Below are 57,671 nucleotides of genomic sequence, written 5' to 3' on the forward strand. Positions count from 1 at the left end.
CAGCTATTCACCAATGAAAGGAAAAGCAACAAGCTTTCTTTAACTCTAGCCTGTGCCGGTAGTCATTTCTCCTTGGTTGATACATGGAGTACATGTATGCTTGCTTTCAAACAGAAGGGAGTTAACTTCTTTGTTTAGCCTCAATGAGGCTGGGGTAGAATCCGCTGAAACATCAGATTTTCTTGAGAAGAACTCTTTAAGAGTTGCTATAGCCTGCTTGACTATTAAGGCCTGTCAATGTAGATCTTAAACCCTAAAATGAAGGCCATAGCATTAACATAGGTATTACATACCACGCTCAATTAAAATACCGCTTAACCATAAAGTCTATAAATTCCAATTACATATCCTGAACAACTACCCCCCTTAGCTATTTTTTTCACCAAAATAGCTGCTATCCCCCCCCGTTATCTGCTATTCATTGACACCCATCTACTCCCACAAGTCAAAAGTATTTTGGCGCCACATCAACTAATTTCACTACCATTATCACAATCTCGATATAAGTAGAAAGCGGAAAAACCTAAAAAATTTTGGGTAAACTATTCTCCTACTACTTTTAGCTGATAGGCTGAAACGGTTGATTACTTCACTATTGAATTTTTACAAAATAAAAAATAGTTCAGTATAGACTAGGTACCACTAAGAGAGAGACTCTTCATGCAATGCGTAGTGCTCATTGCACTAGGCAAATCGATATTGTTGTCAATAGCCCTATTGTTATACTGTTCGGCACACCCACCTACCCCAGGGGTCGCCTAAAGTGAGAAGGGTTTCTTTTTATACAACATTATTAGCGTTCACTTGCACAATCATCTCTGGTGTAAGCTCTGCTGATACTTTTCTTTCCCGGGGCGCGATCCCCGTGATAGACAAAATTAAGATTAGTAAGGTGACAGGCCCTATTCCATATCCATGGGGTATAGCCTTGCTCCCTGATGGCACTCTAATCATCACTCAGCGAGATGGTAAGTTACGCACCATAAGCAACAATACCCTTTCCGAAGCTATTGATTTTCCAGCGCAGGTTTTCTTTGAGGGGCAAGGAGGGCTTCTGGATGTAATTGCCAGCCCAAACTTTGACAAAGACCAGCTACTTTATTTTAGTTACGCTAGTGGCAATACTGAAAGTAACCGCCTAACTATTGGCAAAGGAAGGTGGCAAAGTGGCCAGCTGGTGGACTTTCAAGAGATATTCAAGGCAGCTCAGGGTAAAAAGAATAGCTCACATTTTGGTTCGAGATTTGCCTTTCTCCCTGACGGTACCCTTCTGGCCAGTATTGGGGACGGCGGCAATCCCCCACAGGATTTTCTCGACATCTTTGCCCGTGAGCAGGGACAAAATCTACAAACACATTTTGGCTCAATAATCCGTATTAGCCCCGATGGTTCAGTACCTGATGACAACCCCTTTGTAAATACCAAAGGCGCCCTCCCAGAGATTTGGAGTTTTGGCCACCGCAACCCTCAGGGGCTTGCTATCGACCCTGAAAGCCAGGTTGTCTGGTCCTCAGAGCACGGTCCTGCAGCTGGAGACGAATTAAACCAAGTCCAAAAGGGCGCTAACTACGGTTGGCCCAGGGTGACCTTTGGTAGGGATTATCGGGATGGATCCAATATCTCTTTCAAAATTGCCAGCCCGGAATTTACCTCTCCGTTCCTTGCCTGGATTGATACCCATGCCCCCGGCGGCCTCACCATTTATACCGGCACAGCATTTCCACAGTGGCGTGGTCACCTCCTTTCTGCTGGTTTGGTCACCCAAGACCTGAGGGTAATCAATCCACAAGGGGATCCGCTGAATATTGAGAAAAGAATTGTCATCGGTGAGCGGGTTCGAGACGCTGAAATCGGAGCAGACGGCAATCTCTACATCATCACCGATGGACCCCAGGGCCATTTACTTCGTATAGAACCCGATCAGTAAGAAGCCCCCTACTCCCACACTCATTAACCCAGTAGCCATTTAATCTACTTTTCAGGGGGCATGAAGCCACCATAGAATGGCCAATAACGAAAACAACAAGGCATTCCAATATGCGTCTAGCCCAAACTTTAGCGGCGACACTACTTGCCGCCACTTCTATCAGCTCCCAGGCAGTGACACTCATCCATAACTTTTCAGGATACCAAACCACAGATAAAGCGTTAATTCAGTTCAATGCCATGGCCTTCGACCAGGGCAAGGTGCTGGAGACTGGTAATTTTACTGAGCTGGATGAAAAGTATTTAGATGCTGAACGGATAGATGCCAAGGGCAAGACCTTATTGCCCGGCCTGATTGATGCTCACGGACATATGCTGGGCCTTGGGCAACTTAATGAGTTACTGGATCTGCGCGACCACTCTCTGGAAGATTCCCTTGCGGCGATAAAACACCAAGCCGAGAGACTGGAACCAGGCCAGTGGCTGCTTGGCCGCGGTTGGAACCAAGTCACCTGGCCCGGTAAACAATTCCCCAGTCGAGAGCAACTGGACGCTCTGGAGATTGATCATCCCATCTGGTTGCGTCGGGTAGATGGCCACGCAGGCTGGGCAAACTCCAAAGCCCTGCATCTTGCCGGTATCGATAAGAGCACGCAGGCCCCTGAGGGCGGAGAGATTCTGCGGGATAGCGAAGGGGAACCCACTGGGATCTTAATTGACAACGCCATGAGCCTGCTACAACAGGCAGTACCTTCCCCCACCCTAGCCCAGGAAAAAAAGTCCCTGCAAAACGCCTTTACTACGGCGCTTTCTCTGGGATTGACCAGTGTGCACGATGCGGGTATCAACGAACAAACCCTCACTGCCTACCGAGAATTGGCCAAGGAAAACGCCATTCCTATGCGGGTTTATCCAATGTTATCGGTGGACAGCCACAACTATGTTAAGTTGCTGAAGGCTGGCCATATCGGCAGCCCAGAAACGCGACTCTATATGCGCAGCATTAAATTATCTGCCGATGGTGCCCTGGGCAGCCGTGGCGCAGCGCTTTTGGAACCCTATCACGACCGCCCACAGGAGAAGGGGTTGCTGCTCTACCCAGAGAGCAAAATGTTATCGCTACTGAAACTGGCCACGGATAACAACTTCCAGGTGAACGTACATGCGATTGGCGATAGAGCCAATCATATCGTACTCAACCATCTTGAGGCCCTGGATAAAAAGAAAAGCCAGCAAGAGTATCGCCACCGCGTAGAGCACGCACAGGTTATAGAGGTGAAGGATATTCCCCGCTTCGCACAGCTCAACCTGATTGCCTCCATGCAGCCCACCCACGCCACTAGCGACAAAAATATGGCAGGTGACCGCCTTGGTGATAAACGCCTGATCGGCGCCTACGCCTGGCAAACACTTCTCAACCAGGGCACACCAATAGCCGCTGGCTCCGACTTCCCGGTTGAACCCGCTAACCCTTTGTTTGGCCTTCATGCCGCAACCACCCGCCGCGACCGCCAGGGTAACCCTAGCAAAGGCTGGCGCACCAAAGAAGCAATGACGCTGGAGCAAGCCCTACGCGCATTTACCCTGGATGCAGCCTATGCCGGCCACCAAGAGAAAATGATTGGCAGCCTTGAAGCAGGGAAATTTGCAGACTTTATTTTATTGGATAGAAATATCTTTAAGATTGACCCTCAGGAAATCTGGAAAGTAAAAGTAATGGAGACCTGGGTTGAGGGGAAAAGGGTATACCAGAATACGTTTTTATAGGCTTGTCTACACTTCTCCTGCCCTGAGTGGTCAACGAATATCCACTGCAGGATTCGGATCCGTAAATTTAAAGGCGCGACTCTACAGATATCGTATTAAAGGGCAGATCTTAGTTCATAGTAAATAGTTACAAGGACTTGCTAGCTCCCTATTTACTTTTTCACAAACAGATCGCTCAGACTAGTCTGAGCGATCTGTTTGTGCATCGATAAGCTGCAGATTTATCAGTTTTTATCTAAAGCAAGGAAAATATGTTTCAACTTTATAGAAGAAATACTTGCACTAAGATTTATTCGATTAAATTGAAGCAATAAGGACCCTCAATCTTATCATTGCAATTAAGAGCGACTCCTTGCCGATCATTTGGAACAGTTAGATGACCCATCAACTAATATTTTTTTAACTACGCCGCTAGAATCCTCAAATACAAGCTTACAGTTTTCGTCTATACGAAGCGCGGTAACACCTTTACCATGTGTCCCCGACCCCCAAACGGGATGATGGAATCCACCCTCTAATGAACCATAAATTACAAGGTGTCCGTCCCCCTGGAAAACCACCCTTGGAGAGTCATTAGTAGGCCTCCAATTGGGAGAAGTCCATACTCTTTTTTCACACACATAGTAGTTCAATTCCCCACCACTAAATTCAAGGCGAGCCTTATTAGTGGCTAGCAGAGTTTCACCATTGTAAAAATTTGTATGTTCTGCTGGCAGGCTATCTGATACTGGCAATTCAGATTGGCCGCAAAAAGCCTGTGTGGTAGTAGTGGTAGCTTGATTGTCCCCCACAGTCAATGCTAACCACACTTTTACCGGTGGACGGTAGGGATCGCTAGGCCCCCTCTCAGAAATGGCAAAACTCTTGATTGCATTATCAAAACCATTCGAAATGGTATTATATGTTCCTCCGTAGAAAAATTGTGGAATCCCACCTTGATCTTCTTCAGTCCATGCTGTTATGTAACAGCAACTCGGAACCACCAGAGAGCTTATTCGGTCATGCCAGTCTTCACTCAAATTTATGGTTCCTCCAAAACTACCCTCAACATTGATGACCTTTGACTCGCCAGTCTTATGCTGGTTGTCATAAACAATCAGAGAAGTACTATCGGGAAACAATTCCGTAATTGCATTTATTAATTGCTGATTTTCATAGGCGTTTCTCGGATACGCAAAGTGATATCCCTCATTAAATTCATTCTGACAGGTCGTCTCGCCTGTATTAAATGTGTTCTCCCCAGCTGTAATCCTCCAGGTATTCCCATCTGTACAAGCAAATCGCGCCTTTTCAGATGTATTACCACTGACATTCCAGCCAGAATTGAGGTAAACACCATCAGAAGCTATAGCCCTCAAGTAACTATCACCAGTTGCATTTCCTCTCATTAGCGGATCCCAACTCCAAACCATTGCGGCAAGGTCATTGTACTCTCCACCAATATGGTCAAGATTAACTAGATTAGCTTGGTTACTTCTGTGAATATTTTGGATTTTATCGAAGTCAAAATCCTTAAAACTCTCCCATGGGTTCTGGGGAGGAATAAAATCATTAGCAATTGATTCTGCACTCCTACCAATATGCCCCAAGCCAGTAAACAGCATGTTATTTAATGTACCGTTAACACTAACATCACGATCTTTATAAATAACCACGCGTTTGCCTTGAGCCAAAACATTTTGCGGAGTTAAATTCTTCGGAATACTACCAATGCCATTGCTTTTATAGACATAATCTCCAATCGTATTGTTAATTGTATCCAGCAACTCAGCACTTGCGTTATCACTATAACCTACATTATTATTTCTATCTTCCAAGTAGATAATAACAACTTGATTCTTGAAAGACAGGTTTTCAAGAAAGTTTTTTACTTCTAATAGGCCATCGCTCAAGCTCTGATCAACAATCCCGCAAACTGCATGGCATAGTCGAATTCCACTCCTTTCATAACTCAAATCAAGTTCAATGAATTGAGCCCCCATTCGCAACTGATCATATATACTGATACCCTGGTTAGGCCATGGGTAATTATGAGAGTAAGTATTGTGCGACCCCCAAAAACTTTGCTGAGAAAATGGAGTCTTTAAATTGAAATTTCTTTGTAATCTCAATTTTTTATAGGTATCTGATACTATAAAAGTATCCACATCAATAGGATTATAGAATTCAGCATTTACAGCCAGAGAAAGAGCCAACAAGGGAAAGTAAATTATTTTTTTCATTTTATTCGGCTTTATATTAATCTAAAAAAATTTTTTATTTCAATTACAAAACATTGTCGCCATTTACAAATACTTTTCAACCATGCCAAATAAGAAAATGTAAGATCCTCAAAAAATTCACAACATTAGGGAGCTTATTTACATATTCTCGCCCAGCGTGCTAAAATTCGATGCGAACAAATACCTTAGTTAGCCGCCTTGAAAACATTAATGATGTGTCACGCCACAACATAACAATAAGCGTCAACATTTAACCGGAAGTGACATACAAGCAATAAGTGCGACGTAATTATGATGAGTTCGGACTTAAAATAATGACACGAAAGACCTGAGCTTATTTCCTTTCATCTAACCATGTTGACCTTCAGTGGATCTGAGCGCTCATACTAGCTTTGTGCTGCACTCAAATGGCAAAACAAACTACTAGCCAAGCCAAAAAATTGCCCCTTAGTAACCTTTCCTCTATTTAAGATGAATTCTAGTAATCCATTTTCTAAAAAAATTATTTGAGAGCAAAATTCTTAGTATCAACTTTGATGTGCGGCACTACATACGCAGTATTAAATTATCTACCGATGGCGCCCTGGGCAGGCGTGGCGAGGCGCTTCTGGAATACTATCACGACTACTGATAGGAGAAAGGGTTGCAGCTCTACCCAGAGAGAAAACTGTTATCGCTACTAAAACTGGCCATTGATAACAATTTTCAGGCAAACGAACATGAAATTGGCTGTAGAGCCAACCACATCGTACTCAGGGTTCTTGAGACCCTGGATAAAAAGAAAAGTCAGTAAGGATATCGCCAGCGCAGGTGGTTGAGGTGGAGATATTATCCGCTTCCTGCAGCTCCCCCTGATTGCCTCCATACAATAGTAACCCGTCTTGACCACCTGAGTACCCCCACTAGAGGCTGGCGTACCATAGAAGTAATGGCTCTGAGGCTTTTTATATGCATTTCCCCTGAATGCAGCCTATGCCAGCCATCAGGAAGAGATCATAGGCGACCTACCACCCAGAAAATTTGCCAATTTTATCTTTCGAGTTATGAATTGTTGAAATTAACTCACAAGAAATCTGGCAGATATAGGTTTTGCAGACTTGGATTGAAGGAGAGAAAGAATCTCAGCAATAATTATAATTAGCTAAGAGTTATATTCTCTGCATAAATCCCCAGATACTTGTCTAAACTCATACTAAAAGTATGTGATCTGGAGCTCCAGCAGCCCCAATTATATCTATAATGTTCCATTAAAAGTGGATCTATAGCTTTTCAGTAACAAACTCTCCGAACAAAGTGTTTTACACCTAAACAATCTTTAAATGGATGAAAAATGAATATAAGGTCAAGAGATCAACTTATCGACTTCGTAGATAACGGAAATACAGTTAATTATGTCTTTTTTTGGGGCCATCAAGAAATAGATAATCAGATCTCAAAGAGCTGTCTTAGCCAGTGGTATGACACCAAATTCGAGGAAGATGGGTATCATTTTATTACCGCTGAGCACTACATGATGTATCACAAGGCCAAACTTTTTAAGGACCATAAAGCCTGTGAAAAGATTCTAACCTCTGATCACCCAGGTAAAGCCAAGGAATTAGGCCGGCAGGTTGTTGGTTTTAACCATGATATCTGGATAAAAAAACGATTTGAGATTGTCGTTAATGGTAACCTTGCTAAGTTTTCCCAAAATAATGACCTGAAGAGATTTCTGCTCAATACAAAGGATAGGATTCTGGTGGAGGCTAGCCCCGTTGATAAAATTTGGGGGGTAGGTCAAGCGCAGGATAGCTCGACAATACAAGACCCAAGAAGCTGGGCAGGCCTTAACCTTATGGGCTTTGCACTTATGGAAGTGAGAGATCAACTGAGCTTTAACCCCTCCTAGGATGAAGCCCTAAGTAGTTTCAACCAATATCGCCAATAAAATATGATCCAACCTTCCCTAAATAGCTTTCACTGAATCAAGTACACACAAAATATTGCACTTGATCAATTTTTTAAAATCAAAGCAGGCAATGGGTTGATTTAAATTTAAATCAACCCATCACCCAAAATCAATAAATTACCTAGCCGTTAATAATCAACACTTAACCAGAGATTTTCAAAATCAGTGTAGCCATAAACGGTGACATACCAGACACCTGCTTGGGGCGCATTTACATTTATAGACTCATGACTGGTCCAGTTTTCTGAAGTGAAATCCGCGTTGCTCACAGAAGCCTCCTCACCGTACTTTATATACAAATCTGCATCACCAAGAGAAGCGATAAATGAAGTCCCGGTGGCAATAGAGAGTTTGGCTACGCCCTCTGGCACTTGAACTTTAAAAGTGAGCGCATCACCCGCTTTGCCATCCAAGTCGGCGATGGTCTCGCCAGCTACGAGAAACTCTTCTGGGGTAGACGTTTTGAAGGAGCCCATTAAAGTGACTTGCTCAAAATCCGCATAGCCCAATAGCATAATATGCCACACACCCGCTTTCGGATTAGCAATTGAAGCAGTTTCGTCATTACCACTTATATAGGGACGATAGTCGTAGACAGATTCCGTTGGCTTCTCACCAAAACGCACATAGAGATCTGCATCACCACTGCCGCCATTCATGGCAAACTGTAGATCTTTAGCATTTTGGGGAACGTTCATGGTGAAATACAAAGCCTCCCCCTTGCTGGCAGCCAACCCACCTATTTCCTGAAGGTTGACTAGCTGGTTGCCAGGCTCACCTCCCAAATCCAGAGTCGCGGTTAGATCCACGCCTTCAAATGAACGCTCTACCGGTGTGAGCAATACATGCCAACGGCCTGACTGAGGCGAGATGATCTGTATGTTTTCGATATTACCGGCATTTTCAGACTTGTAGTCAAAATCTGTGGTATCGGGTAGGCGGTTATGAGCCACATATACATTCATCTCACCGCCTATTTCCGACTCTTCTGTTTGAATAGTCAGTTTTTGAGCATTTTCAGGGACACCAATGTGAAATAGCTTGCCATCTTTCCCCCGTAAGTCGACCCTTGGTTTGCCAGAAATAAGTGTTCGCTCCGCCTCTTCATCACAAATAAATGTTTCACCACCCTTAACCGGACTGTATTGGATATTACCGCCCTCGATCACACCATTGATAAAAGTGAGCATTTCACAGGAATAAACATCCAATAAATTATTGGTGAAATCTACCTCTTTTAGGAAAGGCTTATCCATTACCCACTCAAATTGAACGGAATCCAAATGGTTGCCAGAGAAATTCATAGACTCCAAGCGCTTGGGTAGCTCAGGAACCTCGGTTAGATTTTCACTGGCAACAGTAAGATGTTTTAGATATCGAAAAAGATGTATACCTTGCAAAGATTGAATTTCACCGTTTCCAGGGGTATGAATTTCCTCAACCTTCGCCGCCTCTAAACTACTGATTTCACCATTATTATCGGCATCAAAATAAGCAAGCAAATAAGATTTAAATGCCGAATCAGGAATGTTGATATTCACAGTACCATAGTGAGAAGCCGCCCCTACCTGATCACCTGCTCCGAGGTCGACGCGCTGCCCTACAATGCCATCATATTTCTCATAGCCTTTTTTGGGGACAATTGTCGCACTCCCATTAGCACTATATGCGCGGGAGGGATAGTGCATGACTGACAGGAAGTCGTATTCGCTGTAGTTGTGTGATTGGCGAACATCAAAATTGTAGATATACGCTGGCTTTATATTGTCTTCCAGGATCATCACATATTGATCCCGATCAGAACGCTGCTGCTCATGTCTCATGCCGATGGCATGACCCAGCTCATGAACAATAATATATTTCATACTCCAGTCTTTCATACTGAAAAACTGCCCGCCACCAGACATTCCAACCATAGATCGATTTTCACTGCCATTTCGCACGTAGATATAATTGGTTTGGTCTTTGCGCAATTTAAAATGTAAATCTGCGACCTCTTCCCAAACCTTGGTAGCATCAACGAATCGCTGGCGGTTTTCTTCTGTTACGTCTTCATGAAAATCATAATAGACAACACCTTCAGGCCACTTATTTACTGACAACTCAAAGGCTGACATTATACTGACCTGCCCGGATTCCTGTGGAACCAGCTCCAGCATATCCCCAGTTAACTGATAGAGTTTGCCATCAACCATCACCTTCCTTGAGGAGAATTGCTCTTCCAGTTGTGCAAATTCATTCTCGGTAAAGTTTGGAATGCTATTAGCCACTGCCTGGCCTGATGCCAGTGTCAATTGACTTAATATGGCCAAGCTTGTGGTAACCCCCAGCACTGCACCGGTTAACTTTTTCATTTTCATGTTCCTTCTCTGAAAATTCACGGATTTGTAACCTAATCTGGTGTTTAAGATTTTGAAAGGCGACAAAACCAATTGATATAAGTCAAAATAATAAAATATCAATGGGCATGTCGACGCGGGCAAGAATACAGCCGTTGAAATTTAAGGTCGATAGGATATTTATTGCTAATTTATAAGCACAAGGGCAGAAAAAGAGAAGAACACTTCAACAAGCAACCTAATATTTTTAGTTAAATTTTTTTAACAAAAAACAAAACAAAAAAACAACGACCAATCAGAAATGGAACATAAGAACCAGCTATCTGATTCCGCTAAAAATAGAGGGCAGCAGATATAGCTAGGGACTTACTTTTATAAATGAAGACCTTGCCCAGTATTGAAAATTCGTCCTAGAAATAACTTCTGGGTATCTACTTACCAGCCAATGAGGGGATCACGAGACCAATATTGAATAGGAAATTTTTACAATGCAGATTGCATATGCCGCAAACATATGGTTAATAAATTTTTATTCTCGAGCACTTCTTAACTCAAAGACCACTTAAACAAAAAAAGCCGCATCCAAAGATGCGGCTTTTTCATGAACAATTTATTAAATCAATAAACTAGTTCTTGGAGGCAACCGTACTCTCTTTCTTCTCCGGGATCGGGAAGCCACGATCGCGCATCAACGCTTCGATATTGGCATCACGACCACGGAAAGCACGATAAGCATCAGCGGGGTCTACAGCATTGCGCGGTGCAAACAGGTGTTTCACCAACTTGGCTGCTACCTCTTTGTCGTAGAAGCCACCTTTAGACTCGGAGAAGGCCTCAGAGGCGTCGGAAGTCAGCACGTCGGCCCACATGTAACCGTAGTAGCTAGCTGCATAACCTTCACCAGAGAAGATATGGCCAAAGTGCGGGGTGCGGTGACGCATGACCAGCTCTTTCGGCATGCCCAGCTTATCCAGAGTTTCACGCTCAAACTTATCTGGGTCGATACCCTCGGGATCAGCAGTGTGGAACTTCATATCAATCAGCGCAGAGGCCAGGTACTCAGTGGTGGCAAAACCAGAGTTGAACTTGGCGGCTTTCTTAATCTTCTTCACCAGATCCGCAGGAATAGGCTCACCAGTCTTGTAGTGCACCAGATAGTTATCGATAACCGCATCGGTAGACAACCAACGCTCCAGCAGCTGGGATTGGAACTCGGTGTAGTCGCGAACACCGCTGTTCAGGGTCGGGTAAGTCACGTTAGAAGCAAGGAAGTGCAGTGCGTGGCCAAACTCGTGGAAGAAGGTCTCGGCATCGTCCCAGCTCACCAGCACAGGCTTACCCGGCGCGCCCTTGATAAAGTTGGAGTTGTTAGAAGACAAGACGTTCTTCTTGCCATCAAAGGTGGAGTGGTCACGATACATGGTTGCCCAGGCACCGGAACGCTTGCCAGCACGGGCAAATGGGTCCAGGTACCAGAGTCCAATATGGTCGCCACTAGTCTTGTCAGTGACTTCCCAGACTTTAACATCTTCGTGGAATACCGGTACGGAACCTTCTTTTACCGGGGTGAACTTGAAGTTGAACAGCTCACCAGCCACGTAGAACATGGCTTCACGCAGGTTATCTAGCTGCAGGTACTGCTTCACTTCATCGGAGTTCAGGTCGTACTTGGCTTTGCGAACCTTCTCGGCGTAGTAGCGATAGTCCCAGGGTTCAATAGTGATATTGGCTTTCTCGGCATCTGCCACCGCCTGCATATCAGCTACTTCTTCTTTTACGCGAGCAACCGCTGCTGGCCATACCGCTTCCATCAGGTCCATGGCCCGCTCAGGATTTTTAGCCATACGGTCTTGCAGGCGCCATTCAGCGTAGTTGTCAAAGCCCTGCAGGCCCACACGCTCATCGCGCAGCTTCAGGATCTCAGCAATGATGGCGTTATTATCACGATCATCGCCATTGTCACCACGGCTGTAGTAGTTGGTCCACACTTGCTTGCGCAACTCACGATTATCGGAGTAAGTGAGGAATGGGTCCATGGAGGAGCGGGTATTGGTAATTGCGTACTTGCCCTTCTCACCCTTCTCTTCCGCCAGAGCTGCCGCCGCTGCAACAAAGGATTCCGGCAGGCCGCTCAACTGATCTTTACTCAGGAAGATATCGTAGCCTTCCTCATCTGCCAGTACATTGTTGGAGAACTTGGTATAAAGTTCAGCCAGGCGCTTGTTGATTTCCGCATAGCGCTCCTTGGCCTTACCTTCCAGGGTGGCACCATTGGTAGAGAACTGGGTATAGATCAGCTCAACCACACGCTTCTGTTCAGCATCCAGGTCCATCGCGTTGCGCTGGTCGTAGATCGCCTTGATGCGCTTAAACAAGTCTTTGTTCTGATAAATTTTGGACTCGTAATCAGCCCAGATCGGTGCCAGCTCTTGCTGAACTTTGCGGAACTCAGGTGAAGACATATTCGCAGCCCAGATTCCATAGTAAGCCGTTGCGCGGCTTAGCTCGGCGCCACTGCGCTCCATCGGCACAATGGTGTTAGCAAAGGTTGGCTTAGCGGAATCTGAAGCGATCGCACCTAGCTCGGTAAGGCTTATCTCAATACCTTTTTCAATTGCGGGCTTGAGATCTTCCAGCTTCATCTTGTCAAACGCAGGTACACCACCAAAGGGACCAGTCCACTCTGCCAGCAGCATGTTACTGGCGTGCTCTGGAGTTACAGCCATGGACTCTTCGGCTTTCACAGTGTCTTTAGCTACCTCAGCCTGTTTTGCCTTTTCACCACAACCGCCCACAACCGCCAGGGATGCGGCTACGGCTAGTGCGATCATTGTCTGACGCATTTGCTATCTCCTCGTAAAAAAGGGTCTTTTAATAGTTTTAAGAGCGGGATTCTACCCTCTCTTGGCCTATGCCGGCCAATTCTACCGTCTCAGCAGTCTGAAACTGCGGCTAAGTGAGTGATTTGTGCGACAACCTCCCCCTTTGGACTACCGGCGCCACCATGGGCATAAAGAGTATACTTTATCTTGATAACGATTTATTAAGTGATTTCATTTGAACTTATAAATTATTCGAATAATTAGCCAATGTGGCTCATTTAGCCTCTCAATAAAGCAAATTGGGCGATCTCAATACAGATGCTGCTGCCCAAGAAATCTACAGAACACCAAGTAGACAACAGTGGCACGCCCTCTAAAATATTGAGGTATCACTGCTGGAAGAAATATTGTCCGTATAAATACGAAAATTAAGGAATTTAAGACTCAAATTTAATGGCAGGCCTCTTTTCTTAGCCTATTTCTACTGGCTCTATAGCTTAGGACCTTGGTGAACGTCAAAATCTATAAGTCCTTTTTCCAACAAGCCAGCATTGCCATTGGCGGAACACATTCAGAGCTTTCCAAATCTCCACACCAATTACCCACATTCTTCCCGAGTTCAACAAACTTCTTTAGAGATAGATTACTTTCAATTGCCGCCATCAAAATATCTGACAAGGTGTGATGAAAATTATAATTTTCTTTAGCCTGATATTTTCTACCATCCAAATAGCCCAAACCTTGATCATCCTTTTGCGGCTCGCGATTGAAATAAGACATGGCAATGTGTGAGGGATTACCTTCCTCATACATATTTAGAACCGGATGTATTTCTTCCATTAAAAGATAACCACCCGGCTTCAGCAAGGAAGTACAAATTCTCATAAACTGCTTTAGATCCGGCATCCAATTAAGTACGCCAATAGTGATAACCGCAAAGTCAAAACGGCCGATATACTCATCAGGCAGCTCATAGATGTTAGAGCATACGATTTCTACATCCGAACACCTTGAGGCATTTACCAAAAGCCGAGCTTGATCGACAAAAGCTTGGGATCCATCAATCCCCACACAGAGCCCGGCGCCTTTCTTTTTGATGGAGATTAAATCTTTCGCATTATTGCAGCAAATTTGAACCACTGACTTTCCGGAAAGATCAAACCCATCCAACATGCCATCAAAGTCTTGCTCTAAGGCATTAAAATTAGACTCGGAGACTTTCTCAAGTAGCCGCTTGCTGAATTCCCAGTGAACAGGCCCAGCCTCATCCCAGGAGGCCAAGGATTTACTGACAAAAAAATCTGTATTTTCTTTCATGGAATACCTCTTTAGCACCCAGCCTATATTTTAATAAACTTGACTGATCCATTCTGAGACATTACAACGCCCTTACCCTGAAAATGAAATGAAAGATCTCTTTGGAGCGCTCCTAAATGCACCTTATATACCTCCCCAGTTTTTAGCAATGGTCCACTGAGCCCTCCCCAACTAACCATTATTTTATCACCCTCAATATAGAGTTTTTGCTCCGGCCAGCCATTACTATTCACATAGATACCAAGAAAATTTCTTGGGAAATTTTCGGCACTGACAACCAATGCAGGATCTGGCGCTTCCAATAGCTCGCCTCGGACAGACTTCTTCAGCCGCTTAATCTCCTGCTCAAACAGCGTATCTCTATTTGCTTTATTTAAAATTGAGTTATAAGTATAATTAGCTATTACATGGGGTAACATATAAGCCGCATCCTGATTGGTAAATGCAATTACACCTATCTCTCTTTCTGGTATAAATGATACATGGATACTATATCCACCATAATTTCCAAACCGAGTTAAAAGAGTCTCTTCATTATACTCTGCCAGATCCCACCCCAAGGTGTAGCCTGTTCTCTTATAGGTGAAATAGGTTTTTGATTGATCTACCTGCTTTTCATGAAGCTCATCAAAAACATTAATCTTAGATACATTTGACCTTTCTTTGTTTATATTTACCTGAAGCCATGTCGCCAAATCACTTACAGTAGAAACCAAGCCTCCTGAGGGGTGCATCGTTAGATCAGACTTGAAATGTCCTGAAGTAAAGATATTACCATCACTGGAGGTGATAATAGATGGAAGAAAATTATCCATTTTGGACACCTTATTCGTAGTCGAATTCATATCCAGAGGCTCAGTTATATACTTCTCTATAAGCTCTCCCCAAGCTTTTCCAGTGACATTCTCTGCAATCATCGAGGCGACTATCGGGCCCGTATTTGAATACCTAAAGTTGTAATCTGGCGCTATAAGTAGATTCTCACTTAATGAATGTACCAGCTCCTCTGGACCGGAATAACCTAAAAAAGCTGACTTAAAGGTATGTTGAACACTTGTAAATCCAGACGTATGGGTAAGTAAATCCCTAACACTGATTTTATTGATATCAACTTTTCCCTCAAGCCCCAGCTGGAGCTTATAAGATGATATGGGTTTATCTAAATCTAACTTGCCTGAGTTATGCAGGATAGCCATCAAAGTACTGGTAAAAGACTTTGTGTGACTTGCGATTAAGAAAGGCGTGTTCTCTGTAACTTGAGGGCCACCTTCAGAATAGGCATAAAAGAAATCAAGCCCGTTCTTATCAACTACCGCAACAAAATGTGAGCCAATTAAGCGGTTGCTATTAGACAGCTCTTCCAGAGCTGATTTTATTTCTTTTCCAACATTATCATCTATGGCATAACAGTTACTAACGACAATCAAAGCCATTGTGATACTAATGAGAAGCCTTATTATCATATCTAAAATTCTTTTTTAAATGAGCTCAAACCTGGAAAAGTTCACTGGCAACGGATTCAAACACTAATTTCATCTTTGAAACAAGCAGCAACTATGCAAAATACGATAAATAGAATGTATATGTAGGTATTCCGCAAAAAATACAATTAAACCATATCTGCTTTAAAGAACACTCTTGCCCGGGACTCACAGTTGCCCCCCAAGTACAACCACAATTTACGTTACTGCTCATTATTTTCCAAACACCCTTCACAGGCCTAAATTTCTCTTTAAGGCTAAGTATCTAACTTCAGATCCAGGAGTAAAATTTGTATACTTGCTACTATAGATGCAGGATTTAAGACCATGGCTCCGCTGAGTGATCTCCCAAGAAAGAAAAGCGCAGAACCCGATCGCAAGTTTATTGAAGCCCTCGCCAGAGGACTGGATGTTCTGCGGGCATTTCAGCCCGGTGATGGCTTTCTGGGTAACCTTGAAATCGCCCAACGCACAGGCTTGCCTCGCTCCAGTATTTCACGGTTAACCTATACTCTGACAAAATTAGGCTATTTGACCTACTCAGACCGACTGGAAAAGTACCAATTAGGTAGCGGCGTACTAGCGCTGGGTTACTCTTTCGTCTCTAATCTGGCTATTCGGCAGGTTGCCAAACCCCTAATGCAAGACCTTGCAAACTCCACAGGAACTGCTGTAGGGCTGTCTGACCGTGATCGACTCGACATGATATTTGTCGAGTTTTGTGCAGCCGCTAATGTTACGACTTTTCGCTACGAAATAGGTAACCGTGTTTCTTTAGCTACCAGTGGTTCAGGAAGGGCTTTCCTGGCAGCGCTACCTCAAGAGGAGCGCGAGTACTTTTATGGGCACCTGGAGAAAAGAAATAGCGAGCGCTGGCCTAAAGTCAAGGTTGGAATTGAAGAAGCGGTAGCAAGCTATAAGCAGCGCGGCTTTTGTAGCTCCTTTGGCGAATGGAACCGCGATGTTAATGGTATTGCTGTCCCCCTACAATTAAGCCAGGGGCGCATTTATACATTTAATGCGGGCGGACCTGCTTACCGCCTGAGTCCAGAATTCCTGGAAGAAGAAGTCGCCCCCTTATTGAAAAATATGGTCGGCAATATAGAGGCCATGCTGATCCGCTACTAGATAGCTTAACCCCAGGTTAGTAGCGTAATGCGACCAACCTGGGGGATAACTCATCACCTCACGGCTGCCTGCCTCGCTAGTGCCCGGCAAATCGGCGAGTATGATAATCTGTACTACCGAAGAAATACTGGATTGTGGTTAAGCGTTTAAAATAATGGCTCACATCCAACTCCTCTGTAACCCCTATACCGCCATGTAACTGAATTGCTTCCTGGCCTACTAACCGGGCAGCTTTTCCAATGCGGCTTTTTGCTGCAGAAATTGCCTTAGGGGCAACGCCATTATTCACATCCAACTGTAACGCTGCCATTAATAGAATAGAGCGGGCCTGTTCATATTCGGTAAACATATCCACCATCCGGTGTTGCAAGGCCTGGAACTTACCAATGGGAACGCCAAACTGCTCCCGGGTCTTGGTATAATCCACGGTCTTTTTATAAATTTTCTCCATGGCCCCTACTGCCTCGGCACACAGCGCCAGTGTGGCCCGGTCAATTGTCTGTTCGATTACAGGTAAAGCTGCTCCCTCTTCCCCAACTCGGTTTGCCACAGGGACCATCACGTTATTAAACTTTACTTCAGCCGCACGGTGCCCATCCACAGTGGCATATCCCTGGCGATGAATACCCTCAGAGTTGGCATCTATCAATAATAAAGTGATACCTTCATAATCATGTTGGCCGCCGCTAGTACGTACTGCCACCAATAGTTTATCTGCGGCTGAGCCGTTCAAAACAACGGCTTTGTGGCCATTCACTACGTAGCTGTCTCCGCTCCTTATAGCTTTAGTGGCAATATCAGACAGATTGAAACGGCTCTGGGGCTCAGCAAATGCAAATGCCAGCTGCAACTGGCCTTCCATCAACAAGCTAATTAGCTCTCGCTTCTGCGCCTCATTGGCACCGCTTGCTATTAGTCCACCACTTAAAACTGCACTGGCCAGGAAGGGTTCCACTACCAGGCCACGACCAAACTCTTCCATCACTACCATCAGATCAACAGCAGAGCCACCCAAACCACCGTCTTCTGCATTAAATGGAACCATTAGCCAGCCCAGCTCAGCAAATAACTTCCAGTTATCTTCACTAAACCCAGTATCACTGTCTATTAACTTACTGCGACGATCAAAGTCATAATCCTGTTGAATAAATTTGCTCACACTGCTTTGTAGCATCTGCTGCTCTTCACTATAGGAAAAATCCATCGTTCCAATCCTCATTAAACGTCGCGTTTACAGACCAAGTACCCACTTGCTGATAATATTTTTTTGAATTTCGTTACTGCCACCATAAATCGAGGATTTACGGTTATTTAAGTAACGGGGCACGCTGCTGGTAATAACTCCAGGGCCTACATGCTCGCCATCAAATCCGCTTTTAAATTGCTCTCGGACAAATGGCATTCCGTAGTAACCCGCAGTTTCCATGTAAAGTTCATCAATAAGTTGGGCGATTTCAGTTCCTTTAATTTTTAAAATGGAGGATTCCGGTCCCGGTGCATTACCGGTACTCACTGCCGCGAGTGCTCTTAGCTCAGTAAACTCCAAAGCTAAAAGATCTATTTCAACTTCTGCGAGCTTTTGCGCAAAGGCTGGATTTTCCAGGAGGCTGACGTCACCATCACAAGTATCACCTGCCAGTTTTTTTAAAGTCTGTAAACGTTTTTTGGAAGTGGCAACCCGTGCAATGCCCGTGCGTTCATGGGTCAACAATACCTTGGCATAGGTCCAGCCGTGACCTTCCTCTCCAATACGGTTGGCCACTGGTACCCGTACATTATCAAAATGCACTTCATTCACTTCATGATGACCGCCCAAAGTCATAATGGGCGATACAGTAATGCCCGGGTGGTTCATTTCAATTAATAGGAAAGTGATTGCGGCCTGGTTTTTGACTTCGGGGCCTCCGGTACGAACCAGGCAGAAAATCCAATCGGCCCAGTGTCCCAGAGTAGTCCAGGTTTTGGTGCCATTAACGATATACTCATCACCGTCTCGCACTGCTGTGGTTTTTAACGACGCCAAATCAGAGCCCGCATTTGGCTCCGAATACCCTTGGCACCACCAAACATTACTTGCCAAAATATCTGGTAAAAACCGCTGTTTTTGCTCTTCACTACCATAAGTGAAGATAACCGGTGCAACCATTTTAAAGCCGAAAGGAATTACATCTGGCGCGCCGAAGTTGGCACACTCATTGGCCCATATGTATTTTTGTGTTGGCGTCCAACCGGTACCCCCATATTCAACTGGCCAGTTAGTCGCAGCCCAACCCTGTTCGTACAGGATCTTTTGCCAGCGTTCATAGTCCTCTTTTCCCAGGGGAATTTCATCCAGAGTCCTCTCACTGATATCCGCCGGAAGCTTCTCTTGCAGGAATTGCTTAACTTCCTGCTGAAAAGCTAATTCTTCGGGGGAAAAATCTATATTCATTCGCTTGCTCCTGTTTATATGGGTGCAATTGGCAGAGATTTTTCAGCTAACTTCCTTCACCAACTTGCACAATCAACATGTACTAAATTCGGAAGTTCCCTTATACAAGCGGAATAAATTCACTTTCGATCTGGCTCGGCGAGCTCCACTCTTTGTCTTAATTAAACCTATCTACAAACAATTTCAGGATGATATTGATATCTGAGCATCGCAATTTTGACTTTTTCCGACTCACGCAAGTAGGTCCTCAATTATCGAGCCAACTCTATTGACGTAACTTTCTACTTAGTGGCCTTTATATATAGCTGATGTAAATATTTATCCGCCAATTCCCGCCAATTAGCTTTTAAATAACCACTCGACGCACAAAACATTACCATTGAATTCCGCAGAGTGGAATGCTCTTTTCACTTTTGATATTGTCACCAACATAATAACCATAGTGAGAGAAGCCCCCATGTCTATCACGCCCACTTCCACTGGCAGTCCCATGCTGCAATCTCTTGCAGAAATCCAGGAATATGAAAAAGTACCCTTGTTACAACGTTATCCCTGGGAAAACACCTACGATTTAATTCGGCAGGCCGCCCGTCTTTACCAACAAGATGCAGCCATCGAATTTCTTCCCACCGCTGTACCAGATGAAGAAAGTGTGACTGTGAGCTACTCGCAGCTATCCGAAAAAGTTCACCAAACCGCCAATCTACTCCATTCTCTCGGCGTTAATTCGACAGATACCGTTTCATTACTATTACCCAACCTTCCTGAAACGCATTTTGCACTCTGGGGTGGACAAGCCGCGGGAATCGCCAGCCCTATCAATCCGTTGCTGGAACCGGAGCATATCGCCGAGATCATGAATGCCACCAAAGCCAAGGTATTAGTCAGCCTTGGGCAGGATCTCAGTGAGGAGATTTGGGAAAAGGTTGCGCAGGTCATTAAGCAGGTTCCAACCTTGAAGGCACTGCTGCTAATCAGTAAAAAACCGGTTAGCACCCTATCCATACCTTCCGGCATTAAGGTAGAGAATTTTGTATTGGCTATTGCCCAACAGCCAAATGACCATTTAATTAGTGGGAGAACTATTCAAGGCGATGAAATTGCCAGTTACTTCCACACCGGAGGGACAACCGGGCGGCCTAAAATTGCACGCCTGACCCACAGCAATATTGCGTTTGTCGCACAGCTGAGTGTGGACACGACATCCAGTAAGGGGCGATTTGCTACCCTCAGTGGCCTTCCTCTGTTTCACATTTTCGGCACTGTGGTCGCCGGCATTGGCACTCTGCTCGCCGGCCGCACGATTGTTATAATGACCCCCTCAGGTTTTCGCTCCCCCAATGTGCTCCCCAACTGGTGGCATCACGTCGCCCGCTTCCGTGTACAGGGCTTTGGCGCCGTGCCCACTATTCTCGGCATCTTGATGCAAATCCCTGTGGGCGACAATGACATCAGCTGCCTGACAGATGTTGGCTGCGGGGCCTCGCCTTTACCCGCAGCGCTTAAGAGTGCGTTTGAGGAAAAATTCAATGTGACGGTAAGTAACGGCTATGGCATGACAGAGTCCAGCTGCCTGCTGGCCCGCCCCCCAACAGATATGCAAGCACCCGAGGGCAGCGTCGGCCGCCGCCTCCCCTATATGGAAATGAAAATTGCCGAAGTGGATGGAAACCGGCTAGTGAGAACCTGTAACACCGGTGAAGTCGGTATTGTACTTGCACGGGGGCCACATATTTTTTCAGGCTATCTCTCTGAAGAGGATAACGCCAAGGCTTGGGTTGACCACAGCTGGTTTAATACTGGCGATATGGGATATGTCGATGGCGATGGCAATCTTTATCTGACCGGGCGAGCCAAGGATTTAATCATTCGTGGCGGCCACAATATAGATCCAGCCTTGATTGAAGAGCCACTAAGCCGTCACCCCGCCGTGGCTATGGCCGTTGCCGTGGGACAGCCCGATGCCTATGCCGGTGAGGTTCCGGTGGCCTATGTCACTCTATATCCGTCCGAAAATCCTCCCACGGAAGAGCAGCTTATCGACTACTGCCGCACCCAGATTTCTGAACGTGCAGCGATACCCAAGCGGATCGAGATCATTGATGAAATCCCCCTAACCGCTGTAGCCAAGGTATTCAAACCCGCTTTGCGTAATCGCGCTACCGAATATGTTATTGGTCAAGCACTTCAGGAAAAAAATATATCTGCAGAGTTTTCTGCCCGTTTTGATAGTGCCCTGGGCCAGGTTGCAAAAGTTCGTCTGGAAAAACCTTCAGCTAAAACGGTAGCAGAGGAGGCATTGGAAAACATTCCGGTAGCGCTGGAGTTTGATTAAGCGCGGACATTTACTACTGCTCACAAAACAATAATCAATCATTGGGAAAACTGACAATGCCACAAGCTTATATCTATGATGGCGGCCGAAGTGCTTTTGGTCGCCATGGAGGTAGCCTTTCCAGTATCAGGCCAGACAATATGCTCGCGCATGTCATTAAAGCCCTGGTTGAACGTAATAATTTCGATCACAAGCAATTTGAGGATGTGATTGCCGGAAATACCAATCAGGCCGGTGAGGACAGTCGTAATATCGCCCGCTTTGCCGGGCTAATTGCAGGACTGCCAATCTCCACCGGTGGTATTACGGTAAACCGCCTATGTGGTTCAGGCTTATCTGCCGTTGCCGATGCAGCACGTTGCATCAGGGCCTCGGAAGGTGATTTATTCATTGCCGGTGGTGTTGAATCCATGAGCCGTGCCCCTTTGGTCCTCTCCAAAGCAAGCAGCCCTTTCGATCGCACCCAGCAACTGGCGGATACCACTTTGGGTCCGCGCTTCACCAATCCCGATATTGTTGCAGAATTTGGCAGCCATACCATGCCACAAACTGCAGACAATATTGCCGCAGACCTGAATATTCAGCGGGAAGAGTGCGATATCTTTGCACTAGCTTCACAAGCAAAATATGAAAGCGCGCGTTTTGATGGCTTTTTTATTGATGAAATTATTCCTATCGAGGTGCCACAGGACCGAAAGCAACCACCCCGCCTTATCGATACTGATGAGCATCCCCGCCCCGATACCAGCCTGGAGCGCCTGCAAACGCTACGCCCGCTATTTGAAGGCGGCGTAGTAACTGCTGGAAATGCTTCTGGAATCAACGATGGTGCCGCAGCACTCATTATTGGCAGCCAGGAGGCCGGGCAGGCCGTAGATCTCAAGCCCCGCGCACGTATTCTCGCCAGTGCTATTGCGGGAGTGGAGCCAAGAGTAATGGGGTTAGGCCCGGTCCCGGCTACCCGTAAGGCATTGGCTCGTGCAGGCTTGAGCCTGGCAGATATGGATGTCATGGAGTTTAACGAGGCTTTTGCTGTACAGGCCATGGGCTGCCTGAAAATGCTCGAGATTGATTACGAGGACTCCAGGGTAAACCCCAATGGTGGTGCAATTGCAGTTGGGCATCCGCTCGGCGCCAGCGGAGCCCGCATTCTACTCACAGCACTACGCCAGCTGGAGCGTAGCGGTGGGCGCTACGGGTTAGCCACCATGTGTATTGGTATTGGCCAGGGAATCGCAGTGATTATAGAGCGTATATAAAAACCGGCGAGACCCTCTAGGAGAAACAATCTAATAGTCATTTAAGATCTGGAGATAACAATGTCTACCGTAAATTATGAACTTATTGGCGATATTGGTGTTATTCGACTTAACAACCCCCCTGTCAACGCGCTTTCCCACGGGCTGCGCGAAGGCATTTGGGGAGCGATCAAGAGTGCCCAGGAAGATGCCTCTCAGGCACTGGTTTTAATATGTGAAGGCCGCACTTTTATTGCTGGTGCAGACATCACAGAATTTAGTAAGCCTCCACAGGCACCTGCCTTATCTGAGGTGATTACAGAAATCGAAAACTCTCGTAAACCGGTGATTGCCGCTATTCACGGTACCGCATTGGGCGGGGGCTTTGAGGTGGCACTGGCTTGTCACTATCGTTGCGCCCAGGCTTCTGCCAAAGTCGGCCTGCCTGAAGTTAAATTGGGGTTATTGCCTGGGGCCGGTGGTACTCAGCGCACGCCACGTCTGGCCGGCGTTGCGACTGCATTAGAAATGATCACCAAAGGTACCCCAATCCCGGCTGCGAAGGCCAAAAGCATGAAGCTGATCGATCACGTGGTTGATGATGATCTATTCGAAGGGGCCCTCGCCTTTGCTCGTGAGCTAATTGACCAGAAAGCCCCACCACGCAGAGTCCGGGATATCACAATAGATCCTGCCAGTATTCCAGAGGGCCTATTCGACGATTTCCGCCAGCGACTGGAAAAAAGAGCACCTGGTCAACTGGCCCCACAGAACATTGTCTCCTGTGTGGAGGCAGCAGTTAAACTGCCATTCGATAAAGGGCTAGCTAAAGAACTGGATCTATTTATCGAATGTCTGCTCTCAAGTCAGTCCGCCGCCCTGAGGCATATGTTCTTTGCCGAGCGACGTGCGACAAAAGTTCAGAATCTCTCCAAAGATACCCCTATCAGAGAAATAAACAGTATTGGCATTATTGGCGGCGGCACTATGGGGGGAGGTATCGCCATGAATTTTGCCAATGCCGGTATCCCAGTCAAGCTGCTGGATATCGATCAAGCTGCCGTAGAGCGTGGTCTGGCAGTAATCGACAAGAACTACAGTATCAGTATGAAAAAGGGGAAGATTACAGAGCCCCAAAAAACACACTGCCTCTCACTAATCCAGGGCACCACTGACTATTCCGACCTGGTAGAGGTAGACCTCGTTATCGAAGCTGTGTTTGAGAATGTAACGCTTAAAAAGGAAATTTTTTCCAAGCTGGACCAATACTGTAAACCCGGCACCATTCTCGCAACAAACACTTCCTACCAGGATATCGACCAGATCGCCGCTGCTACCAATCGGCCAGAAAATGTTATCGGGTTACACTTTTTCAGCCCCGCCAATGTTATGAAACTTCTAGAAGTCGTTCGTGGCTCAAAGAGCGCCGACGATGTTATCGCTACCGCAATGCGGTTGGCAAAAACTATCAAAAAAGTTCCCGTGCTGGCCGGAAACTGTTATGGGTTTATTGGCAACCGGATGCTGCGGCCCTATGCCCGTGAAGCGCAACTCTGTTTAATAGAAGGAGCCACCGCGGAGCAAATAGATACCGTAATGCAATCCTGGGGCATGGCCATGGGGCCCATAGCGGTTGGAGATTTGGCCGGTCTCGATATTGGCCACAAAGCCCGCGAGGGCCTGAGCGAAGCAGAAAAAGGCGACCCCAAAACCTACTGCATTGCGGATGCTTTAGTAGAGATGGGACGCCTGGGCCAAAAGAGTGGAGCCGGTTATTACCGCTATGACCCAGAAACTCGCGCTCGTACCAGTGACCCCGAAGTCCAAGCAATCATAGAGGCTCAAGCCAAAGCGCACGGGATAGAGCGGCGAGACATCTCCGATAAAGAAATTCTTAATCGCCTTACTTTCGCCTTAATTAATGAGGGAGCCAGAATTCTGGAAGAAGGGATAGCCCAACGCCCCAGTGATATTGATGTTGCGTATGTTTATGGCTATGGTTTCCCTCCCCATCGCGGCGGCCCCATGTTTTACGCAGATAGCATCGGCCTGAAAAAGATCTACGATACTATTTGCACATTCCGTGACCAACATGGCGAAGCCAATTGGACTCCCGCACCATTGCTCGTCCAACTGGTAAAAGAAGGTAAAACATTTGCGAAATGGGCAGACGATCAGCGATAGTATTCGCTTCTCAAGGGTAACCGGTAAAAGTACCGGTTACCCTTTTTGCCAAAGTTGAGAGATTTTTAATTGGCAACACAATGACAAGGCCTGATACCTTAATAGAATCGAAACTACGACCGAGCCAGATGCGGTTTAATGAGTTGCAGCTCGAACAGTCACCAGAACCGTTAGATCACCACAAAGCGATCCAAGCCAGGGTTAAGAGAAACAATTGGAAAGGCATAGGTTACGCACTGGCCACCGCCATGGTTGCCAGTACAGCCGCCGCAGCCAGTAAATGGATATCACCCGCCGTACCAGTACCTTTAATAGTTCTCAGCCAATACAGCATCTGCTTACTATTACTTATTCCCTGGCTGGTGTGCCAGTCACCCCAACAGCTCATAACACAACACTGGAAAACCCATTTACTGCGCGGCTTTGCAGGCTGGCTCTGCTTCTTTTCCTACTTTTATGCACTCAGCCGTATTTCATTGATGGAGGCAGGCTTACTGCGCAATGCCGCTCCTATTTTTGTTCCGCTTGTAGCCTGGCTTTGGGCGCGTGCACAGATTCCCGCCACAAGCTGGCTACCCATTGTGCTTGGGCTACTTGGTATCGCACTGATTCTTCAACCTGATATCCATGGTATCAGCAGTGGCCACGCCTTCGGCTTACTGTCAGGTATTACTCTAGCTGCCTCTATGGTGGGCACACGTATTTTGTCACACACTGATAAGTCGAGTCTTATTTTATTTTACTATGTCCTTATCTCATTTATGTGCAGCCTGCCCCTGGGTATCTACTACTGGCAATCAATACCTAGCTGGACTATTCCCTACCTGGCTTTTAATGGGGTTTCTGTTTTATTAGCGATATGGCTCTATACCAAAGCTTATAGTTATGCAAAACCCAGTGTAGTTTCACCAATCAGCTATTTTGGAGTGGTTATTGCTGGCATTTTTGGCTGGCTGATATGGCAACATCTACCTAACACAATTGCGCTGATAGGAATTTTTATAGTGGTCACAGCAGGTCTGCTCACAGTGTATTTCTCCACCCAGCAGGCTGCCCGAACGCACCCTGTTCCTAACTAACTTCCCAAAAGGTAAGTCCAAATGAACTGGCAAAATAAAAAACAACCACCGTTTAATGATCATTTGGGTGTGAAAATTGATGAGTGGCAGGAAGGCCGTGTAGTGATCAGCGTAACCGTACTTCCTGAGCATTTGAATAGCCACGGAGTACCCCATGGGGGATTTATTACAACGTTAATTGATATTGCCGGTTCCTACTGTGGTCTCTACTGCCCATACCCAAATCGTCGGCGTAAGTCCCTCACGCTTTCATTAACAACCAATTTCACCGGTCGAGCCAAAACCAACCAGTTAACCGCCATAGGTAAGTTGACCAGCTCGGGGCATAAAATCTTTTATTCCTATACCGAAGTTTATGACAGTGTAGGAACCCTGCTTGCAACTGGCCAGATGACAATGCGCTACCAAACTGGTAGTGAAATACTAGAGGGAGAAGCTATTGAAGAGCATCCTGCAAAAACACACCACAGAATTAAAGTGTGAAGCCCTCAACTGACTAACAGCTGTCATAATAAGGGCTCGGGTTTTCAGTAACTAACCCCTAAAATGTTAAGCGGCTAAATACTCCCCTTAAACTTAACCAAAATTAGTGGCCAAGTAACTCCGCATTAGTCGGGTACTTTTTAAGGAGTTCAATAAGTTTTTTAGTGCCGTCTACAGTCTTGAGGCTGGCAAACGTTCTTCGTAAAGCTCTTATAGCTGCAATATCTTTCGAGTTAAACAGGACTTCCTCACGGCGAGTACTGCTTTTAGCAATATCCAAGGCAGGGAAAATTCGCTGTCTCGCAACTTCCTTTGACAATACTACCTCCATATTTCCCGTACCTTTAAACTCCTCAAATATCACCTGGTCCATTCGGCTTCCGGTATCCACGAGTATCGTTGCCAGAATCGTAAGTGAGCCACCGCCTTCAATCTTTCTCGCAGCGCCAAATAGCTTTCTAGGTATCTCCATAGCCCTGGCATCTATCCCGCCAGACATTGTACACCCCCTACCGCTCTGCTGCGCATTGTGCACCCGTGATAGCCTTGTCAACGAGTCAACTACAATCATTACATCCTGGCCTTCGCCGGCTTCCTTACAGGCCCTATCAAGGAGTTCATTAGCTGCCCGCACATGCTCTTTATAGCTATGATCAGAAGAGGAAGCATACACTTCTGCCGGTACACTTCGCTTGAAGTCAGTAACCTCCTCTGGCCTTTCATCAATCAGCAAAGCGTACAGCTTTATTTCGGGGTAAGCCTTCCCCACTGCTTGGCAGATATGCTTGAGGATAGTGGTTTTGCCACAGCCCGGAGGAGCCACAATCAAGCCTCGTTGCCCCTTGCCAATTGGCGTAATCAAATCCATCGCCCGTACCGTAAGTTGCTGAGAACCTGACTCAAGGCGAATAGGCTCAGATGGATTAATAGCTACGCCATTTAAGAACCGCTTCTTTGGATCAGAAGTATCCTCTTGCTTTTTATCAACCTTTTTAGGCTCCGTATTTCTTTTTACCTTTAAGGATAATATTTTTCTAGACATAATATGCGCTTTACAAATCATTCCCCACTGGGGAGCACTTTAACTTTTGAAACAAAAATACAGAGAACCAGATTTTCCTGATCCTCTATGTTTATCGACACGAAACCACTCTAAATACAAGTTAAGTAAAGCAGGGGCTTATATATTATTTATCATTCTCCATGGCAGAAAGAAACTGATCGAGCACCTGATTAAACTCTCTAGGTCTCTCCCAAAACATCATGTGTTTTCCCATATAAACAGCAGTGGCAGACGGTGTATTGGCCTTAATCCATTTATCCGCAACACTTTTAACTTCCTCTCTCACAACATACAATAGGGGCAATTTACCTTCCAATGCTACAAGATCATCACTATAGTCCAGGTAAAACCCGGTCGCGTTGGTAATTGAAGCGACACTACTAGAGGTCTGATTAGCAATCTGGGTAACCCAGGCAATATTTTCCTTTGAAGGGTTTTCAAGCATCCATTTCACAAATTCACTAATTACATTATCTCGATCTTCTATAATGCCCTCAGTAAATGAGCGTGAATAGCCGTCCGAATCATCATTTAGATACCAAACCCACTCATCACGGCTTGCTCCCGCTATATCTGGTCCAGTATCAATCATGATCATCGCTTTCAGTTTATCGGAACCAAACTGATTCAAATAGGCCAATTGCTCTGTTACGCCATATGACCAACCTGCCAATATCACGCTGTCTATATCCAATTTCTCTATTAACTTAGCCAGGTCTCTAGCATGTTGTTGATAGGTGTGCCCCTCGACGGGCTTTGATGATTTGCCCTGCCCACGGGGATCATATGCCAGTGCGCGGTACTTTTTAGAATCTTTAAAGTGAGCAAGTTGATGCTCAAAAACGTCTGCCGACATCATCCAGCCAGGAATAAAAATAATGGCAGTATCACCACTCCCCGATTGTTCATAATAAATAGTGAGGTCTTTATCTATCTCGACTTCTTCTGCAGCCACATTGACCACAGATAAACCAATCCCGATAATTACCATTCTTAAGAAGTTTCGCATTTTCAACACTCTTCCCCACTCTCAATCACGTTGTTAAATCGTCACCCCAATGAAAATTGGGGCATTAAAGCCTGGTAATTCTCTACCGTCAAATTAACTGACTTACTAAGGTGGTACCACTTCAAACCGGCTTGATTAATTAACAACTCCATCTCTTTCGATGAGTCATTAACTAATCCATGGGTTCCAGCTTTTTATTTAAAATTATACATTCAGCGGAAACTCGTATCTTCTCGCCTTCGATAGTCAAAATGCCTTTAGATTTTAAAATGATATACATCTCCTCAATATCACAATCGGTATGCTCACCCACAGAGCTAAACCGTGGCATCACAACAGGAATAGCAAAGTTTCATACTTTATTAAAATCTCTGCATTTAAGGGCTTGATATGTTTCTACGCCACCCTCTCCGTCGTACCTCTCCTGTTCAACTTCTTATTGCACTTATAAAAATCAAGAATCATTTATTTTCCCGATAAAATTGGGTTTCTAAAGATCTCATTTACTCAGCACCTCCTGAATCCCCTATACCCCTCTCGCACCTTTATGTACTTTAATATCAACTACAGAATACTAGGCACTCTCTCTCAACAAGTTTACAACCCAATTATGTAAAGCATCATGATCTGAACGTGGATGCCATGCGGCTATAACATCAAACTCTATCGGTTTGTTTTTCAGATTAAGAATGGCAAGGTTTGAATCACTCGCTACACGTTTAGGTAAAAAAGCAAGCATATCTGTTTTCTTGAGATATTGTGGAACCGTGGTAAAACATGGTGTAGACATAACAACATTTCTACGCAAACGGTACTTTGCAAACCAACCATCAATAATTCCTGACGCCCCAGACTTAAGCGGAGATGCCATAAGATGCGGCTCGGAAGCTATTTCCTCCAAACCTAGCTTCTTCTTTACCAGAGGCGAACTCTTTGCCGTAACGCAGACATAGTAATCAGTAAATAACGTGATAGAGGAGTACAGCTCAGAATTTATATCCGAATCTGCAACGATTAAATCTACCTTGGCTTCACTCATTAACTCTTCCAGTCTGTCTGTAGCAATATCCCGTATTACCACTTTCAAGTTGGGAGCTAACGCTCTGAGTTTAGGCAATAAGCTGGGAAGCACCACTTGCTGGGAATAATCTGTCGCAGCGATGGTATAGGTTTGCGCTATTTTAGCTGGGTCAAAAACTGCTGGCTCCAGCAATTTATCTAACCCCTGGAGGATCACATCAACCTTTTTCCCTAAGTTTATTGCTGTCGGTGTTGGAATTAGTCCATTGCTTTTCCGGAGAAAAAGTTCATCACTAAAAATATCTCTCAACTTTTTTAAATGTTCACTAACTGCTTGCTGAGTAAGGCCGATCTGGCTTGCGACACGAGATACACTTCTTTCAGAGATTAATGCCTGGAATATTCGGAGTTGCTTGACCTCCAATCGATTTATTTGGTTCACACTTGTATCTCTTACAAATAAATAATGTTTAACATTGTATCACAATAAAACTAGCATTCCCCTAGTAATTGAGCAGCATCGCATTGCGGAAAATAGCAAATTCTTCATATAAAACAGGTACTTAGAGTGAAAAACGTTATCCTTATTGGCGCACAAGGTAAGATGGGACAGGCCGCATTAACAGGGTTAAGCAGCCACAGGGTTATCACAGCAAGTCGCTCGGGCAAGGGATGTGACCATCAGGTTAATATAACTGATGAAGAGTCCATCAGACGACTGTTTGAGACAGTGGGTGACTTCGATGCTGTCGTAAACACCGCAGGTTTCTGTGAATACGCAGACTTTGTCGCTATGACTGAGCAGCAATGGATGACAACGGTAATGAGCAAGATGATGGGGCAAATCAATCTTGTAAGAATCGGTCAAGAGTATATCGCCGATAAAGGATCCTTTACGCTAATATCCGGTATTCTAAGCATCAAGCCGATCCCCATGGCAATTGCCGATGCAACAACTAGTGGAGCAATTGATACCTTTGTCAAATGCGTTGCTTATGAACTCCCCAGGGGAATTCGAATCAATGCGGTTAATCCGACGGTATTGAAAGAAGCCTGGGATGTCTACGGTGATATGATGCCAGGCTTTGAGCCCGTGCCGGGGCACCTGGTCGGAAAAGCTTTTGAGCGCTCTGTAGATGGATTTATAACGGGCGAAGTAATCTTCGTTGATGCCTAGTAGCCTCCTTTCTTGCGTGAAGGAACTAATTATATTCGTTGAGCGGACCCCCTACGATTTCTATAAGTATCCTTCACGGATTGGTACAGTTTATGCTGCAACAAATCTTCTACTAGAGACTTACGGGAGTGACAATAAATACCATCCACCTACAGATATCATACATACATTTTAATATGCTCCCTTTCGTTTATATTCATGAATCCTAGATTCCCACAATAACCAACACACTTGGCAATAGTAACAGAGTCCAACTAGCCGTAGGCTGATTCACTTCCACACAAACAAATCAAGAACCCCATGAGAACCCACACCAAACAGCTGACCTTGAAAGAGCGATACCAGATCGAAGCCCTCATTAGACAGAGCTATTCAGCTCGAGTCATTGTGCTATAGCTCAATCGCTTTCATCCTTTTCAGCAAGCAGCTGAATCTATGATATGGAACTTTGATTCTCTAAGGATTAACTGCTCATTAACTGCCCAAATATGAAGTCAGCAAAACTTTATCGTAACCAGGCACTCCCTATACCATTTGACAAAATAGAAACACTTCATTTACACGACCTATTGAATACTCGATTGGAATTACAACAGGACAGCAAAAAAATTCCTATCAAAACTGCATAAAATTTAATCGGGAAAGTAATTCTTTGTGAGCTGAAAATTCCAGTTTTTATAAAAAAATTAAAACCGAGGTCACGATTATCCCTTTCAAGCTGAACTTGATAAAATAAAATTAATTGAATTTCTTGAGCTCACACACTCCGAAACTCTGGAGAAAAAAATTGGATCAAGTCTTCCAGACTCCCCTAAAAGGTCGCATAAATAAATATACTATATGTATTGAGAAATCATTGAACCCCAAGTGATACAATTCAATCTATTTGGTTTTACTGCAAAAAAGCTTCCTCCCAAACCTTAAAAAAACGATATGTAACCCTACAATTAGTAAAGTGTCTGAACTAGACAAAGAGTCAAATTTTTTATCGCCTTTGCATAGACATATCGCATCCCCCTCCCTATCCGTGACAAATACCATCTATAGAAGCAATTTCGACTCCTTCCTTCTGAGCCCTGATTAGAGCAACGAGATGTACCAGAAAAGCAATAACTGCTAATGCATCCAAAAACTCATCAATCACACTTAAGCTATCCCACAAAACACTAAAGTTTAACCCTCACAACCTCCCTTCCTATTCCTAAAATTAACTATTATGCCGTAGAAAATTTTTATCAGTAAAAATCTGAGTATTTCAAATCACATAGATATATTCTCGCTATAAGATATACATTAATCCTTTCCAAATCATCAGAGTCATACTCAAGTATCTGGTATACTATATTCTTCCAACAATTCACAAGGAAGAGAGCTAGCCTCATCATATAATGCCATAATCTCACGGTACTGATCTAACAACCATGCATCCCAATACTTTTGATCATGAGAGTCTAAAACCCGCTTCCTTCCGCACTTACCAAGCGAATCAAGTTTTTCATCATCATAGATGATAGAATTTATATCCTGAAACAATTCACCAGATATATAATTTTTTTCACCAACACCTCCAAAGTTTGAATAGGAACCTTTATACCAATTTTCTTCATCTATAGCACCAATATAGCCCTGTGAACCAATCGCTATTACCGGCCGATTACTCGCCAGACAATCGAGAGCGCTCCGCCCTGGTGCCACTACTAAGTCAGCCGATTGATAAAGAGCATTAAGCTTATCCTCCGACTGCCAACCTAAAAACGTTATGCACTTATGGCCAAGATACTCATTAAGTTCATTTGCCGCCAGCTCTAAATCAGCTTTTCCAGGGCCATCACCAGCTACAATCCACCGCCAAGAGTCTATCTTATACCTAGCCTGATATATCCAGGCATCCTTAACGCAGTTTAAAATAAATTTTTTATCTATCCCCATTCGACAAGAAAAAATAATTATTCGACAGCCCTTTATCATATTATTATCAATAAAACATTCAACCTCTTTAAGACGATCTAGTCTACTTTCATGGCCGGCGTAGAAAACTTCAGTGTTAACTGCATTTGGGTAGACAAAAATCTTATGAAGGCTTTCAATACCGTTTTTAACAAGATGATCCCTGACTCCAAGACTGACGCAATAAATACGGCTGAATTCATCACAATCATCTACTAAAGTATCAGTGTACTTACCGTGGACTGTAAGTAATATGGGTATATTTAAGTTTTTGGCAATACCTTGGCCTATCTCCCTGGATGCAAAGGGGTGCGCATGAATGAGATCGAACTTATAGCTTTCAGATATTTCAGCAATTGATTTGGATAAATCGCTAAAATCATCCTCAATAATATCTATACCACTATCACGACACTGTTGTGCGAAAGGGCCAGGCTTACATAATATAGTGCAACGCCATCCTTCACGGATAATTGCTTTAGCTTGAGCGTACACATGTGAGTGGAGCCCACCTAACGGCGCCTTAAAAAAGACAGGAACAAGAATATGCATACTCCCTCCTTAAATTTATATTGAAGACCGACTTCTCATAGAGCATATCCTGCTATTAAAATCAAACCTAACAAAAGATATAGATACAGCAGGCTATAGAGATAATTAGGCTAGCATCAATCACCATAGTCAACCTCAAACCGAACATCCCAAGTTAATACCCCAGAAAGTTAAGACAAGAACTTTAAAATGCTCCAAGCCAGAAACATTCACAAAAGCTTCCCCATACTTCATAGACCATGATAAAATGAGAAAGCAATCAAGTAGAGCTTAAGTAACTTTATTCGAAAACTTTCGAATAAAGTTAAACCCCTTTTTACTTGCAATTAAAGAAAGACCACTCATTCTCCGACCAGCGTCTGATGTATAAATACCAGCACTCAAGACTATAATCGCCCCAAGTATTGTAAATCCATCTGGGAATTCGCCAAAGATAAAAAAACCAATCGCTATCGCCCAAAATAACAAGGTATAGTTAAAAGGCTGCAAAGTTGAAGCCCGAGCATAGGTAAGAGCTTTAATCAATAAATAATGACCCATTGCACCAAAAAGCCCATTAAGTATTAATAGTTGCCAGCCAATAAACGTTGGGTCTACCCAGTTAAAGGGTGCTAGTCCACCAAATACAATGAGGCCTATAAAGGCCGTATAAAAGACTGTTGTAGCGGAACTATCAAATTGGCTGACATGACGAGAAAGGACTTGATAGGATGCCCATAAAATGGCTCCACTGATCGGTATAACAACATACCAGCTCAAAATACCCAATCCAGGGCGAATAATAATCAAAGCACCTATAAAGCCAATAGCGACAGCAATCCAACTTCTTCGGTCTACCTTCTCCCCAAGAAACCATCCAGCCATTAGCATAGCGAACAATGGGGCCATTGTAGCGATTGCATGGACATCTGCTAATGGCATCATGCTAAAAGCAAGTATAAATACCGTAACCTCAACCACAAGTAAAAGTGACCTTAAAACTTGAGTACCCCAAATATTACTTCGAACCTGCTTGAGATCACCTTTGAGTGAAGCTATAAGCATTACAATAATAAAAAAAATTGCAAATCGAACAGCCATAATTTGCACAATAGGATAGATTTGAACAAGTAGTTTACCGGTTGCATCCATACCGGCTATACAGAGCATAGCTACAATACTGAGAAATATTCCTCGACTGCTTTTTACCTTCAATTTTCTATATCCATCAATAAAAATCAAAATTCACAAGAAAACACTTTAATCCAATACCCTCCCATATAGTTTCAATCTTTTAAAACTGCACTAAGAAAATCACGAGCTAAATGTATTAAAAATTATATCTGTCGATCACCAACTTAAAACATCAACAGATCACCTAGCAAGCTTAGGGAGAGATATTTCAATGTAGATACCACCTTTATTCAGTTTATACGAAAATTTTTTCATATTACCTCAAATTTTAAACCCAAGTAAACCATATCCTAGCTCTCAGCACTTTATTGGCTTTGTTAAACTTTCAAATAGTACAAGAGACAATTTTACCAAGACCAAACACTTTGACTTTTCATTTGCGAAGTTACTCAACTGACGCATCACAAAATTCAACCCTCTTATTTTCGTACAAATGGGGCGCTTTGCTTTTACTACACTCTTGATGAAACAATCTAGAAGCTGTTTCATAACTTGAAATCAGTTATTCTTGCGACCTCACGGAATGATAAGACCAGTAAGTGTGAGTAGATTTAAGTCAGAATTAACCGGCGCTCAGTGAAAATTGATTGAGCCTTGCTTTCCCCAGCTAAAACGTGGAAAAGGAGGTCCCAAACCCATTGTTAACCGTGCATGTTTTGAAGGTATCTTGTGGATTTTGCGCTCAGGAGCACGATGGAAGGATCTCCCCCCATCTTACCCTTCGCCAAGTCTTGCTGGAGAAGGCTCCAGTTTTGGGAAGAGCAAGGCGCTTGGTTGGAGGCTTGGAGAAAATTTCTCGGACAGCTCGATCAAAGATCCCTGCTTAATTGGGAAGAAGTCTTTTCGGATAATAGCTTTGCTTCAGCAAAAAAAGGGGAGCAGAAGTCGGAAAAACTAAGCGAGGCAAGGGTACAAAGTGGATGGTGGTGGTCGATGGCGAAGGTATTCCATTGGGAGGCACCGTTACTTCGGCCTCACCAGCAGAAGTAAATTTATTACATCCACTACCCGATGTTACCTATGAAAATACAAAAAATCGACGTCTAGTGTACGACAAGGCTACAGATTCTGATCCACTACGCCATAGTTTGGCCCGCCGTGAAATTGACCTGATTTGCCCTCACCGTAGGAATAGAAGAAAACCTTCGAAACAAGATGGCAGAAAGCTTAGGAGATATGTGCGACGTTGGAAAGTTGAGCGAACTTTTGCATGGCTAGGGAACTACCGTCGTTTAGTTGTCAGGTGGGATCGCTACTTATCTTCATTCAGAGCTTTTTCTATATTGCCTGCATGTTAATTACGCTAAAGAAGTTATGAAACAGCTTCTAACACATACTCTTTGAAAAGCGACGCCTGCCCTAGAATACTGAGATGGACCGTTTTAAATTAAATGCCTCCACCTGAGGCACTTAGTTCAACCCAGATCGGAAGCATTTTTTCTTAATGTGTAGACATAAGGCAACACAATCACACTTGATTTTGAAATACTAAACAATCCTTGACTATCAACTCTTTTTTCATGTTATTTTAAAGCTCAAAATGTTCTTCCGAGAGCTGTATACCAGTTTTTACCTGCAAGCATTTCACCTGCTTCTATTAGATACCGGATATCTTTAGTATCAATATATTTCTGACATAAACCTCCCATATCACTATTTTTCAATTCATCTGGAAGTTTTTCCCAATCTCTTAGGTCATTATGTACTAGGGAGTAAAAAGCAAATGTGATCGCTCTCCAATCTTCTTTATTGGCTTTCATCAGGTAAAGATTCTTTTCATGGATAAGTCTTATACATAACGCTCGTAGCACGAGAAAAACGAAGGCGTAGAAACTGCAACCGGCATTTCCTCGCCCCACTTTCCTCCTTCCTTCATGTTCTTGTTCACCTCCAAGATATAGAAAAAAACAATGAACCCAACTGCCAACGCGGCGATACAGGATATTAAAAATAAGATGTAGCTGACTAAGGCTATTCCATCTGCACTCATGATCACCTAATGCCTGCTGGATAGACGGTAAAGCTGCACAGCGATTTGGAAGTCCAAGATACGAAGTGGCCAGTTGTGCTTGCTATACATTTTCATCATCCGGGCCATACATGTCAAAATCTACTTCAATTCCACGCTGGCCCAACGCAAGCAGCGCTTCTGAGCTTATACTTATACCCTCCATTGAGCGCTCCATGAAGAGACCACAAAATAAATCTAAACTATATTTCTCTGCGAGTTTTTTCCAAACTTCTAGATCATGAGTCAACTTATTTAGAATTTCGAATATTTGAGAATCTAAATCACCTGGCACTTCTTCATTAGCTTCAATACGCCACATTCCAAACCTTGCTATGCGTGGTTTTCCACTACGCACCCACGAAAATGGCTCACCTTTAATCATCTTCGCTGTAGGCTAACTGCCTAATAACTCACTGATTTCGTCAGGTAATAATTCATCTCCGATAACTCTCAAGCTTGCTTTAGTTTTTGATAGAGTCGCCATGATTTTATGTATATCTAACAACCCAAGATGGGGCAATAACAGGTGGGTCATAATACGGAACGGAGTGACGGGAGCCCACGTATAATTTTCCCGCTTACTTGGTTTGTTAGCTGCTCTTCGCCAAGGCCAATTTAGTGCCAAATCCAATAAATACAACACCCGTAATAGAGTTTAACCAAGTTTTGAATTTAGGGTGGCTGGTAGTATTTTTTACCTTGGTTAAAGTGAAGACCATAGCCGAAAACCATACAACATTAACCAGTGAGTGTGCAGTAACAAGAGAGTATGCACTGAAAGCACTGCCATCTACGCGCATAAATTGCGGAAAAGCAGCGAGATAGAAGATTGATACTTTAGGGTTAAGTGTATTAGTTAAAAAGCCTTCAAAAAAAGCCCCTTTTATAGATGTTGGCTTTTGCTGCAATACTGCCTCTAAGTTATTTGCAGCTGTGCTTTTACTTATAGCATTTCTAAGTGCTTTTAAACCCAGCCAAATTAAATATGCAGCGCCCAGCATTTTAAAAACAAGAAAGGCGTTTGCAGATTGCACCAAGAGAATAGATATACCAAATATAGATAGCGTACCATGTACATAGAAAGCAGCCACGAACCCCGAGATATTGGCCAAACCAGCTCGATGCCCTGACAAAGGAACTGTTTTCGTTATGAGGAATCCATTAGGCCCAGGAGAAATCACGAGCAATGTTGCCACAGCAATAAACGTAAAAATATTGTTCCAATCCATTTCAATTCTCTGAAAAAAAGTAAATGCTAAATGGCAGTTAACGCCCAAAGCAGCGACGCGCTTTAGCGCGTCTTGACCGGAGGCGAAGCCTCCCCCCTTAAAGTAGACGCCACCTTATATTCATCTTATGCGGTCATTCTTTCATATTCATCTGGGCTTTTGAACCCAAGTGAACCATGTCTTCTTTTAAAGTTATAGTAACTGTCAAGATACCAAGCTAAGTTAGTTCTTAGCTCCTCAACGGACTCAAAATTAAACCCTTTAAAACTCTCAATTTTCAGTGTTTGAAAAAATTATTCTACATGCACATTGTCATTCATAAACCCTGGACGATTCATACTCGGCTCAATACCCAGCTCTTTGAGCCGGTTTTGGTATGCATAAGCACCGTACTCAGAACCTCGGTCGCTGTGAAATATTAGATTTGATTCTATATTTCTACGACGAACAGCTTTATTTAGAGCTGACAGTATTAGCTCAACGGTTCGAGTATCCAACAGCCCCCAACCCAACACTTTTCGGGAGTAAAGATCAATAATCACAGCTAAATATTACCATTGCCCATTGAGAGTCTGGTTTACTCGGCATACCATGCTCTTTTTGTAAGTTTTGAATCTTAATGCAAGGATTTCCAGGCAAAGGGCGTCGACGATAGATCCTTGCAGCTTTCCCCACGATTCCAGCTTCTCTCATAAGGCCTTCATCGCGTTTGTGATTTATTCGTTCACCATTAGCTTTCAGCTCTGCGCAAATTCTTGGACTTCCATAATTACCATCATGCTGCGCATAGATAGTTTCGATACATGCTAGAATTCGCCTATTTTCTATTTCTTGAGTGCTCTCATCGCGGTTGAGCCACTTATAAAACCCCTGGGGTGAAACATTCAAGTATCTACATAAGTACCTGACACCAAAGTCTGATCGATTAAGAGCTATGAACGAGAATCTTTCGGCTTTGGATCTTTCAGGTACATTTCCCACTTTTTTAGGAAATCATTCTCCTTTTGCAATTTCTCAACCTGCTTTTTAAGACGTTTTATCTCTTTATCATCAGTTTGAGACTGAGTTTTCGTTATCTTTGTCATACTTATTCTACGACTGGGCTTCTCGACCAGCTTGCCTTCTCTACTTTCCTGTCGCCATCTATACACCATTACTGGATGCAAACCAATAATGTTAGCGATAGTAGTCGTATCTACTTTCAGTTGATTAGTGAGAGCTACCACTCTAACTTTGAACTCTGTTGAATATTCAACAACCCGCTCTTCACTCAGTTTTTTCGGCATTTTTTCCTACCCTATTCAAAAGGTAGACGTCTACTCCATGGGGGAAGGTTTCGTCCCACGGAGGGCCGAAGGCCCGGAGTATTCTGCCCGGCTTTGTTATGCATGATGCAGGTCTTGAAGTCGCTTAAGGACTGGTTCTAGAAGCCTATTTCTGAGTGTTAGCTCCCAGGAACCCTCACAAAATCTTTCTGCTCTCGCTGCTGCAGTTAAAGCCCACCTGACTTCTTCAAATGTAGCTCGATCTATCGAATCTAAAATACTTCTAATTTTCTTTGGCTGATACTCATATGCTACCCAAGGCGGGCGCTCTAAAAGATTCATAAAATCAGAGATCTCATCTGGATAATAAGGATATCCTTCATGACGAGTTACTTTTGGAAGCGCCAAAATCGCCAACTGATAGCATGACAATAAATTCTCTATACTTTCAATATTCAATGCTTCAGTTCTCATATGCATAACGCCCTCAATAACCGGCAGACCGCGCGAAGCGTGGACTGTCCGGCGGAAGCTGCGCAGCAGCTGGAACGAAGTTAATTGATTTGTTATGCATTTGGGTATCTAGTCATCATATTTGAGCCCGGTATATCACTATTTTTAAAGCCATACTTACGATAAAAACTATATAGCTCAGATTGAGGAATTGGACTGCCAAAAGCGGCAATTGGAATAGCATCCAATTCAACTTCCAAACCATAAACGTCCGCTAACTCGCATATCTTATTCAAAATTATGGAGCCATATCCTTGTCTTTTCGAATATATAAATATGTATGCTAACTCAACATAACCATCGACAGTGCCCTTCGGCTTTCGTAGGTCGACGCATCCTATTGGTTCGAGATCTACATGCACGATCAATGGTTCGAAAGGGCCTTTCAGCAATTCGCTTTCGTGACGGTGCAGCTCATCTACTTCAGAAGCTTCAAAGTATTTTCTGAATTTTTCGATAAGCTTTCGTTCATTCATGATGCATAACGCTCACCGCACAGGCGAGCAACTTGTTGCGAGTCCAGCGCACGAAGTGCGCGCTTGTGCCGGTGCTTGTTATGTTTCACGCCACTACGACCTCACTTCAAGATCTGATGGCAACATATACAAGCTATTTGGAGAGGGATTGTGACAGTGCAACCCCATTTCACTTAAATTTCTTTCGAACCTCACAAGAACTCGCCCACGAGAGTTTTCTAACTCTTCGATTGTTCCGTGCGCTCCTATCAATCTCCAGTAGTTCTCAGCAGGATCACAGTCTTGCGGTGATAAAGAATCACCATTAAAGGATACAAGCTTTACTTTCGATCCAAGATTCATCGTTAATTTCTCATTCGAAACATAACGCCCACAGCAGGGGCGGCTGAAGAGAAGCGTAGGCCGTCCCGCAGAGGCCCCTATAGGGGCCGACGCTAACTGCCTGTGATTGTTAGCATGTTCACTATTTGACTTCAATATCATGACTTTCCCAACTTTCAAAGTGGTTAAACCAACTAAGGATGAAAGAGCCACTGGGAGCTTTTTTTACAAAGTAGCCAATTCCTTTGCCTGGCTGTTTGTAAAGGTTTACCTCACATGAGTACTCTGAAGCTCGGACATATTGTGGCGACAACGACTTTAGCACTTCTGGGATATCCTCATGCATTAAAGTGCGCTCTTCTCCATCCTTTATTAACTTCGAGCACTCATTAATTATTAGCTCGTGCTCGATACTGCCATGTTTGCTCAGAAGTTCTTTAGCCTCGCCGATTGAGTTAATAGAGTTTATATCCCACAACCAGACAAATCCTATAGTTAAGAATATAAGGATTGCTGAAACTCCAATAGTTCCAAGAAACAGCCAACGCAGTATTCTATATAAAAATTTCATATTTACTGAATGCTAACGCCCCGCTAAGCGGTGAACGAAACGCAGTGTAGTGAGTCCAGTGGAGGCCGATCTTTTTGCGGCCGAAACGTGTTTGAGCGGTTTGTTATATTTCATAGCCATACTGCTTGAAGTAGCTTTTTATTAATCTAACATTCTTCTCTGGTATATCAAAAGCATTAGTTTTTAGTGCCCTGCCACATGTATTTGATACATACTCATTAAGCTCAGCTCCAAGCTCGAGCAACAGAATTACAGTTTCAGTATGTCCGTGCTCAACGGCATGGATTAATGCAAATTCCGGTATAGGTGAACCGAGGCTACGTAAAAGCTCAATGCCTTCAGTATGGTTTTCAATTGCCAGCCAATGCAACACATTTTCCCCTGCCCAGCATGTCTCATAGAGCACTTCAGGGTTAGCAGTAACAATATCCTTAACCTTATGAGGCTCTTTTAACACAGCATCCAGAAGAAGGCCGAATTCGTGGCTTCGCCCTTTCTTGAGTGCGGTGTAACTAGGAGGCCTAATTCTTTTTCTCATCTCAAATGCAGGCTATCCTGCGAAAAATATAACGCTCTGCGCACAGGCGAGCGAAACGTAGTGTAGCGAGTCCAGCCCGCGCTTTTTGCGGGCGATTGTGCCGCAGTTTGTTATAAGTTATTGCCACGATGTTTCTTCCTTAACGCCCTAGCACTAACTGGCTTTAGTGGGCAGTATTTTGCAAAAACAAACTCAGCTAAAAACGGACCCGCAATTAGTAAGGAGCCAAAAACCAATAAACTTTGAAGTCTCAATCCCAAGTAAATAGCAAGGATAGGTATAAACGCCCATCCGAATGCTATTACCCTCTTAGATAAGGCTGCATATTCATACTGGAAAAAGCATTTCTCACAATGCATTCTACTTGAGAAAGATAACATCTTTACCTTTACAGTTTTCTCTTTACATTTTGGGCATTTTCTCATCATGACTTGTAACATTTATATAGTGATCATCACGACCACTATTATCTTGATTACTATTTCAGATGCAAATTCCCGCCATGGCTCTGACTTCCCCTCAAAAATCAACTAGATACAATTAATTGGCACTATCTTCACAAATGGAAAAATGGTCATCATGACCACTATCACAGATTTCTTGCCGCATCCAACCCGTTGATTTCATTAGGCTTTCATCACCAATCTACAAATACTCAGAAATAACGGTCACGACGACCGAAATCTCTGGTCTGTTTGAGTCACGAAATGGATGTAGGTTTCAAACTTGAAATTATTGAACGCTGGAACTACTAACTGGCACTCAAGCTGGGGGCCATTTCTTAGCTCCCGGCTTTGAACTCTCAGCTTTATTTCCAGTAAAGAAAAACCCCTTGTCCAATTGTCGATCTCAGAGCAAGGGGTTTTAATGTATTAGTATTTAAATTAAGCCGTTAGGCAATTCGCCCAGCACGCAGCCATTCAGATACGCAGAAAGCCAGCTCCAGCACTTGGTCGGCATTCAGTCTTGGGTCGCATTGGGTGCGATAGCAGCTGGCAAGATCCGCTTCGGAAATTTTCCAGGCACCACCGGTGCACTCGGTTACATGTTCACCGGTCATTTCCAGGTGAATACCGCCGGGGTGACTGCCTTCGGACCAGTGTACCGAGAAGAAGTCGCGGATCTCTCGTAAAACTTTATCGAAATCGCGGGTTTTGTAGCCATTGCCAGCTTTTACCGTGTTGCCATGCATGGGGTCGGTACTCCAGACCACAGAGCGCCCCTCTGCCTGCACTGCACGTACCAGTGCGGGCAGCTTATCGGCGAGGATATCGGCTCCCATACGGGTAATTAAGGTAAGGCGGCCAGCTTCGTTCTCAGGGTTGAGTTTATCAATCAAGCGCAGCAACTCATCAGGCTGCATATTGGGGCCGACTTTTACGCCGATAGGATTGCAAACCCCGGAGAGGAATTCCACATGGGCACCATCCAGCTGGCGAGTTCGCTCACCAATCCAGAGCATATGCGCAGAACAGTCATACCATTTACCGGTGAGGCTATCGGTGCGAGTGAGCGCCTGCTCGTATTCCAGTAATAGTGCTTCGTGTGAGGTGTAAAGCACCGTCTCTCGAATTGCGGGAGTATTTTCTGAGGTAACGCCGCACACCGCCATAAATTCCAGTGCTTCTTGCAGGCGCTCGGCTAAGAGTGCGTATTTTTCACGCTGCGGATTGTTCTTAAGAAAGCTCAGGTTCCAACCATGCACCTGGTGTAAATCAGCCAGGCCGCCCTGGGCGAAAGCGCGCAGTAGGTTGAGAGTCGCCGCCGACTGGTTATAAGCGGTGACCATACGCTGAGGATCTGGCTGGCGAGCTTCCGCAGTAAAGTCGATACCGTTGATAATATCTCCACGGTAACTTGGCAGCTCAACACCATTAATCGTTTCTGTATCGGCAGATCGGGGCTTGGCATACTGGCCTGCCATCCGAGCCACTTTTACTACGGGTAAATTACCTGCAAACGTCAGTACTACAGCCATTTGCAGCAGCACTTTAAATGTATCGCGAATACGGTTTGCGTTGAAATCGGCAAAAGATTCGGCACAGTCGCCGCCCTGTAACAAAAACGCCTTACCCTCCGCTACCTGGGCCAATTGACGGCGCAGCTCACGCGCTTCGGCAGCAAATACCAAAGGTGGGTGGCCAGCTAACTGTTTGGCAACCTGGGCAACATCATCGGTGGAGGTGTATTTGGGCTGTTGGTGTGCGGTGAAGTTTCGCCAGCTCTGCGGGGTCCAGATTTGGGTGGGGGATTCAGACACTGGGACTCCTAGCTCAACTTCCATCTTTCACTCTTACTTCTTTGGGTAAAACTTAAGGGTGAGCAATACGCTCACCCCCAAATGTGCCGAATTTACAGCACGCTGGCAACTGCCTTGCAGAAGTATTCCATATTGTTGGAGCTCAAACCGGCAATACTGATGCGGCTGGAGTCCACCATATAGATGGAATAGTCCTTCTGCAGCTGCTGCACCTGCTCTGGACTAATGCCCAGGAAGGAGAACATGCCTTTCTGCTGGCGGATAAAGCCGAAATCACCAGCAGCTCCGGCAGCGGCCAAGCCTTCTACCAAACCGGCGCGTAGCCCGTTGATACGTTCACGCATCTCGGTCAATTCCGCTTCCCAGTTCGCTTTAAGGCCTGCATCTGTAAGGATAGATTCCACAATCGCTGCACCGTGGGAAGGTGGCATGGAATAGTTCCCACGAATGGCACTCAGCATCTGGCTATGGCCTTTATCGGCGCTCTCACCGTTGGCATAGATCACCATCGCCAGGCCTACACGCTCACGGTAGAGGCCGAAGTTTTTAGAACAGGAGGCTGCCACTAACATCTCGGGCACAGATTCAGCCATCAGGCGAAGACCATAGGCATCGTCTTCCAAGCTTTCGCCAAAGCCCTGGTAGGCCATATCAATAAACGGGGTGAAGCCCTGTTTTTGCGCCATTTCAGCCAGTACTTTCCACTGCTCGCGAGAAAGATCCGCACCACAGGGGTTGTGGCAGCAGGCGTGGAACAGAACCACATCACCCTCACCCACGTTCTTTAGGGTCTCCACCATTTTGTCGAACTGCAAGCTGCTGGTAGCGCGGTCGTAATAAGGGTAACTCTTGATGTTGAGGCCAGCGTTACCAAGAAGCGGAACATGGTTCGCCCAGGTAGGATCGCTCACCCAAACCGTGGCCCCAGCCTTGGCGCGATTGATCAGCTCTGCCAGAGCGCGCAGGGCTCCACATCCACCGGGGGTTTGCGCTGAGCGCACTCGGCCTCCAATCATGGCCGGATGGCCAGCGCCCAGTATCAGCTCCTGCATCACCGAATTGAACCCTGGGGTACCCGCAGGGCCAATATAGGCTTTGGTTTCCTCGCTTTGCAGTAAGCGAGTCTCTGCCTCTTTTACCGCCTGTAAAACGGCAGTGTGGCCGGCCTCATCCTTGTAGACCCCTACCCCAAGGTCAATTTTGCTGGGGTTTTCATCCGCACGGTAGCTGGCCAGCAGGCCGAGAATTGGGTCTGGCGGTAGGCTGCTTAAATGCTCAAACATTTGAAAACTCCTTTATTTATCCTATTTATTGGTCTATCAAGCCGCGCTCGGACCACTCCTTAGCGCGAACCATCAGTTTTTCGATAATGCCATCCAGTTGCTCCCGCTCCTCAGAGGAGAGCGAGGCAATCAAATCATTTTCATACTGCTGCGCGAGCGGCACTATGCGCGCATACACCTCACTCCCCAGCTCAGACAGGTTCAACACCTGACGACGGCGATCCGCAGGGTCTTCACTGCGAGTGATGTAATCATTCTTAAGTAGAGAGGAAACAGCGCGGCTAATGGCCACTTTATCCATGGCTGTCTGCTCCACCAGCTCAGCAGCGGAAAGATCGGGAAAGCGCCCGAGAATGGCCATCACCCGCCAGGCGGGAATGGTGAGATGGAAGCGCGCACCATACGCTTGAGAGATGGCGTTACTCACGCGGTTCGAGAGCACCGAAAGGCGATATGGCAAGAACTTCTCCAGGCGCAACTCATCCTGCTTTACCGCCGCATCCGGCGCATTGTGGTCATTGGTCATGGCTGCTCTCACACCTGCCTATCTTCGAACCCCGGTTGTACCAGATGTCCAATTTAACTAACATTGGTTTCAATTGTAACCACTGCGCGCACGAATGTTGCGCAGCAACATCCTGGAGCACCGGACAAAATTGGTCGCACAGTATAGGGTTTTCAGCGCCATTTTTGTTACCAGTCTGCCGGTTAAACGCAAAAAACATGCGTGGCAGTCCATCGAGTTGATCAATGTTCCGCCAGCCGCCCTGCGAGCAAGATGCGAGGCCGCCCATGAACAAGTGGATTCGCTTTCCCCGCGTAGAAGGGAAGACCAGCCGACAGGCCCATGCAGATTTCCCGGCCAATACCTTTGAGAGGGAAATGGGCAAGGAGGGCTTTTTTGGCCCCTGTACGCATTTCTACCATAGCCATCCCCCCACAGGCTGGAGCCAATTCACAGGCCCACTGCGACCACACGCCTTCGATAGCACCAAACTGCAACATTCAGGCGATAGCCCCTGGGACCAGAAACCCCTTCTGCGCAATGAAAATAGCCTGGTGGGCCTGTGGATTTGCCGGGAACCCATGGACCATTTAATACGCAATGCCGATGGCGACCAACTTCTCTTCGTCCACAACGGCAGTGGGAAGCTGTTCTGTGATTTTGGCCGGCTGAGTATCCGCGATGGTGACTATATACTCCTACCGCGCGGGACCATGTGGAGACTCTCCCCTACTGAAAACGAGCCCCTGGAATTACTGCTGATCGAGGCAAGCGGTGGGCATTTCCAGCTCCCAGAGAAGGGGATTCTCGGCCCCAATGCTATCTTTGACGAGGCAATCTTGGATGTGCCGAGCATCGACGAAGCCTTTCTCGCCCAACAGGGAGACACCCAGTGGCAGGTAGTGGTGAAGGCACGCCAACAACTCTCCAAGATCACCTACCCATTTAACCCACTAGATGCCACTGGTTGGACCGGTGACAACCTCGCAGTAAGAATCAACTGGAGAGATATTCGCCCAGTAATGAGTCATCGCTACCATCTGCCCCCCTCTGCCCACACCACTTTTGTGGGCCCGGGCTTTGTCGTAGCCACTTTTGTGCCGCGCCCCATTGAGAGTGATCCCGGCGCTCTAAAAGTACCGTTTTTTCACAGTAATGACGATTACGATGAGCTTATCTTTTACCACCGCGGCAATTTTTTCAGCCGGGATAATATTCACCCCGGCATGCTCACATTGCACCCCATGGGATTCACCCACGGGCCCCACCCAAAGGCATTTGCCACCGGCGCAAAACATGCCCGCAAGGCAACCGATGAAGTGGCGGTCATGATCGATAGCCGCACCCCATGGGATATACTGCCGGATGCCGAGGCGATAGAGTTTGAGGATTACGTGAACTCCTGGAAAACGCCACAATAACAGGGGAAAGAATTAATAAATTAATCGGCAGCTTTCCCAGCCGCCACCATAATGACTGACAATAAAGGAAAGAGAATGGACCTTTACGGATACTTCCGCTCCTCCGCAAGCTACCGAGTGCGTATTGGGCTTAATTTAAAAGGCCTGAGCTATAACTATCTCCCAGTCAATCTAGTGAAAGGCGATCAACACAGCGAGCAGTATCGCCAGCTAAACCCCCAGGGGCTTCTGCCAACGCTCAATGACGGGGACATCAGCCTCACTCAATCTATGGCTATTTTGGAGTGGTTGGAAGAAACTCACCCAGAGCCAGCGCTCTTACCCAAAGATGCCGAGGCTCGCGCCCATGTTCGAGCCCTTGCACAAAGCATTGCCAGCGATATCCAACCCCTGCAAAACCTCCGCGTGCTCAAATATCTGATTTCTGAATTCAAAGTAACTGAAGAGCAGAAAATTCAGTGGATTCAGCACTGGATTCACTTGGGATTTGCCGCCCTGGAGAAACAGCTAGAACCCGCGCCTTTTGCCGCTGGTGACACCCCCGGGCTTTTTGAGTGCTGCTTACTACCGCAGGTGTATAACGCCGAACGTTTTGGTATGGATATGAATCAGTACCCCAAAATACAAAAGATCACCCAGGCCTGTAACGAATTAGCAGCCTTTATTGATGCTCACCCCGAAAAACAGCCCGATAGCACTGTATAGTCTATTTAAGTAAGCCAGATCCCGGCTTCTCCGGGCTCTGGCTTACATGAATATCCAGTCATAAAACTCTTAACAAAACTCAACTGTTATCCCAGCTTTTACACTTGCCCACCATAGCGCGCAGTGGTTAAGATTCTGCACATAAGCAATAAAATATAACCACCGCAGTATCTATCACTGAGATCAAAAAATGCAGCCTGAGCAAGCAACTTCTGCAAGAGAGAAGGAAGCCATCGAGCATGTAAGAAAGCTCAAAGGCTTTCACCAACACCTAATTACTTATTTGATAGTGATTGCTGGACTTTTAATAGCTAATTTAATCCTCACCCCAGAGTACCTTTGGTCTCTCTGGGCAGCCCTTGGTTGGGGCATCGGAATCGCCTCCCACGCTGTGCGAACTTTTAAACCTTTTACATTGTTTGGGCCTGAGTGGGAGAAAAAGCAGGTAGAGAAAAGATTAAAAAAGAAGCCTTAAGTCAAGACACAGCCTTACCGCTTCAAGCCTGGTTACGCTCTCCTCCGTGTACACCTTTATAAAAGATCTACAAACCATTTTAATCAGTGCAGGCGTTCTTTATTTATTAACGCCTCGAGAGAGCAGGCTTGCTAAATTTAACCCACTAGTCGCTGAAAAATCCAAACGCACAGTCTGTCCTCTAGAATAATGCTTTTAAATAAAAATCGAAAAGCATGGTCAATGCCGTGAAAATATAACAACTTATTAGATGTCATATCATTTTCACATACCCATACTAATATTGCCGCCCTATCAATTAGGGCAGCCTTATAATAACAGTCTAAATGGATATCCTTATGCCAAATAAAGTCAGTTTTTCATTTTTATTTTCCCTACTCCTCTTTTTTTGTGCAAACCCACAAGCAAGCATCGCTTCTACACCAAAATTAATAGCGGAGCCCCCTCAAGATGATCACCGTATCGACCAACTCTACTACCTCCAGCCTCACAACAGTTATGAACGCCTTGCAACTGAAGAATCTCTCACGGATTGGCTGGATAAGGGCTTTCGCTCGTTGGAACTGGATGTTGTTGACCACGGCCCCTGGCAGGGCAGTAATCATGGGCCCTATGTAGCCCACGGCCAGAGTGATATCGGCAATCATATGTGTCGTAGTAATGGTGACAATGATCGACTGGTTCATTGCCTTGACGACATCAAGGCATGGCTTGACAACAACGAACTCAATGCACCGCTAATGCTTTATATTGATATGAAGCCAGACAGTAATTGGTTCGCTGCCTGGTATGCCGATGAGATATATGTGTTGGATCAATATATCAAGCAACAGTTGGGCGATTTGCAATTCAGCTACCAGGACTTACTAGCACATCTACAGGCAAGCTCCCCCTCCTCCGACTATCGAAACACCCTAAAGAATATAGGTTGGCCTACTTTGGGCGAGCTGCAATCGCAGAATAAGAAAGTCCTGGTCATGTTTACCGGTGGCCAGAGTGGCAACGTCAATAATCGTATGGAATCGGCACTGGATAACTACCCATTACATGCCTTCCTATGCCCTGATGTAGATACTGCCGATCCTGAAGAGTTTTCTGGCAATGTCGACTCCATGGATTCCAGCAGCTCCCAGAAGATATTTTGCGGTAATGTAAAAGCCGGTGATCACTACCAAATAACAGCCAATGAAGCGGCCAACAGTAAACAATTGATGCATTTATGGAGCAGCTCTGGCGACTTCAGCAATACAGATTTTGGCTATTCCTATATCGCTGTTGCACACGGCGCTAGCGCTATTGGCATGGACCCAAATACCGTCAATGACACGCCCAGCTATACCGGCCAAGCTATTCCCTTGGTCGGTGTGCGAAAAAGCCTACCTGGTTATTTTCGTATCCAGTCCATTCAAAACCCAAATCTCTGTATGAATGTTTCTCAAGGCTATGGCAATGGCTCCAACCTGACCTTGGCCAACTGCAACTCGAGCAACGAACAGCAGTTTGTCTACACCGCTGAGGGACAGTTAAGACCTAAAGGCAACAATAAATACTGTGTCGACTACAACTCAGGTTCTGCAGACAATGGTGATAAAATGCACCTGTGGGATTGCGATGGTGGCAATTCAGAAAAATGGCAGGTACAGGAAAGCGGTATTATTCAAAATCGCGACAAAGATTGGCAATACTGTATTGATACACCAGGGGCAAGTGCCGATAATGGAGAACAACTTCAAATTTATAAGTGCAACAGTAGTGACACTGGTCAGAAATTTTCCCTGAATGCTGTGAATGAATGGAAACAAACAAGCTTTTAAGTATTACTTTTTATTCAGACTCTCAGGAGTCAAGTATAAAGAAGAGTATTGTTGCAGTTAGTAAAGGCGTCGGTCTTAAGATTGATCAAAGATCGACAGCCTTACCGTATAAATGCCTATTAGCCCTGGTATGCAGAAATTTCTTAACATACCCAATTAAATCAGTAGTTAGTTCAGTTCGCCAGCTTCACACTGCCTCCAGTCACCGAAGGTGCCATCACCTGCAGCTATCCGGCTTTCATAGGTAAAGATAAGCTCCGAAATATCCTTAATGAAAATGGAGAAGTGGAAGCCTTACCTTCCATACCAATACAAGGTGTAGTCGGCATTCAAGTTTGGAAATTAAGAAATTCATAAGTTCAGACTAGCTGTCCTCGTATAGGAATTCTTACTCAAGTAAGCCCTCCTATATGAAGGGCTCGTTTAGTTTGAGTGCAAAAATCCAACCCAGAGAGAGATTCTTCATAATCAATTAAGGCACCCCACCACATCAAGTTGAGGTGCCCATTTCGTATTGCTTAATGAATGATCAAGTTATGTACAGTAAACATCTCCCATATGTCAAGATTCTTGCGATTTGCATTTGCAACACCGTTTTCTTCAGCAACAATATAGTTACCATGTCGGACATTGAACAAGGAGATTCGATCACCACCCTCCAAACAGCCTGTTCTGTCCGTATGATTAATTAATTTAAATGTTTCCCAGCTATATCTGGCAGAAACGGCTACATCAAGTGCTCCCCATTCTTGGGCACCATAATAATAACCATCGGTGGTTTGCAGCCACACATCGTCACCGTCGACAAAGCAGCCCTGCTGGTTGCTATTACCGCTGAGAATAATAGTCTCATGGCTTCCGATTGTTGAAGCATTGGCATTGACTGTTTGCCCACTACCACCATTATTAGTTGCGGTCAAATATTTACCATGGTGGCCCCTTAAAGCAATTTTCATTGATTTAACCGCGGGTTTACCAATAGCTATATAACCCACTACGGCTTTCAGATTTTCTCCTTTTTCTTTGTGGGCCTCTTGCACCATTAAACTAATGTCAAAAGAACCTGTTTGTTTATCCTTGATACGAGTACCAATTGTTTCATTCATATTCTTGCCTTGCACTTGGCTCACTAGGAGGTAATCCTGTAAATCAATACCTACGGTTTGAAACTCAGGGGTACCAGTTAGGTTATCTTCCAGCAATACAGCATTCACATGAATTTCAGCGCCATTAGCTGTTGTATAAGTGCCCGCTTCCATCACCACATAATGCAGAGTTTCAGGCAAGTGAACACCATCATTCCATGAAAATTCTGCTACCCGAACCTCAAAACTATTGGAGGTTATATTGCGAATTTCAGTCGTAATAGGGTCGGGACCGGCGATACCAATGACAGAAGTGAATACCACAGGGTTGGTATAGCTAAAATCCAGCTGAACTGTGGTCCACTCATGGTCTACGGCATAGACTTTAACCGCTTCCCCTCCAACAAAACGTCGATTCTGAAAATGCACCACATCGATTTGCTCACCGCCGTGGTCAGTTTCAGTATCCAAAGATTGCTCCTCCACATTCAGCAGAAAGCACTCGCCGTTAGCGTCTTCCGATATTCGTGAAATAATTGGATCAGAACCATGGTAGCTCACATTTTGATGTAGAAGAATATCATTGGAGCTTTCACAGTTACCTTGGCCTGTAGGAGTCAAATTACTAGTTACATCATTTACCTGGTAACCGCGCACAGATGCCGTTTCTATAGTAGATGAGCTATTGGCACCCGCCAGATTCCACATTTCCTGATCGGTTAAATCATCGACATTGGCTTCCCAGCTGTAACCCAGTGTTTTTCCGTCTACCTCAAGAGTAGTTTCCCATACATGTCGCTTTTCTGCCCAACTCCAACGCCACTTGCTCTGGATCTTGGCTTGTGAAACTGTGAATATAAAATTACTAAAATCTCCATGAGTCTGAGTATTACCAACAACTGTTGCCCAAACCTGCTCATCGTCATTGCAGCTGTAAATCTGTATAGTTTTTCCGTGATCTATAAAGGTTTTTGTATCCTGGCAATGACGATAGACAGCTACGTAACCTTCCCCTTCTCTTGCAAATAACCAGTTATTGAAGCTGGATGTTTCATCAAACTTATCAGCTGGCCAAGTTAAATTAACTGATTCCGTAACAAAGTCATCAATCGGTAGAAAATCCGTGGCGTTACCTACGCCCTCCATAAAGCGCAACTCCATAGCCGGCTTGTACAATACCAGAGCCACATTCTTGTTTTGCTTAATATAGGGCAAGTTCGTATTCATCATATTCTGGCCACCAGCTTTCCAACCACCATTTCCCGCTCCTGAACGCGTGGTAACCTGAAGCGTGCCGGTTGTGGCAACCCAAGGCTGTTGTTGCCAACCGGCATTGCCCGCATGGTAATCTTGGTAAGAGCTCAACTGCACTACACCATGGCGATAGAGATCCAAGATTTTTTCTGAAATTACAGAACTGGTAGTAAAAGGCGCACTAGTCTCCGTAAGCAGGACTCCAGACATATCAACCAAATCGTCTGCTAGATTAGATTCCACGATAATATCTTCAAAGAAGAAATTTAATCCGGCAACAGGCGTCAGGTAGTATTCCAACATTTCATCAGCCAGTTCAGGATGAGCATAGGCACCAGCAGATTGGGAAAAAATAATCTTATCTTGCAAATCTAGACCTGCCCATACCGAATCCACCTCAGTGATGGGGTGGCCTGAGTAATAGCTGATATTGACCTCGCCATTTAGTTTTTCCAGACGATTATAAGCAACACTGCTAGCATCAAGGCTAGTCATGGCAAATATATCTATATGGTTACCAGCGATAAATGCCTGTGGACCTATGCCGGTGACTATAGCCATATACTCTGAGAAGCTATTTTTCATAGTGTTTACTCCTTCATAACTTCCCGCATAGTTCCTTGAATCTGTCGCCGTTGCAGCGCCAAGATCATTTGTCACCATAGCTATATCATTGAGAAATATTAATGCGACCTCCCCGGCTAGCTCCTTAATCTCCTGATCCTTGGCATAGTCGTAAAGATTTAATAGCGCGGATATCGAAAATCCACTATAGGTATTTGAAGTAGACTCATAAACACCATAACGTTTTTTAACTTCTAAATAACGTATAAGGCGCTCTTTGATTTTCTGTGGCCCGCCCCCAATATTCCATCCCTCCATTTCCCATAACAACCAGCTAGTGGAAAGCCACATAAGCACATGATTTTCAGAGGTATACACACGTACTCGCTCGGTGTCTTCGTCCTGCCAATAAGGGAGCTTATTAATTTCATTTAGAATCAAGTCATCGTACTCATCACTCTCCGCCAACACACGAATATATAGAATCAACTGCATGTCTGGATTTTTATAAGCATGCTTACCCGGAGTGAAAAGTTCTGTTAATCGCTGAGCCAATGCTGCCCTATCCAAGGGCAAACCGAGATAAGCCCTGAGAACCATGTGGTCATTATTTGGCTCCTCTCTCGCTGAATCGAAAACTCGCTCTATATAGGCCGCCTGGCTCTCACGGAAGGCTGCTAGATAGGCTGGGTATGATCCAGTATCGTAGTCTGCTAAAGTCCACGGCTGTGCGTCATCTTCAGAGTTTCGGGGCCCCGTGCTAAACCAATCAGATATATCGACATCAAGACCAAAATAGTTTAGTGCGGTAACTGAGTTATCAGCTACCCCAAAGAAAAAATCAAGTGACCCCTCAACTGAATTTGTCAGGCCATCATATAGCCATTCACCAGTGTCTACTAAGAATCCTACAGAGGCAGTTGCGGCATCTTCTACTGTAGTGACTACATCTTCGATAGTTTCTTCAGCACTCTCTTCAACTTTATCCCAGGTTTCAGCAATCCAGCTTGTGAAATTATCCCATATGCCTGCATGAGCGTATGTAGGCATGATTAAGCTAAATAGGAGCATGATATACACGATATACAGGCCGGCTCTCTTAAAATTCATAACTAAATCCAAAATTTAATTTTTTTGATAAAAGGATATGCCGAGCAAGATCTCCCACCCTTAACACAAAATTAAAATAATCAATGGCAATGTAAATTATCAATAAAGCAATACATTCCCCAACAAATAAACTCTAAACTCAGATGCAAAGGATATAAAAACTAAAGAGATCCTAAATGGCGCAAAAATGATATTAATTTAATACGATCAGCTCAAACCTCACAAACAAAACAGAGAATAAATAATTTCATCCTACTGCTAAAAATAATATTGGTACAAAAGCAACAACATACATAAAAATATAACGGATTTAATCTTTTAAAGTGAGAAACTGGTAATAGATTATTGTTTCCAATTTCACAACAACGTGCTTCTAATTAATGAACAATATATCAACCTATCAGTAATTCATCTACAGACTTGGGCCATTAAATAGAATGGCACTTATTTAAATCGGCATTAGAAATATTGTAGGCAAAGAAGGCCCGCACATAATTCCGCAATATCTTTACGAGTCGTAAAGGCTGCAAATGAAAGTTACAGGAATGGTCACAGCCCTTTACAAGATCTGCAAAACAATAGCTGTGGACTTTATAATTCGAACTGCAGGGATAACAAAGTGACTCACTTACTAGGTTTAAAATTTAAGCTTCAATAAAATAACCGAAAGAAATCACTTCTTAGTAACCCGGCAACTTTGAGGCTTTGTAGCTTTTTATAATACTTAAATGGATGATAATGATACGAAAAATTATCTACTTCCGAACAGAAAGAAAATACCAAGCTGCCGTAAATCAATTTCAGGAAATTCCGGCCGGGATGAACTCTCTCTAAAGAAATAATTTTTCCTTGAAATCAGGCAGGCTTGTATGTGACAGACTTATCCCAGAGAACAGGTCTTGAAGGCTACAGTTATTAGGTCTTGCTAAGCAATGTCCACTCACAAGAGTTGCGCTTAACATCTGTAACCTTCAAGTTAAGAAATTACTCAGAAACGTTTTAAAGGAGATCACTCCACTTTAGGTACATCGTGATTCCTCCTATGCTAATGAACTGCGCTTACTGGCTAAGCTACTGCCTTTTTTGCAACTTATAAATAAATTTATCCGCTAGAGAATAAACCGAGGACGGATTCGCTCCAGTGACCAGCTCTCTGTCTTCGATTACTTGTGACATTGAGGGTACACGAAAATTACTTACTTTAAGGCCAGCCTCTCTTGCTTTTTCTGCAACGTAATACTCTAGGCGACTGCCTTTTAAATAAAGAAAGTTCTCAAGAATTAACTCTTCAGACTTGTTACCCAGTGTAATGTTGTATCCTATGTAAATGAAATTATTTTTTTGTTCTTCACTTAAGGGGATAAATGGATCATAGATACCTTCCATTGCTGTCAACAACACTATCGGAGCATGGCAAATTATAGCAGTCGGCTTTTGGGTTTCATGGAAATATGTTAAGATACTACCCAGCTCCTCGCTAAACAGGAGATCTGTTTTTGGCGCATGACCTCCCGGGATATAGATTCCATCATATTTTTCTAAAGATTTTGATTGTGTCAATGACTCCAGCGAGAGCAAAGGTTTTTCAGTAAGTTGCTGCTGCTCCATTATGTATTCAACATCATCTAGAAAAGCAGATACTTCGTCATTTGCGTAACGATTAGCAAACTTGAGCCTACCGAAATATTTCATTGCTGTAGCGATATCTTTTAAGCGCTCCTCCTCGGCTTTTATCTTAGGGTTTAAAGCATACTGAGGCCAATTTGATACCACTGATGCTTTATAAAAATACATTTGCAAGCCAAAACCATCAATTAAAGGAGTTTTCCCTTTTGGTGTGGCAATATCAAATTCATATCCATTAGCTTCCAGCTGCCTCAAGGTTTCTGATAGCTCACTCACAAAATACCCAGATTCGACTACACCACCATTTCTTAAGGTCAAATGGTCAGCTGCTGAAACGACAACAAGCACTTTTCCATTGCTAGCATAGGCATTTAAACTTAAAAGAACAGCCACGAAGATATATAATATTTTTTTTCAAAATAAAATCCAACTCTTTATTATTGAGGTTAGAAAACCTATTTATTTTAGGTTGCGCCCCACAAAAGCGCATTGCACCTATCTAGAATAGGCTATTGGCAGTTAGGAAATCCATACCAAGTACTATATTAGCGTGCAAATTTACTAGGGGCAGCCTGTTTGATTATGCTTTATTAGCAGCAGTGTCGATAATGGCCTTTTCGATGGACATATCCGTATTTCCCTTCCATTAACTCATTAGTCGTATTTAAAATCTGCTTATAAAGCACCTAATTATTACTTATCGTAACATCAAGGAAGGCGGGCTCTTGGCTTTTTCTACCAGAATGATCTACCGCAATGACTTTATAGCGGTAGTTTTTCCCCAACTCTAAATCTGAATCTGAATCTGAATCTTTGTATGAAGGTTCTCGTGTTTTTAAAAGCAAGTCGTCATCACGTGATAACTCGTAATGGAGCACACCACCATTTTCAATAGTGTGATTCCAGGAGAGAAACACTTGCATTCCATCTATCCTATATTTAAAGCCACTAACCTTAGCGGGTGGAGGATGATCTCCATACTTGCAAGGTACAATATCTCTGCCTAAGCCATCAGTACACTGATCAATATTTTTGTCGGTTTTACCTGATGCATTCCAATTTTTTGCTATTCCCCCAGTGCACATATTATCTGCACAAAAAGGCATATCATAATTGAGGCAAGTTCTGCAGTTTTCAAACCCAAAATTATCTACAAAAGGCAACACAGACTTATCGACTGCGGGGAAATAATTACAGACCGCGACATGTGCGCCATCATTATATGCAGGATTATCAACACCATTGATACTGTCACACTCAGCAACCGCACATCCAACATAACGAGTTTCCCCATAGCAAACTTGAGCCCAGTGCCCACAGGTGTCATCGTGACATTGCCCAGTCTCCCAATTATAAGCATAGCTCTCATCATACCAAGCCTGAACTGCTCCAGCCCATTGCTCGCCATCATATTGAGATGCTGGGGGGTTGATAAAGTAAATGGCTACATTCTCACCAATTTCAACGTAACCCTCGGGCAACACAAAAGATACTTCACTTTTTACTTTATCAAAAGAATCTCTAATACCTGCAGAGTCGCCTAGATGTCCATAGAAGCAGGCCGATGCCCGCTCCTTCGCCATCTTAGCCAAGGCATCATCCCAAAAAAGAGTTTGCATATTTCCGGCAGTTTTAGGCCCTTCTCCTTCTCCAGATTGACCACTGGCACACCGCTGACGAAAATGATTATGCCTATCGAGCATTGCCCGTTTTTGATCCAGTGAAAGCTCAAAAGAGCCAGACCCATTGGGGTCTTTAGTTACTATAGAAAATGTAACAGATTGTTGAGCACCATCTGTTAACTGGAAATTAATAGTATCTTTTACTGAGTCACCACTTTTTATACTATCCGCCTTATCATTAAGGATATATTCCCAATCACCACTACTGGCAATGTTAAAATTACCATAAGTGCTTTCTATATTTTTCTCTGAAAAGCTCGGCGTATTACCATCCACATCATGCAGCGACAAAATGCCATTGGCACTTTCCCTGCTCCCTACA

At 44.5% G+C, this 57,671-nt stretch carries 44 protein-coding genes and 1 pseudogene (1 of these 45 only partly in view); 16 read left to right on the forward strand and 29 right to left on the reverse strand.

All coding sequences use genetic code 11. The features are described from left to right. The first annotated feature begins 865 nt into the window (after positions 1 to 865). Complete coding sequence (locus ACJJIT_RS11755; protein ID WP_444898499.1) at positions 866 to 1,927, forward strand: PQQ-dependent sugar dehydrogenase; 1,062 nt, start codon at positions 866 to 868, stop codon at positions 1,925 to 1,927. Between the two features lie 110 nt (positions 1,928 to 2,037). After that, the gene (locus ACJJIT_RS11760; RefSeq protein ID WP_444898500.1) at positions 2,038 to 3,693 is read left to right on the forward strand and encodes an amidohydrolase; all 1,656 of its coding nucleotides are present in this window, start codon (positions 2,038 to 2,040) and stop codon (positions 3,691 to 3,693) included. Between the two features lie 359 nt (positions 3,694 to 4,052). Here ACJJIT_RS11760 and ACJJIT_RS11765 read toward each other — a convergent pair whose 3' ends face one another. Continuing rightward, positions 4,053 to 5,915: a phosphatidylinositol-specific phospholipase C domain-containing protein gene (locus ACJJIT_RS11765; protein WP_444898501.1), complete on the reverse strand. Its 1,863-nt coding sequence runs from the start codon at positions 5,913 to 5,915 to the stop codon at positions 4,053 to 4,055. Between the two features lie 1,330 nt (positions 5,916 to 7,245). Here ACJJIT_RS11765 and ACJJIT_RS11770 point away from each other — a divergent pair. After that, positions 7,246 to 7,803 (forward strand): NADAR family protein, encoded by a 558-nt coding sequence (locus ACJJIT_RS11770; RefSeq protein WP_444898502.1) that lies wholly within the window; start codon positions 7,246 to 7,248, stop codon positions 7,801 to 7,803. A 188-nt stretch (positions 7,804 to 7,991) separates the two neighbouring features. On the opposite strand, the gene ACJJIT_RS11775 is transcribed toward ACJJIT_RS11770, so the two are convergent. The 4 genes from ACJJIT_RS11775 to ACJJIT_RS11790 form a co-directional block, all read right to left on the reverse strand. Then, positions 7,992 to 10,217, reverse strand: a complete 2,226-nt coding sequence (locus ACJJIT_RS11775) for a M12 family metallopeptidase (RefSeq protein WP_444898503.1) — start codon at positions 10,215 to 10,217, stop codon at positions 7,992 to 7,994. A 611-nt stretch (positions 10,218 to 10,828) separates the two neighbouring features. Continuing rightward, positions 10,829 to 13,045 (reverse strand): M3 family metallopeptidase, encoded by a 2,217-nt coding sequence (locus ACJJIT_RS11780; protein WP_444898504.1) that lies wholly within the window; start codon positions 13,043 to 13,045, stop codon positions 10,829 to 10,831. 501 nt (positions 13,046 to 13,546) lie between these two features. After that, complete coding sequence (locus tag ACJJIT_RS11785) at positions 13,547 to 14,341, reverse strand: class I SAM-dependent methyltransferase (RefSeq protein ID WP_444898505.1); 795 nt, start codon at positions 14,339 to 14,341, stop codon at positions 13,547 to 13,549. A gap of 23 nt (positions 14,342 to 14,364) precedes the next feature. Then, positions 14,365 to 15,774, reverse strand: a complete 1,410-nt coding sequence (locus tag ACJJIT_RS11790; protein ID WP_444898506.1) for a serine hydrolase domain-containing protein — start codon at positions 15,772 to 15,774, stop codon at positions 14,365 to 14,367. Positions 15,775 to 16,149: 375 nt separating this feature from the next. Here ACJJIT_RS11790 and ACJJIT_RS11795 point away from each other — a divergent pair, with 375 nt between their 5' ends. After that, a complete protein-coding gene (locus tag ACJJIT_RS11795; RefSeq protein WP_444898507.1) occupies positions 16,150 to 16,950 on the forward strand; it encodes an IclR family transcriptional regulator in 801 nt (266 codons plus the stop codon). 76 nt (positions 16,951 to 17,026) lie between these two features. On the opposite strand, the gene ACJJIT_RS11800 is transcribed toward ACJJIT_RS11795, so the two are convergent. After that, on the reverse strand, positions 17,027 to 18,154 hold the full coding sequence (locus ACJJIT_RS11800; RefSeq protein ID WP_444898508.1) for an acyl-CoA dehydrogenase family protein: 1,128 nt from the start codon (positions 18,152 to 18,154) through the stop codon (positions 17,027 to 17,029). A 27-nt stretch (positions 18,155 to 18,181) separates the two neighbouring features. Beyond that, positions 18,182 to 19,381 (reverse strand): acyl-CoA dehydrogenase family protein, encoded by a 1,200-nt coding sequence (locus ACJJIT_RS11805; protein WP_444885341.1) that lies wholly within the window; start codon positions 19,379 to 19,381, stop codon positions 18,182 to 18,184. Positions 19,382 to 19,838: 457 nt separating this feature from the next. Here ACJJIT_RS11805 and ACJJIT_RS11810 point away from each other — a divergent pair, with 457 nt between their 5' ends. The 5 genes from ACJJIT_RS11810 (at position 19,839) to ACJJIT_RS11830 (ending at position 26,700) form a co-directional block, all read left to right on the forward strand. Continuing rightward, complete coding sequence (locus tag ACJJIT_RS11810; RefSeq protein WP_444898509.1) at positions 19,839 to 21,716, forward strand: acyl-CoA synthetase; 1,878 nt, start codon at positions 19,839 to 19,841, stop codon at positions 21,714 to 21,716. Positions 21,717 to 21,772: 56 nt separating this feature from the next. Beyond that, the gene (locus ACJJIT_RS11815; protein WP_444898510.1) at positions 21,773 to 22,975 is read left to right on the forward strand and encodes a 3-oxoadipyl-CoA thiolase; all 1,203 of its coding nucleotides are present in this window, start codon (positions 21,773 to 21,775) and stop codon (positions 22,973 to 22,975) included. Between the two features lie 60 nt (positions 22,976 to 23,035). Then, on the forward strand, positions 23,036 to 25,138 hold the full coding sequence (locus ACJJIT_RS11820) for a 3-hydroxyacyl-CoA dehydrogenase NAD-binding domain-containing protein (protein WP_444898511.1): 2,103 nt from the start codon (positions 23,036 to 23,038) through the stop codon (positions 25,136 to 25,138). Between the two features lie 128 nt (positions 25,139 to 25,266). Then, entirely contained in the window at positions 25,267 to 26,217 is a 951-nt protein-coding gene (locus ACJJIT_RS11825; RefSeq protein WP_444898512.1) for a DMT family transporter, read from the forward strand. Between the two features lie 21 nt (positions 26,218 to 26,238). Then, positions 26,239 to 26,700, forward strand: a complete 462-nt coding sequence (locus ACJJIT_RS11830; RefSeq protein ID WP_444898513.1) for a PaaI family thioesterase — start codon at positions 26,239 to 26,241, stop codon at positions 26,698 to 26,700. A gap of 103 nt (positions 26,701 to 26,803) precedes the next feature. On the opposite strand, the gene rho is transcribed toward ACJJIT_RS11830, so the two are convergent. The 3 genes from rho to ACJJIT_RS11845 form a co-directional block, all read right to left on the reverse strand. Continuing rightward, positions 26,804 to 27,742, reverse strand: coding sequence for a transcription termination factor Rho (rho, locus tag ACJJIT_RS11835; protein WP_444898514.1), 939 nt, complete (start codon positions 27,740 to 27,742; stop codon positions 26,804 to 26,806). Positions 27,743 to 27,887: 145 nt separating this feature from the next. Further along, complete coding sequence (locus tag ACJJIT_RS11840; protein WP_444898515.1) at positions 27,888 to 28,772, reverse strand: alpha/beta fold hydrolase; 885 nt, start codon at positions 28,770 to 28,772, stop codon at positions 27,888 to 27,890. Between the two features lie 574 nt (positions 28,773 to 29,346). Continuing rightward, positions 29,347 to 30,234, reverse strand: a complete 888-nt coding sequence (locus tag ACJJIT_RS11845; RefSeq protein ID WP_444898516.1) for a LysR family transcriptional regulator — start codon at positions 30,232 to 30,234, stop codon at positions 29,347 to 29,349. A 126-nt stretch (positions 30,235 to 30,360) separates the two neighbouring features. Between ACJJIT_RS11845 and ACJJIT_RS11850 the strand changes: the two genes are divergently transcribed. After that, positions 30,361 to 30,969 (forward strand): short chain dehydrogenase, encoded by a 609-nt coding sequence (locus tag ACJJIT_RS11850; RefSeq protein WP_444898517.1) that lies wholly within the window; start codon positions 30,361 to 30,363, stop codon positions 30,967 to 30,969. Between the two features lie 1,323 nt (positions 30,970 to 32,292). Here the strand turns inward: ACJJIT_RS11850 and ACJJIT_RS11855 are convergent. Continuing rightward, on the reverse strand, positions 32,293 to 33,468 hold the full coding sequence (locus ACJJIT_RS11855) for a glycosyltransferase family 4 protein (RefSeq protein WP_444898518.1): 1,176 nt from the start codon (positions 33,466 to 33,468) through the stop codon (positions 32,293 to 32,295). Between the two features lie 270 nt (positions 33,469 to 33,738). After that, positions 33,739 to 34,662, reverse strand: a complete 924-nt coding sequence (locus ACJJIT_RS11860) for a DMT family transporter (protein WP_444898519.1) — start codon at positions 34,660 to 34,662, stop codon at positions 33,739 to 33,741. Positions 34,663 to 35,224: 562 nt separating this feature from the next. On the opposite strand from ACJJIT_RS11860, the gene ACJJIT_RS11865 reads away from it, so the two are divergent. Further along, on the forward strand, positions 35,225 to 35,539 hold the full coding sequence (locus ACJJIT_RS11865) for a transposase (protein ID WP_444898520.1): 315 nt from the start codon (positions 35,225 to 35,227) through the stop codon (positions 35,537 to 35,539). 7 nt (positions 35,540 to 35,546) lie between these two features. Beyond that, positions 35,547 to 35,939: pseudogene (locus ACJJIT_RS11870) on the forward strand (transposase); the annotation flags it as partial. 237 nt (positions 35,940 to 36,176) lie between these two features. Here the strand turns inward: ACJJIT_RS11870 and ACJJIT_RS11875 are convergent. The 14 genes from ACJJIT_RS11875 to ACJJIT_RS11940 all read right to left on the reverse strand — a co-directional run bounded on the left by ACJJIT_RS11875 (position 36,177) and on the right by ACJJIT_RS11940 (position 45,634). After that, positions 36,177 to 36,401 (reverse strand): hypothetical protein, encoded by a 225-nt coding sequence (locus ACJJIT_RS11875; RefSeq protein ID WP_252085455.1) that lies wholly within the window; start codon positions 36,399 to 36,401, stop codon positions 36,177 to 36,179. Between the two features lie 312 nt (positions 36,402 to 36,713). Further along, on the reverse strand, positions 36,714 to 37,034 hold the full coding sequence (locus ACJJIT_RS11880) for a DUF4279 domain-containing protein (RefSeq protein ID WP_444898521.1): 321 nt from the start codon (positions 37,032 to 37,034) through the stop codon (positions 36,714 to 36,716). 208 nt (positions 37,035 to 37,242) lie between these two features. After that, positions 37,243 to 37,881: a LysE family translocator gene (locus ACJJIT_RS11885; RefSeq protein WP_444898522.1), complete on the reverse strand. Its 639-nt coding sequence runs from the start codon at positions 37,879 to 37,881 to the stop codon at positions 37,243 to 37,245. A 125-nt stretch (positions 37,882 to 38,006) separates the two neighbouring features. Next, a complete protein-coding gene (locus ACJJIT_RS11890) occupies positions 38,007 to 38,162 on the reverse strand; it encodes an IS3 family transposase (protein WP_444900915.1) in 156 nt (51 codons plus the stop codon). Between the two features lie 12 nt (positions 38,163 to 38,174). Continuing rightward, positions 38,175 to 38,423, reverse strand: coding sequence for a transposase (locus ACJJIT_RS11895; RefSeq protein WP_444898523.1), 249 nt, complete (start codon positions 38,421 to 38,423; stop codon positions 38,175 to 38,177). Continuing rightward, on the reverse strand, positions 38,413 to 38,862 hold the full coding sequence (locus ACJJIT_RS11900; RefSeq protein WP_444898524.1) for an IS3 family transposase: 450 nt from the start codon (positions 38,860 to 38,862) through the stop codon (positions 38,413 to 38,415). Before ACJJIT_RS11900 ends, ACJJIT_RS11895 begins: the two co-directional genes overlap by 11 nt. Continuing rightward, positions 38,814 to 39,167 (reverse strand): transposase, encoded by a 354-nt coding sequence (locus tag ACJJIT_RS11905; RefSeq protein ID WP_444898525.1) that lies wholly within the window; start codon positions 39,165 to 39,167, stop codon positions 38,814 to 38,816. The genes ACJJIT_RS11900 and ACJJIT_RS11905 overlap by 49 nt, the downstream gene beginning before the upstream one ends. 96 nt (positions 39,168 to 39,263) lie before the next feature. Next, on the reverse strand, positions 39,264 to 39,620 hold the full coding sequence (locus ACJJIT_RS11910) for a DUF6508 domain-containing protein (protein ID WP_444898526.1): 357 nt from the start codon (positions 39,618 to 39,620) through the stop codon (positions 39,264 to 39,266). A gap of 92 nt (positions 39,621 to 39,712) precedes the next feature. Further along, positions 39,713 to 40,135, reverse strand: coding sequence for a GNAT family N-acetyltransferase (locus ACJJIT_RS11915; RefSeq protein ID WP_444898527.1), 423 nt, complete (start codon positions 40,133 to 40,135; stop codon positions 39,713 to 39,715). Between the two features lie 463 nt (positions 40,136 to 40,598). Beyond that, on the reverse strand, positions 40,599 to 41,027 hold the full coding sequence (locus ACJJIT_RS11920) for a hypothetical protein (RefSeq protein WP_444888325.1): 429 nt from the start codon (positions 41,025 to 41,027) through the stop codon (positions 40,599 to 40,601). Positions 41,028 to 41,130: 103 nt separating this feature from the next. Next, positions 41,131 to 41,565, reverse strand: a complete 435-nt coding sequence (locus tag ACJJIT_RS11925; RefSeq protein WP_444898528.1) for an ankyrin repeat domain-containing protein — start codon at positions 41,563 to 41,565, stop codon at positions 41,131 to 41,133. An 892-nt stretch (positions 41,566 to 42,457) separates the two neighbouring features. After that, a complete protein-coding gene (locus ACJJIT_RS11930) occupies positions 42,458 to 43,849 on the reverse strand; it encodes a class II 3-deoxy-7-phosphoheptulonate synthase (protein ID WP_444890695.1) in 1,392 nt (463 codons plus the stop codon). Between the two features lie 68 nt (positions 43,850 to 43,917). Next, positions 43,918 to 45,108: an amino acid aminotransferase gene (locus ACJJIT_RS11935; protein WP_444888645.1), complete on the reverse strand. Its 1,191-nt coding sequence runs from the start codon at positions 45,106 to 45,108 to the stop codon at positions 43,918 to 43,920. Between the two features lie 25 nt (positions 45,109 to 45,133). Continuing rightward, on the reverse strand, positions 45,134 to 45,634 hold the full coding sequence (locus tag ACJJIT_RS11940; protein WP_444898529.1) for a MarR family winged helix-turn-helix transcriptional regulator: 501 nt from the start codon (positions 45,632 to 45,634) through the stop codon (positions 45,134 to 45,136). Positions 45,635 to 45,900: 266 nt separating this feature from the next. On the opposite strand from ACJJIT_RS11940, the gene ACJJIT_RS11945 reads away from it, so the two are divergent. The 4 genes from ACJJIT_RS11945 to ACJJIT_RS11960 all read left to right on the forward strand — a co-directional run bounded on the left by ACJJIT_RS11945 (position 45,901) and on the right by ACJJIT_RS11960 (position 50,028). Further along, positions 45,901 to 47,034, forward strand: coding sequence for a homogentisate 1,2-dioxygenase (locus tag ACJJIT_RS11945; RefSeq protein WP_444898530.1), 1,134 nt, complete (start codon positions 45,901 to 45,903; stop codon positions 47,032 to 47,034). Between the two features lie 75 nt (positions 47,035 to 47,109). Then, on the forward strand, positions 47,110 to 47,739 hold the full coding sequence (maiA, locus tag ACJJIT_RS11950; RefSeq protein ID WP_444898531.1) for a maleylacetoacetate isomerase: 630 nt from the start codon (positions 47,110 to 47,112) through the stop codon (positions 47,737 to 47,739). A 190-nt stretch (positions 47,740 to 47,929) separates the two neighbouring features. Further along, entirely contained in the window at positions 47,930 to 48,214 is a 285-nt protein-coding gene (locus tag ACJJIT_RS11955; protein WP_444898532.1) for a 2TM domain-containing protein, read from the forward strand. 338 nt (positions 48,215 to 48,552) lie between these two features. Continuing rightward, complete coding sequence (locus tag ACJJIT_RS11960) at positions 48,553 to 50,028, forward strand: ricin-type beta-trefoil lectin domain protein (protein WP_444898533.1); 1,476 nt, start codon at positions 48,553 to 48,555, stop codon at positions 50,026 to 50,028. A 518-nt stretch (positions 50,029 to 50,546) separates the two neighbouring features. Here ACJJIT_RS11960 and ACJJIT_RS11965 read toward each other — a convergent pair. The 3 genes from ACJJIT_RS11965 to ACJJIT_RS11975 form a co-directional block, all read right to left on the reverse strand. Continuing rightward, positions 50,547 to 54,041, reverse strand: coding sequence for a fascin domain-containing protein (locus ACJJIT_RS11965; protein WP_444898534.1), 3,495 nt, complete (start codon positions 54,039 to 54,041; stop codon positions 50,547 to 50,549). Between the two features lie 1,071 nt (positions 54,042 to 55,112). Then, positions 55,113 to 56,060, reverse strand: a complete 948-nt coding sequence (locus tag ACJJIT_RS11970) for a DJ-1/PfpI family protein (protein ID WP_444898535.1) — start codon at positions 56,058 to 56,060, stop codon at positions 55,113 to 55,115. Between the two features lie 293 nt (positions 56,061 to 56,353). Continuing rightward, positions 56,354 to 57,671, reverse strand: the 3' portion of a protein-coding gene (locus ACJJIT_RS11975; RefSeq protein ID WP_444898536.1) for a VCBS domain-containing protein. 497 nt of this gene lie beyond the right edge of the window; 1,318 of the gene's 1,815 nt are visible here — the last part of the coding sequence; its start codon lies off the right edge, out of view; its stop codon occupies positions 56,354 to 56,356.

It is taken from the genome of Microbulbifer mixtoriginis (SeqCode) (genome assembly GCF_052467515.1).

Coding starts and splice junctions, on each gene's coding strand:
- ACJJIT_RS11940 (WP_444898529.1), bottom strand. CDS start 45,634: ATGACCAATGACCACAATGCGCCGGATGCGGCGGTAAAGCAGGATGAG.
- ACJJIT_RS11920 (WP_444888325.1), bottom strand. CDS start 41,027: ATGAAATTTTTATATAGAATACTGCGTTGGCTGTTTCTTGGAACTATT.
- ACJJIT_RS11935 (WP_444888645.1), bottom strand. CDS start 45,108: ATGTTTGAGCATTTAAGCAGCCTACCGCCAGACCCAATTCTCGGCCTG.
- ACJJIT_RS11770 (WP_444898502.1), top strand. CDS start 7,246: ATGAATATAAGGTCAAGAGATCAACTTATCGACTTCGTAGATAACGGA.
- ACJJIT_RS11780 (WP_444898504.1), bottom strand. CDS start 13,045: ATGCGTCAGACAATGATCGCACTAGCCGTAGCCGCATCCCTGGCGGTT.
- ACJJIT_RS11965 (WP_444898534.1), bottom strand. CDS start 54,041: ATGAATTTTAAGAGAGCCGGCCTGTATATCGTGTATATCATGCTCCTA.
- ACJJIT_RS11880 (WP_444898521.1), bottom strand. CDS start 37,034: ATGATTAAAGGTGAGCCATTTTCGTGGGTGCGTAGTGGAAAACCACGC.
- ACJJIT_RS11930 (WP_444890695.1), bottom strand. CDS start 43,849: ATGGAAGTTGAGCTAGGAGTCCCAGTGTCTGAATCCCCCACCCAAATC.
- ACJJIT_RS11820 (WP_444898511.1), top strand. CDS start 23,036: ATGTCTACCGTAAATTATGAACTTATTGGCGATATTGGTGTTATTCGA.
- ACJJIT_RS11960 (WP_444898533.1), top strand. CDS start 48,553: ATGCCAAATAAAGTCAGTTTTTCATTTTTATTTTCCCTACTCCTCTTT.
- ACJJIT_RS11790 (WP_444898506.1), bottom strand. CDS start 15,774: ATGGCTTTGATTGTCGTTAGTAACTGTTATGCCATAGATGATAATGTT.
- maiA (WP_444898531.1), top strand. CDS start 47,110: ATGGACCTTTACGGATACTTCCGCTCCTCCGCAAGCTACCGAGTGCGT.
- ACJJIT_RS11955 (WP_444898532.1), top strand. CDS start 47,930: ATGCAGCCTGAGCAAGCAACTTCTGCAAGAGAGAAGGAAGCCATCGAG.
- ACJJIT_RS11925 (WP_444898528.1), bottom strand. CDS start 41,565: ATGAGAAAAAGAATTAGGCCTCCTAGTTACACCGCACTCAAGAAAGGG.
- rho (WP_444898514.1), bottom strand. CDS start 27,742: ATGTCTAGAAAAATATTATCCTTAAAGGTAAAAAGAAATACGGAGCCT.
- ACJJIT_RS11815 (WP_444898510.1), top strand. CDS start 21,773: ATGCCACAAGCTTATATCTATGATGGCGGCCGAAGTGCTTTTGGTCGC.
- ACJJIT_RS11775 (WP_444898503.1), bottom strand. CDS start 10,217: ATGAAAAAGTTAACCGGTGCAGTGCTGGGGGTTACCACAAGCTTGGCC.
- ACJJIT_RS11825 (WP_444898512.1), top strand. CDS start 25,267: ATGCGGTTTAATGAGTTGCAGCTCGAACAGTCACCAGAACCGTTAGAT.
- ACJJIT_RS11830 (WP_444898513.1), top strand. CDS start 26,239: ATGAACTGGCAAAATAAAAAACAACCACCGTTTAATGATCATTTGGGT.
- ACJJIT_RS11800 (WP_444898508.1), bottom strand. CDS start 18,154: ATGGATTTTTCCTATAGTGAAGAGCAGCAGATGCTACAAAGCAGTGTG.
- ACJJIT_RS11795 (WP_444898507.1), top strand. CDS start 16,150: ATGGCTCCGCTGAGTGATCTCCCAAGAAAGAAAAGCGCAGAACCCGAT.
- ACJJIT_RS11805 (WP_444885341.1), bottom strand. CDS start 19,381: ATGAATATAGATTTTTCCCCCGAAGAATTAGCTTTTCAGCAGGAAGTT.
- ACJJIT_RS11855 (WP_444898518.1), bottom strand. CDS start 33,468: ATGCATATTCTTGTTCCTGTCTTTTTTAAGGCGCCGTTAGGTGGGCTC.
- ACJJIT_RS11905 (WP_444898525.1), bottom strand. CDS start 39,167: ATGCCGAAAAAACTGAGTGAAGAGCGGGTTGTTGAATATTCAACAGAG.
- ACJJIT_RS11765 (WP_444898501.1), bottom strand. CDS start 5,915: ATGAAAAAAATAATTTACTTTCCCTTGTTGGCTCTTTCTCTGGCTGTA.
- ACJJIT_RS11915 (WP_444898527.1), bottom strand. CDS start 40,135: ATGAATGAACGAAAGCTTATCGAAAAATTCAGAAAATACTTTGAAGCT.
- ACJJIT_RS11760 (WP_444898500.1), top strand. CDS start 2,038: ATGCGTCTAGCCCAAACTTTAGCGGCGACACTACTTGCCGCCACTTCT.
- ACJJIT_RS11840 (WP_444898515.1), bottom strand. CDS start 28,772: ATGCGAAACTTCTTAAGAATGGTAATTATCGGGATTGGTTTATCTGTG.
- ACJJIT_RS11810 (WP_444898509.1), top strand. CDS start 19,839: ATGTCTATCACGCCCACTTCCACTGGCAGTCCCATGCTGCAATCTCTT.
- ACJJIT_RS11885 (WP_444898522.1), bottom strand. CDS start 37,881: ATGGATTGGAACAATATTTTTACGTTTATTGCTGTGGCAACATTGCTC.
- ACJJIT_RS11875 (WP_252085455.1), bottom strand. CDS start 36,401: ATGAAAGCCAATAAAGAAGATTGGAGAGCGATCACATTTGCTTTTTAC.
- ACJJIT_RS11910 (WP_444898526.1), bottom strand. CDS start 39,620: ATGAGAACTGAAGCATTGAATATTGAAAGTATAGAGAATTTATTGTCA.
- ACJJIT_RS11785 (WP_444898505.1), bottom strand. CDS start 14,341: ATGAAAGAAAATACAGATTTTTTTGTCAGTAAATCCTTGGCCTCCTGG.
- ACJJIT_RS11945 (WP_444898530.1), top strand. CDS start 45,901: ATGAACAAGTGGATTCGCTTTCCCCGCGTAGAAGGGAAGACCAGCCGA.